General features: G+C 38.2%; 60 protein-coding genes and 2 pseudogenes (2 of these 62 cut by a window edge). 54 read left to right on the top strand and 8 right to left on the bottom strand.

What is annotated here, in order from left to right:
- The 12 genes and pseudogenes from ACXAHI_RS03860 to ACXAHI_RS03805 form a co-directional block, all read left to right on the top strand.
- Positions 1-214, top strand: partial view of a DinB family protein gene (locus ACXAHI_RS03860; RefSeq protein WP_474811515.1) — the final stretch only. It extends 254 nt beyond the left edge of the window; 214 of the gene's 468 nt are visible here — the last part of the coding sequence; the start codon falls outside the window, past its left edge; the stop codon is at positions 212-214.
- A gap of 80 nt (positions 215-294) precedes the next feature.
- Positions 295-662, top strand: a pseudogene (locus ACXAHI_RS03855) (HIT domain-containing protein).
- A gap of 66 nt (positions 663-728) precedes the next feature.
- Positions 729-1964 (top strand): aminopeptidase, encoded by a 1236-nt coding sequence (locus tag ACXAHI_RS03850; RefSeq protein ID WP_474811517.1) that lies wholly within the window; start codon positions 729-731, stop codon positions 1962-1964.
- Positions 1965-3042: 1078 nt separating this feature from the next.
- Positions 3043-4563: an AbgT family transporter gene (locus tag ACXAHI_RS03845; protein ID WP_474846072.1), complete on the top strand. Its 1521-nt coding sequence runs from the start codon at positions 3043-3045 to the stop codon at positions 4561-4563.
- A 782-nt stretch (positions 4564-5345) separates the two neighbouring features.
- Complete coding sequence (locus ACXAHI_RS03840; RefSeq protein WP_474846070.1) at positions 5346-5549, top strand: hypothetical protein; 204 nt, start codon at positions 5346-5348, stop codon at positions 5547-5549.
- 378 nt (positions 5550-5927) lie between these two features.
- Complete coding sequence (locus tag ACXAHI_RS03835) at positions 5928-6323, top strand: hypothetical protein (protein WP_474846068.1); 396 nt, start codon at positions 5928-5930, stop codon at positions 6321-6323.
- A 522-nt stretch (positions 6324-6845) separates the two neighbouring features.
- Positions 6846-7100 carry a hypothetical protein gene (locus tag ACXAHI_RS03830; RefSeq protein WP_474846066.1) on the top strand — a complete coding sequence of 85 codons (255 nt, stop codon included), beginning with the start codon at positions 6846-6848 and terminating at the stop codon, positions 7098-7100.
- Between the two features lie 386 nt (positions 7101-7486).
- Positions 7487-7915: a DUF4362 domain-containing protein gene (locus ACXAHI_RS03825; RefSeq protein WP_474811529.1), complete on the top strand. Its 429-nt coding sequence runs from the start codon at positions 7487-7489 to the stop codon at positions 7913-7915.
- 299 nt (positions 7916-8214) lie between these two features.
- Positions 8215-8634 (top strand): rhomboid family intramembrane serine protease, encoded by a 420-nt coding sequence (locus tag ACXAHI_RS03820; protein ID WP_474811531.1) that lies wholly within the window; start codon positions 8215-8217, stop codon positions 8632-8634.
- A 102-nt stretch (positions 8635-8736) separates the two neighbouring features.
- Positions 8737-9168 (top strand): NUDIX hydrolase, encoded by a 432-nt coding sequence (locus tag ACXAHI_RS03815; protein ID WP_474846064.1) that lies wholly within the window; start codon positions 8737-8739, stop codon positions 9166-9168.
- A gap of 79 nt (positions 9169-9247) precedes the next feature.
- Positions 9248-9649, top strand: coding sequence for a VOC family protein (locus ACXAHI_RS03810; protein ID WP_474846062.1), 402 nt, complete (start codon positions 9248-9250; stop codon positions 9647-9649).
- Positions 9650-9867: 218 nt separating this feature from the next.
- Positions 9868-11127, top strand: coding sequence for an L-lactate MFS transporter (locus tag ACXAHI_RS03805; RefSeq protein ID WP_474848060.1), 1260 nt, complete (start codon positions 9868-9870; stop codon positions 11125-11127).
- Between the two features lie 425 nt (positions 11128-11552).
- Here the strand turns inward: ACXAHI_RS03805 and ACXAHI_RS03800 are convergent, their stop codons facing one another.
- The gene (locus tag ACXAHI_RS03800; protein WP_474846060.1) at positions 11553-13508 is read right to left on the bottom strand and encodes an alkyl/aryl-sulfatase; all 1956 of its coding nucleotides are present in this window, start codon (positions 13506-13508) and stop codon (positions 11553-11555) included.
- Positions 13509-13743: 235 nt separating this feature from the next.
- Between ACXAHI_RS03800 and ACXAHI_RS03795 the strand changes: the two genes are divergently transcribed.
- The 6 genes and pseudogenes from ACXAHI_RS03795 to ACXAHI_RS03770 all read left to right on the top strand — a co-directional run bounded on the left by ACXAHI_RS03795 (position 13744) and on the right by ACXAHI_RS03770 (position 17523).
- Positions 13744-14199, top strand: a complete 456-nt coding sequence (locus ACXAHI_RS03795; RefSeq protein WP_474846058.1) for a GNAT family N-acetyltransferase — start codon at positions 13744-13746, stop codon at positions 14197-14199.
- Positions 14200-14346: 147 nt separating this feature from the next.
- Positions 14347-15051, top strand: a complete 705-nt coding sequence (locus ACXAHI_RS03790; protein WP_474846056.1) for a DUF5694 domain-containing protein — start codon at positions 14347-14349, stop codon at positions 15049-15051.
- 83 nt (positions 15052-15134) lie between these two features.
- A pseudogene (locus ACXAHI_RS03785) lies at positions 15135-15530 on the top strand (class I SAM-dependent methyltransferase); the annotation flags it as partial.
- A gap of 42 nt (positions 15531-15572) precedes the next feature.
- On the top strand, positions 15573-15896 hold the full coding sequence (locus tag ACXAHI_RS03780) for a hypothetical protein (RefSeq protein ID WP_474848162.1): 324 nt from the start codon (positions 15573-15575) through the stop codon (positions 15894-15896).
- 105 nt (positions 15897-16001) lie between these two features.
- Entirely contained in the window at positions 16002-16499 is a 498-nt protein-coding gene (locus ACXAHI_RS03775) for a kinase (protein ID WP_474846054.1), read from the top strand.
- Between the two features lie 568 nt (positions 16500-17067).
- Entirely contained in the window at positions 17068-17523 is a 456-nt protein-coding gene (locus ACXAHI_RS03770; RefSeq protein ID WP_474846052.1) for a hypothetical protein, read from the top strand.
- A 100-nt stretch (positions 17524-17623) separates the two neighbouring features.
- On the opposite strand, the gene ltaE is transcribed toward ACXAHI_RS03770, so the two are convergent.
- Positions 17624-18649: a low-specificity L-threonine aldolase gene (gene ltaE, locus ACXAHI_RS03765; protein WP_474846050.1), complete on the bottom strand. Its 1026-nt coding sequence runs from the start codon at positions 18647-18649 to the stop codon at positions 17624-17626.
- Positions 18650-18910: 261 nt separating this feature from the next.
- Here ltaE and ACXAHI_RS03760 point away from each other — a divergent pair, with 261 nt between their 5' ends.
- The 4 genes from ACXAHI_RS03760 (at position 18911) to ACXAHI_RS03745 (ending at position 20866) form a co-directional block, all read left to right on the top strand.
- Positions 18911-19195, top strand: a complete 285-nt coding sequence (locus tag ACXAHI_RS03760) for a hypothetical protein (protein ID WP_474846048.1) — start codon at positions 18911-18913, stop codon at positions 19193-19195.
- A gap of 72 nt (positions 19196-19267) precedes the next feature.
- Positions 19268-19654 (top strand): VOC family protein, encoded by a 387-nt coding sequence (locus ACXAHI_RS03755; protein WP_474846046.1) that lies wholly within the window; start codon positions 19268-19270, stop codon positions 19652-19654.
- A 119-nt stretch (positions 19655-19773) separates the two neighbouring features.
- Positions 19774-20184, top strand: coding sequence for a VOC family protein (locus tag ACXAHI_RS03750; RefSeq protein WP_474846044.1), 411 nt, complete (start codon positions 19774-19776; stop codon positions 20182-20184).
- Between the two features lie 28 nt (positions 20185-20212).
- Positions 20213-20866: a YdeI/OmpD-associated family protein gene (locus ACXAHI_RS03745; RefSeq protein ID WP_474846042.1), complete on the top strand. Its 654-nt coding sequence runs from the start codon at positions 20213-20215 to the stop codon at positions 20864-20866.
- 229 nt (positions 20867-21095) lie between these two features.
- Here ACXAHI_RS03745 and ACXAHI_RS03740 read toward each other — a convergent pair whose 3' ends face one another.
- Entirely contained in the window at positions 21096-21743 is a 648-nt protein-coding gene (locus tag ACXAHI_RS03740) for a DUF1349 domain-containing protein (RefSeq protein ID WP_474846040.1), read from the bottom strand.
- Positions 21744-22048: 305 nt separating this feature from the next.
- On the opposite strand from ACXAHI_RS03740, the gene ACXAHI_RS03735 reads away from it, so the two are divergent.
- The 3 genes from ACXAHI_RS03735 to ACXAHI_RS03725 all read left to right on the top strand — a co-directional run bounded on the left by ACXAHI_RS03735 (position 22049) and on the right by ACXAHI_RS03725 (position 25074).
- A complete protein-coding gene (locus ACXAHI_RS03735; RefSeq protein ID WP_474846038.1) occupies positions 22049-22705 on the top strand; it encodes a Type 1 glutamine amidotransferase-like domain-containing protein in 657 nt (218 codons plus the stop codon).
- A gap of 92 nt (positions 22706-22797) precedes the next feature.
- The gene (locus ACXAHI_RS03730) at positions 22798-23469 is read left to right on the top strand and encodes a 5'-methylthioadenosine/S-adenosylhomocysteine nucleosidase family protein (RefSeq protein ID WP_474846036.1); all 672 of its coding nucleotides are present in this window, start codon (positions 22798-22800) and stop codon (positions 23467-23469) included.
- Between the two features lie 582 nt (positions 23470-24051).
- Complete coding sequence (locus tag ACXAHI_RS03725) at positions 24052-25074, top strand: serine hydrolase domain-containing protein (protein WP_474846034.1); 1023 nt, start codon at positions 24052-24054, stop codon at positions 25072-25074.
- Positions 25075-25276: 202 nt separating this feature from the next.
- Here the strand turns inward: ACXAHI_RS03725 and ACXAHI_RS03720 are convergent, their stop codons facing one another.
- The gene (locus ACXAHI_RS03720) at positions 25277-26110 is read right to left on the bottom strand and encodes a DUF2935 domain-containing protein (RefSeq protein WP_474846032.1); all 834 of its coding nucleotides are present in this window, start codon (positions 26108-26110) and stop codon (positions 25277-25279) included.
- A gap of 85 nt (positions 26111-26195) precedes the next feature.
- Here ACXAHI_RS03720 and ACXAHI_RS03715 point away from each other — a divergent pair, with 85 nt between their 5' ends.
- From ACXAHI_RS03715 to ACXAHI_RS03685, 7 genes are all read left to right on the top strand, one after another.
- Positions 26196-26627 carry an NUDIX hydrolase gene (locus tag ACXAHI_RS03715; RefSeq protein WP_474846030.1) on the top strand — a complete coding sequence of 144 codons (432 nt, stop codon included), beginning with the start codon at positions 26196-26198 and terminating at the stop codon, positions 26625-26627.
- Positions 26628-26672: 45 nt separating this feature from the next.
- Entirely contained in the window at positions 26673-27164 is a 492-nt protein-coding gene (locus ACXAHI_RS03710) for a P-loop nucleotide/nucleoside kinase family protein (protein ID WP_474846028.1), read from the top strand.
- 156 nt (positions 27165-27320) lie between these two features.
- Positions 27321-28202: an aminoglycoside phosphotransferase family protein gene (locus ACXAHI_RS03705; protein ID WP_474846026.1), complete on the top strand. Its 882-nt coding sequence runs from the start codon at positions 27321-27323 to the stop codon at positions 28200-28202.
- A 112-nt stretch (positions 28203-28314) separates the two neighbouring features.
- Positions 28315-29151: a manganese catalase gene (locus tag ACXAHI_RS03700; RefSeq protein ID WP_474846024.1), complete on the top strand. Its 837-nt coding sequence runs from the start codon at positions 28315-28317 to the stop codon at positions 29149-29151.
- A 452-nt stretch (positions 29152-29603) separates the two neighbouring features.
- Complete coding sequence (locus ACXAHI_RS03695) at positions 29604-30473, top strand: SDR family oxidoreductase (RefSeq protein ID WP_474848058.1); 870 nt, start codon at positions 29604-29606, stop codon at positions 30471-30473.
- 122 nt (positions 30474-30595) lie between these two features.
- The gene (locus tag ACXAHI_RS03690; protein ID WP_474846022.1) at positions 30596-31012 is read left to right on the top strand and encodes an HIT family protein; all 417 of its coding nucleotides are present in this window, start codon (positions 30596-30598) and stop codon (positions 31010-31012) included.
- A gap of 59 nt (positions 31013-31071) precedes the next feature.
- Positions 31072-31536: a GNAT family N-acetyltransferase gene (locus ACXAHI_RS03685; RefSeq protein ID WP_474846020.1), complete on the top strand. Its 465-nt coding sequence runs from the start codon at positions 31072-31074 to the stop codon at positions 31534-31536.
- Between the two features lie 129 nt (positions 31537-31665).
- Here ACXAHI_RS03685 and ACXAHI_RS03680 read toward each other — a convergent pair whose 3' ends face one another.
- Positions 31666-32802, bottom strand: coding sequence for a S8 family peptidase (locus ACXAHI_RS03680; RefSeq protein WP_474846018.1), 1137 nt, complete (start codon positions 32800-32802; stop codon positions 31666-31668).
- Between the two features lie 410 nt (positions 32803-33212).
- Between ACXAHI_RS03680 and ACXAHI_RS03675 the strand changes: the two genes are divergently transcribed.
- The 5 genes from ACXAHI_RS03675 (at position 33213) to ACXAHI_RS03655 (ending at position 37073) form a co-directional block, all read left to right on the top strand.
- Positions 33213-33398 (top strand): DUF4177 domain-containing protein, encoded by a 186-nt coding sequence (locus ACXAHI_RS03675; protein ID WP_474846016.1) that lies wholly within the window; start codon positions 33213-33215, stop codon positions 33396-33398.
- Positions 33399-33493: 95 nt separating this feature from the next.
- Entirely contained in the window at positions 33494-34648 is a 1155-nt protein-coding gene (locus ACXAHI_RS03670; RefSeq protein ID WP_474846014.1) for a serine hydrolase domain-containing protein, read from the top strand.
- A 126-nt stretch (positions 34649-34774) separates the two neighbouring features.
- On the top strand, positions 34775-35824 hold the full coding sequence (locus ACXAHI_RS03665; protein WP_474846012.1) for an ArsR/SmtB family transcription factor: 1050 nt from the start codon (positions 34775-34777) through the stop codon (positions 35822-35824).
- Positions 35825-35836: 12 nt separating this feature from the next.
- Entirely contained in the window at positions 35837-36361 is a 525-nt protein-coding gene (locus tag ACXAHI_RS03660; protein WP_474846010.1) for an MFS transporter, read from the top strand.
- A complete protein-coding gene (locus tag ACXAHI_RS03655) occupies positions 36342-37073 on the top strand; it encodes an MFS transporter (RefSeq protein WP_474846008.1) in 732 nt (243 codons plus the stop codon). Before ACXAHI_RS03660 ends, ACXAHI_RS03655 begins: the two co-directional genes overlap by 20 nt.
- A gap of 476 nt (positions 37074-37549) precedes the next feature.
- Here ACXAHI_RS03655 and ACXAHI_RS03650 read toward each other — a convergent pair whose 3' ends face one another.
- Positions 37550-37705 (bottom strand): hypothetical protein, encoded by a 156-nt coding sequence (locus tag ACXAHI_RS03650; RefSeq protein WP_474846007.1) that lies wholly within the window; start codon positions 37703-37705, stop codon positions 37550-37552.
- Between the two features lie 467 nt (positions 37706-38172).
- On the opposite strand from ACXAHI_RS03650, the gene ACXAHI_RS03645 reads away from it, so the two are divergent.
- The 3 genes from ACXAHI_RS03645 to ACXAHI_RS03635 all read left to right on the top strand — a co-directional run bounded on the left by ACXAHI_RS03645 (position 38173) and on the right by ACXAHI_RS03635 (position 40939).
- Positions 38173-39090, top strand: a complete 918-nt coding sequence (locus ACXAHI_RS03645) for a DUF6843 domain-containing protein (RefSeq protein WP_474846005.1) — start codon at positions 38173-38175, stop codon at positions 39088-39090.
- Between the two features lie 150 nt (positions 39091-39240).
- The gene (locus ACXAHI_RS03640) at positions 39241-39681 is read left to right on the top strand and encodes a WapI family immunity protein (protein ID WP_474846003.1); all 441 of its coding nucleotides are present in this window, start codon (positions 39241-39243) and stop codon (positions 39679-39681) included.
- Between the two features lie 46 nt (positions 39682-39727).
- Positions 39728-40939 carry a M28 family peptidase gene (locus ACXAHI_RS03635; RefSeq protein WP_474846001.1) on the top strand — a complete coding sequence of 404 codons (1212 nt, stop codon included), beginning with the start codon at positions 39728-39730 and terminating at the stop codon, positions 40937-40939.
- A 144-nt stretch (positions 40940-41083) separates the two neighbouring features.
- Here ACXAHI_RS03635 and mce read toward each other — a convergent pair whose 3' ends face one another.
- Positions 41084-41503, bottom strand: coding sequence for a methylmalonyl-CoA epimerase (mce, locus tag ACXAHI_RS03630; RefSeq protein WP_474811614.1), 420 nt, complete (start codon positions 41501-41503; stop codon positions 41084-41086).
- A gap of 143 nt (positions 41504-41646) precedes the next feature.
- On the opposite strand from mce, the gene ACXAHI_RS03625 reads away from it, so the two are divergent.
- The 5 genes from ACXAHI_RS03625 to ACXAHI_RS03605 all read left to right on the top strand — a co-directional run bounded on the left by ACXAHI_RS03625 (position 41647) and on the right by ACXAHI_RS03605 (position 46140).
- A complete protein-coding gene (locus ACXAHI_RS03625; protein ID WP_474845999.1) occupies positions 41647-42768 on the top strand; it encodes an NAD(P)/FAD-dependent oxidoreductase in 1122 nt (373 codons plus the stop codon).
- A gap of 26 nt (positions 42769-42794) precedes the next feature.
- Positions 42795-43880, top strand: a complete 1086-nt coding sequence (locus ACXAHI_RS03620) for a PQQ-dependent sugar dehydrogenase (RefSeq protein WP_474845997.1) — start codon at positions 42795-42797, stop codon at positions 43878-43880.
- Between the two features lie 236 nt (positions 43881-44116).
- Complete coding sequence (locus ACXAHI_RS03615; protein WP_474845995.1) at positions 44117-44929, top strand: MerR family transcriptional regulator; 813 nt, start codon at positions 44117-44119, stop codon at positions 44927-44929.
- A 32-nt stretch (positions 44930-44961) separates the two neighbouring features.
- On the top strand, positions 44962-45453 hold the full coding sequence (locus ACXAHI_RS03610; RefSeq protein WP_474811622.1) for a hypothetical protein: 492 nt from the start codon (positions 44962-44964) through the stop codon (positions 45451-45453).
- Between the two features lie 135 nt (positions 45454-45588).
- Entirely contained in the window at positions 45589-46140 is a 552-nt protein-coding gene (locus tag ACXAHI_RS03605; RefSeq protein WP_474845993.1) for a hypothetical protein, read from the top strand.
- 31 nt (positions 46141-46171) lie between these two features.
- Here ACXAHI_RS03605 and ACXAHI_RS03600 read toward each other — a convergent pair whose 3' ends face one another.
- Positions 46172-46429 carry a hypothetical protein gene (locus ACXAHI_RS03600; RefSeq protein WP_270182266.1) on the bottom strand — a complete coding sequence of 86 codons (258 nt, stop codon included), beginning with the start codon at positions 46427-46429 and terminating at the stop codon, positions 46172-46174.
- Positions 46430-46570: 141 nt separating this feature from the next.
- Here ACXAHI_RS03600 and ACXAHI_RS03595 point away from each other — a divergent pair, with 141 nt between their 5' ends.
- From ACXAHI_RS03595 to gpsB, 9 genes are all read left to right on the top strand, one after another.
- Complete coding sequence (locus ACXAHI_RS03595) at positions 46571-48631, top strand: thioredoxin domain-containing protein (RefSeq protein ID WP_474845992.1); 2061 nt, start codon at positions 46571-46573, stop codon at positions 48629-48631.
- 51 nt (positions 48632-48682) lie between these two features.
- Positions 48683-49408: a nucleotidyltransferase domain-containing protein gene (locus ACXAHI_RS03590; protein WP_474845991.1), complete on the top strand. Its 726-nt coding sequence runs from the start codon at positions 48683-48685 to the stop codon at positions 49406-49408.
- Between the two features lie 132 nt (positions 49409-49540).
- On the top strand, positions 49541-51802 hold the full coding sequence (locus ACXAHI_RS03585; RefSeq protein WP_474845990.1) for a DEAD/DEAH box helicase: 2262 nt from the start codon (positions 49541-49543) through the stop codon (positions 51800-51802).
- Positions 51803-51872: 70 nt separating this feature from the next.
- Entirely contained in the window at positions 51873-53120 is a 1248-nt protein-coding gene (locus ACXAHI_RS03580; RefSeq protein WP_474811630.1) for a ribonuclease H-like domain-containing protein, read from the top strand.
- A 9-nt stretch (positions 53121-53129) separates the two neighbouring features.
- On the top strand, positions 53130-55034 hold the full coding sequence (locus ACXAHI_RS03575; protein WP_270182261.1) for a DUF294 nucleotidyltransferase-like domain-containing protein: 1905 nt from the start codon (positions 53130-53132) through the stop codon (positions 55032-55034).
- 2 nt (positions 55035-55036) lie between these two features.
- Positions 55037-55759, top strand: a complete 723-nt coding sequence (locus ACXAHI_RS03570; protein WP_474811633.1) for a 3'-5' exonuclease — start codon at positions 55037-55039, stop codon at positions 55757-55759.
- 395 nt (positions 55760-56154) lie between these two features.
- Positions 56155-56691: a CotD family spore coat protein gene (locus ACXAHI_RS03565; RefSeq protein WP_270182259.1), complete on the top strand. Its 537-nt coding sequence runs from the start codon at positions 56155-56157 to the stop codon at positions 56689-56691.
- 52 nt (positions 56692-56743) lie between these two features.
- Positions 56744-57319: an SLOG family protein gene (locus ACXAHI_RS03560; RefSeq protein ID WP_270182258.1), complete on the top strand. Its 576-nt coding sequence runs from the start codon at positions 56744-56746 to the stop codon at positions 57317-57319.
- A 76-nt stretch (positions 57320-57395) separates the two neighbouring features.
- Positions 57396-57671, top strand: the 5' portion of a protein-coding gene (gene gpsB / locus ACXAHI_RS03555; RefSeq protein ID WP_270182372.1) for a cell division regulator GpsB. Its footprint extends 48 nt past the window's final position; the window shows 276 of its 324 coding nt (coding positions 1-276); its start codon is at positions 57396-57398; the stop codon falls past the right edge of the window.

Genomic DNA, 57671 nt, shown 5'->3' with positions numbered 1-57671 from the left:
AGCACCTCTTTTGTCTGAACTAGTCTCATCACTTAAAAGCCAGTTAGAACGAGTTAATCAAATCTCTGAAGAAAAGCTATGTCATGTGTTAGAAAAACCTATACATGGATTTAAAACGGTTGCAGATAGTGCATCTTTTTCAGCCTTGCATGAATCTCTTCATTTGGGTCAACTATTATCAATGAAGCGTATAATTCATTATTCTTCAAAGTGATCAGGGTATTTATAGAATTAAGGATTAGTACTTTTTTTGTTCTAGAATTGGGAGTGTTGATCTAAAAGGAATATTACGAAATGGAAAATTTAAGGATTGAGATTAGGAGATTATTAATCATTAAGACTAAAGGTTTTTATTGTGATGAAGTATTAAGTAGTAAGACTCAATTGGAGAAAGTACTAGAGACAGAAAAAGGACTAGCCTATCATCACACAAAGGCGTTTTATAAAGTATATAATGTTGCTAACCCTAAGAAACTCATTTCATCTTTAATTACATTGGAGGAAAGTGATAATAGATTATTGCTTGAACTATTGAGTAATTAGAAAAGTAGCTGCTATGGTCACAGAAGAAAACGAAGCTTGTAGTGTTATTACAAATATAGGTAACTATCAATATAAAGCATCTACATTGGCATATTGTATCCGGTAACCCTTTAGGTTAGTTATAAATAAAAGCGAAACTCTCTAATTAGTTGTGTTTCTCTAATAACAGAAAAGAGGATGGTTGGATGAAAAATGATTTGAAACGGTTAGAAAAATACGCTGCTATTACGGTAGAAGTAGGGTTGAACCTTCAACAGGGTCAAACCCTCATTATTGATGCCCCCATCCATGCCTCAGAGTTTGTACAGCAGGTAGTCAAAGTGGCTTATGATAAGGGTGCAAAATACGTAATGGTCGAGTATACAGATGAACAAGTTTTGTTAACCAAATATGAAAAAGCTCCAGAAGAGGGATTAAAATACTACCCAGAATGGAAAGCAAAGGGGTACGAGGAGATGGCCAGAGAAGGTGCAGCTTTGTTAAACGTTTTTTCTCCGAACCCAAATTTGTTAAAAGACGTGGATCCTGAGCGTGTCTCTATCGCACAAAAAGCAATTGGAGAAGCACTCCGTCCGTTCACTTCTTATCAAATATCGGGGAAAATGAACTGGTGTATTGTAGCTGTCCCATCAAAAGAATGGGCTAAACAGGTGTTCCCTGATCGTTCAGATAGAGAAAGTATGCAACTGCTCTGGGATCAAATTTTTGAAGCGACACGCATCAATACAAATGATCCAGTTGAGGAATGGAAGAAACACGTTGAAATGATGAATAGCTCTGTACGCTTTCTAAATAATAACAACTTCAGAAAACTTCATTATAGAGCGAAGAATGGAACCAATTTTTCTGTTGAATTACCTGAATTACATAAGTGGATGTGTGCGAATTTCACAAGTGGAAGCGGGATCTCTTACGTTCCAAACATACCAACGGAAGAAGTGTTTACGGTTCCGAAGAGAGATGGTGTGAACGGTGTGATAAAAAGCTCTAAGACTTTAAACTACAATGGCTTTTTAATCTCTGATTTTTGTTTGACTTTTAAAGAGGGGAAAGTAGTAGATTATAGTGCTAAAAAAGGTTATGAGGTGCTTAAATCAATCTTAGAAACGGATGAGGGTGCAAGGTATTTAGGTGAAATAGCACTCGTTCCACATAACTCACCTATTTCTAATTCAGAGCTTGTCTTCTATAATACATTGTTTGACGAAAATGCCTCCTGTCATGTTGCCCTTGGCAATGGTTTGCCTATAGCGTTAGAGGGTGGCCCAGATATGAATAAAGAAGAACTAGCAAATCAGAACTTAAATGAGAGCCTAATTCACGTTGATTTTATGTTTGGTACCGCAGACCTTGAGATTGATGGCGAAACAGAATTAGGTGACATCGTTTCGATTTTCCGAAATGGAAACTGGGAATTTTAATTTGAGTCTTCTAAAGCCGGTCTATGATTTAATCTAGTCCTGCTTAGTATTCAACAGAAGGGAGCATTTCTTTAGAAAGTAGAAGAACACTTTTTTGTGAAATAAGTGTTCATAATAAAGATTACTGCTGTAAAATAAGGTATATTAATGAATAGATTCTCTTGTAATTGAAGAAAAGTGGTGAACAAAGTGGGAAGATACCAATTAGATAACAAAGGTAAGGTAGCTGTGACAAAATTTCATGAAAAGCAGACGACTACCAAATTTGATAGAAAGAATCATCTTGAAAAAATACGTGCAGAGTATTTAAAAAAGAAGCAACAACAGACAGATAAATAATATGATGGATAACATAGGAAGATTAAGTTCTTCCTATGTTTTTTTATGAAATGTTTTATATCGATATCTTTTGCAATCGGGAGCAAGTGATCAAGAACCCAATAAAATCTGCTTTGGTTAAGAGTGCCTGACCTCGCTGCTATATAACTGTGAAAGATTAGGGGTCGTGGATCGATATTGTGATTATTAAGTTAATAACCGAATTAATAGAAGAGTCCATCCTATGAAGGGTTAGGGCTCTTTTTTGGCAGGAATTAGGTGGAATGACCTTGCATTATGGTGTAAATACTTTGAAAGTGTAATTACTATTTTTGTAAGTAACGCAATGAACAGAGAGCTGACGAAAGGGAGCATTGATATCTTGTTGCTTTCAATCCCGGCGCAAGCGCATTTCGATTGTGATATACAATACACGAACTAAACGAAGAATCACTAAAATTTTCAGAAAGAAAATCGTTGAATGTGATTCATTTGAAAGACCTGTTTGAGGGGAAATTTTCTCCTATAATAGTGCCTGACATCCACGGCATAATCCCTTTAAAAGATCGTGGGTCATGCACCTTCCTCCGTTCCTCATACTTCTTTTGTGTTTTTTCGTAATAATAGGAATTTTATATATTTTTGTAAACGTCTTCATTTGTATCGAGTATGCTTTATACTAAAAACGACAGCAATAGACAAAAACGGCTGCGGTATGAATATTCATTGCTGTTTTACAACAAGAGAGGAGGAAATTGTATTGATTAAAAAACGTAAAGGAATGTTTCAAAAAGGATTGGATGCCATTGAATATGTAGGGAATAAGCTGCCCCATCCAATTACACTATTTGCTATCTTAGCACTACTGGTTGTCCTACTGTCTGCTATCGTTTCTAGTTTTGGGCTGAGTGTAGAGCACCCTGGGGAAGAAGGAAAAATTGTTGAAGTAAACAACCTCCTCAGTGCAGAAGGTATTGAGTATATTTTCTCCAGTATGACCGATAACTTTATTGGATTTGCACCTTTAGGGGTCGTTCTAGTGACAATGCTTGGGATTGGAGTAGCCGAAAGAACCGGACTGATTAGTGCATGCTTACGTGGTTTTGTGCTTTCTGTTCCAAAATCATTGATCACTTATGGACTTGTATTTGCAGGGGTCATGTCCAGTGTTGCTTCAGACGCTGGTTATGTAGTATTACCTCCACTCGGGGCTGTCATTTTTGCAGCACTTGGCCGTCACCCATTAGCGGGACTTGCTGGTGCATTTGCAGGTGTTTCTGCAGGCTTCAGCGCTAACTTGTTTTTATCAGCGACGGACCCCTTATTAGGAGAGTTAACGATTGATGCTGCTGCTATCATTGATCCTGCCTATGCGGCGAATATGAACATAGCGATGAACTATTATTTCATCGTTGTTTCTGTATTCTTGCTAACATTTGTAGGGGGATGGGTCACAGAAAAGATTGTCGAACCCCGTTTGGGACAATATAAAGGCGAATTCCGTGAAGATTTAAAGGGATTGGATGCTACAGAAAAGAAAGGTTTAAAATGGGCAGGTATTTCTGTCGCTGTAGCAACCGTGCTTGTTGCTCTTTTGATTCTGCCATCTGGTGCGCCTTTAAGAGGAGAAGATGGAGGGATCATACAATCTCCATTTATGAGTTCCCTTGTGCCAATTATCACCATTCTATTCTTTATTCCTGGGTTGTTTTATGGCATCGCCGTCAAAAGTATTAAAAATGATAAAGATGTGGCAAACCAGCTTTCTGAGACGATGGCTTCCATGGGGATGTTCATTGTACTTGCTTTTACTGCCGGACAATTTGTAGCTTACTTCTCAGAAACAAATATGGGACTGGTCATCGGTGTTTATGGCGCAGAATTATTAGAATCGGCCAACCTATCAGGGATCCCATTAATCTTAGGTTTTATATTAGTGGCCGCTACCATTAACTTGTTTATTGGCAGTGCTTCTGCAAAATGGGCAATGATGGCTCCGGTATTTGTACCGATCATGATGCAGCTAGGTTATTCACCTGAATTAACACAGATGGCCTACCGTGTGGCAGATTCTACAACAAATATCATTACGCCTCTAATGACTTACTTTGCTATCATTATTGCATTCGCTCAAAAATACGATAAAAACATGGGAATTGGGACTCTGATTTCTGTTATGTTCCCATATACGGTCTTTTTCCTTGTATCATGGACAATCATGTTAATTATCTGGATGCTGACGGGCATTAATTTGGGACCAGGCTCTCCTATCCACTATTAATTAGTCAACCGTATACTAATCGAAGATCATTCGGTGTATGCTAATTCATTTGTGAAGCCAGGCATCTTTATTAAGAGATTAGTGTCACGGTATACATTAAATAAGAGAAATTATGAAAGAGAGCTAAAATTTTTAGCTCTCTTTCTTATATGTTGAAAACAACGTGAACCTTTCCCTCGAGTAACAAATTTCCACTTCAGTTCTAGTAAAGGTTTTTAATAATGAGAAAGAAAAAGTTAATAACTAAATAACGTTTATACATTTATTGGAGGGGTAGTTACTGATTGTACTTACAGAAATTGGAGTAGGTGTTTTTTATTTAAATCAAAAAACGTATCTAAATTGGTTGTTCATGTAATGAGCTCATAGATTGGTCTTTGGAAGTGTTACTCCGATTTTAGGACACGAAACAGAAATTTGGATACTTTTCAAGATTACTGCGGCTCTGGTTCTCTCAGCGCTTAATTATTCCGCAAAAGATATTAAGATTGAGTATGTAATGGGAGCTGAGGAATCTGATTTCGAAATCATATCAAGTGAATAAGCTTTTGAGGAGGTTTAAAAATGTCTTTCGGGAAAAGATTTCTTGTTACATGTTTAATCTTAATGGTTGTAATGAGTATTGAATATATATTCTTGCCGGATAATTTAATAATTAAGGCAGTGGCATTAAGTTCGACTACTATGGTCGTTACCGCAGTAATCAATAAGAAATACCCTCTAAAAAAGAAGCAAATTCCTAAATAATGTTTGTGACGAATTATGATAATAGCATTGCTAAAATGCAGGTAAATATAAATGGGGAGACATTTGAACAAAATTTCACTCCTGGTGAAGACAAAGACAACATTAATGTTTCAGTGGATCAGCCGAAATTAAAAGAGTACATAGAAGAGGGTTACGGCACAATGCCTGATATCCAATTGAATGATGGCGATAGTCTCTCCGCAATGAAATGGACGACGAAGAGAGAAATGAAATTATAAAATACTCAAACAACATATTATCTAACTTAAAAGTAATAGAAGAAGTAAAGGAATATGAGAGACATTTAAAGGGTGAGAACATCAGTGTTAAATATAGGTCAGGGTTTGAATATTTTTTATTAACTGATGAAAAAAAGCCGCACAAAACAATTTATATTGGTACAAAGGACAATAAAGCATATAAATTAGAATCTGATGAAGCGGATGTTAATAATCTGATTAGTTGGCTGGAAAATTACTAATTACTTATTTGGTTATTTATTAAAAGGGAGCGTATCTTTAAATAGATATGTTCCTTTTTTTGTATAAGTAATGGATTTTCCAGAACTATTTTGAAATAATTGGTATTGGAAGAATAAATAAATGGAGGGATATATTTTGAAAGTTGAATTTACAGGTCATGAATTAAACCCAGGACACGATATGAAGAAATTATCGATCATGACGGCACAATGCCTAGTAGAGGAAATGCAAGATGGAGTCGAGGAGCAGAGGAAGATCCAAATCACTACATCAAATTCGTTGATCATCGCAGACAAACTCAATACTGCAGAGCCAAACGAGAGCAAGATGACGTTACTTGATAAGGCGCTATTGAAATCTGAGGATACTATGTTTCCTCTAATGAATGAAGGCAGCGTGACAAACTTTAACGGGATGCTTGTTTTGAGTAATGTAAAGATTGTCCCATTTGCTAATCCTGACAATGTCATTGAGTATGAAAGTTATGCTCTTTATACTGATCATATTATGGGGTTCGGTCTAACAGAGTAGTGGAAAAAGAAGTTTTGTTTTACTTCTTCCATAATAGGGAGCGAGTTTGTAAAAATGTACATTTGAAAATTACCTGTATATTTTCTAAGTATTTATTAAGTTTTTAGAGTTATTTTTTGGGAGATAACACTCTAACTAACCGGCCTCCTATAATAGGAGCCAGGATCATTAATATACTTACTAGATATAAGCGTATTTCAAATATAGACAAATATAAGAATGACAATATTGGGTAAGAAGTCCAAAAAAGAATATAGAATATGATAAACAAAAACTTAACTCTTTGAAGAAATTGCTGAAAACGTCTATTCTTTGCTTCAATATGGTATAAAGATTCTATTAATTCTCTAAGCGTTGATAGCTTCCTAAATTTATGTAGGAGTAAAGTTACCATTATGCTAATTGGGATAAGGGATATTATTAGTATTTTCATATTCAACTCCTAACTTTAGCAATTACATATTTACCTTATTATAACTCAATTGTTCTTGCCTGGTTAATCATGTAATGGCAGTTTGTAGGATGGATGAGTGGGTTGCTATCAAAATTAGCGAACCCGAAAGTTCGCCATATATGATGTGTGGAACATTGACTGAGCCTAGGTTTCAAAAAGTGATAGTTGGTAAGGGTGAAACTAATCTGGTTGAATTAGAAGATGGAGTTAGAAGAGTGTGGTACACCTTAAGTGATCACTTTAATGTAGAAATAAAAGTAAAGGTAACCGATGGGACAGAAGAATTGCTGAAAAAGGAAAATAAAAAAGTAGTTTTATACTAATAAAGAGAGCGCTTGCATAAAACGCTTATTCAGCAAGGAGGAGTATATTGAAAGTTTTGAAGATCATTCTTAATGTACTCATTCCCTTTATTATCATCTTTTTAGTGTTTTCAACTTTTATGGGATACATAGCTGAAAATATAAGGGATTATTACAACTTCAAGTGGTTGGCATTAACTTTTATTCTGGGAGGATATGTCCTTCAATTTTATAAGTGGATGTACGGATTGACAGTAGTGGTGTTGAGTATCTATATATGGTTTTTGTTTTGATTTATTGTAGAGATTAGAATTCAATATTAGGGAGCGAAGATCTAAGAAGTATTACCTTTCCTTTTGTTTGATTAACTTACTAGTCATTACATTTTATTAGTAAGGGTTGATTAGATGAAGAAAATCATATTAACTATATTATCTTCATTACTACTTGGGGGGTGCAATTACACACCTTCTGATAGTGATATAGTTGTTGGTTTGGGAAGTGAAATCACTAACCTCACTGCCTTTGAATTATTCCTAGACAATGTTAAAGAAGGTAAAGAAGATAATATAAGAATAGTAAGTTATACAGATGAAGGAGACCCAATAATTAAAGATGTTAATTATGACGGTAGCTCCATTTATGCTGAGACAGATACAACAAGAGATAAGTTCGGAAGAAGTAGAGTTGAGAGGATATCTTGTAACTCAATTGACTTGAAAGTAACTGTAACTCCTGAAAAGAGTGAGGAATATTTTTTAAGTGAGTGCGAACCATCTCAACCCGGTGGGAACTTATGGTCACATCTCTTAACAGTTTACGATGTATCTAATTAAGCAATAGGGAGCTTGAAATTTAGGAAGATTACGCTCCATAAGGTTTCATACGAAAGTAATCAGTAAAAATTATTAGCTAATTAAGAGCAACAGAATAATTTCGATGCAGTCTTAGTTTATTAGTATCGGTTTAAGTGAATTACATGTAGCACTTTAAAAAGGGAAGTTGATAACATCACCATATTAAATATCCCTCCTGTGACAATGACCTTATTTATTATTTACATAGTTGTTTTTCTCTCAGATAAATTATGGAGCAATAAATTATCGAAATGGGGTACAGGAAAGAGTTTAACTATATGAGTAAGGGAGAATGGTACCGTCTCATTACTGCTCCATTTTTTCATATGAATATCGTTCATCTTATGGGAAATGCTTTTGGAATTTTTTTCGTCGGATTAGTGCTTGAAAACAAAATTGGTAGCTTACTGTTTCTGCTCATTTATACATTTGGAAATGTAATTGCTTCCTTGTTATTTTCTATCTTTTCTTCATTTAATAAAGGAACAGGGGCTTCTCCCGGAATCTACGCATTGATAGGCTGTATCTTATATCTCTTTATACAAACTCCTGAACTATTCAATTTCCAATTAGGAACTTGGAGTACAAACTATATTATTTTCTATTTAATTCTTGGAAACTTTATAGGCTTAGGTGGAACTGTTTCCCATCTTGTTGGATTTTTGCTTGGAATCCTGATGAGTTTCTTTTTATTCTAGATATGTACCAACTGAGAAGGATTTCTGCTCAAATTTAGATTGAGTAGGATTGTGAGAGGTAAATATACGCGCTAACAAATATTCATATGAGGAGAAATTCTATTGAACAAAAGAAAATTAGATAACTATTCACCGCCAAAACATATAGTCTCGGCTGCAGCTATTGTCATTAATGAACAGAGACAGATTTTATTAATCAAGGGACCTAGGAGAGGTTGGGAAATGCCAGGCGGACAAGTTGAAGAGGGAGAATCTCTAATTGAGGCTGTGATAAGAGAAACGAAAGAGGAATCAGGTATCGACATTGAGGTTGATAAATTTTGTGGGGTATTTCAAAATGTCCACGAATCAATATGTAATACATTGTTCTTAGCAAAATCAATAGGAGGTAAAATAGCCACCTCACCAGAGAGTTTGGAAGTAGGTTTCTACCCTATTGAAAAAGCATTAAAAATGGTAACATATAAAAATTTCAGAGAGAGAATCGAATATTGTTTGAATGAAAGTTTACATCCATTCTATATAGATTTTTAAGGTGTGAGTAAAACATTACGTACTAACCATTATTCAATAATAAGGTTTTGAACTCTTAAATTAGAGAAGGAGGAATATTGTGACTGAAGGTCTTCTTCACCACCTCGAAATCTATGTTTCTAACTTGGAAAGATCGACTTCATTCTGGAACTGGTTTTTGAACGATTTAGGATATAGCCCTTATCAAAAATGGGTTATGGGACAAAGTTGGAAGTTGGGAGAAACTTACTTAGTATTTGTACAAACTGAGAAAAAGTTTTTAGATATTCCTTATCACAGGAGCAGGACAGGCTTGAACCATTTAGCTTTCCACGCTTCATCACGTGAAAGAGTAGACGAAATGACGGTGAAGCTCAAGGAGAGAGGTATAAACATTCTTTATGAAGATCAACACCCTTTTGCTGGCGGCAAAGATTATTATGCTGTTTTCTTTGAGGATCCAGATAGGATTAAAGTAGAGTTTGTAGCTCCATCTTCCTGACTAGACTCTAAGCAAACGGTTGTGGAATAGCTGAGGGAACCCCAATTTTGACGAGGGTTCTTTTTTTTAGCTTAACAAATTTAATTACTATTTTAAAATAAATCATTGTGATTGTTTCAAATAATTTTAAATAGTTTGATTTTTATAGATGCTCGTAGTATCCTTTCTTCATGAATCCGTTTACAAAGAAAGTGAAGGAGGTACAAAATTTGAAAGCAATGAAAAACAGATGGTTAATTGCATTATCAGCTATTTCCATCCACCTTTCCATCGGAGGTGCCTATGCATATAGCGTATATACCACCCCCGTAAGTGAACAAATGGGTTGGACTCCAACTCAAGTAACGATTGCATTTACCATTATGATGGCACTGGCTGGCTCATCCGCAGCATTGTTTGGAAAATTTGTTGAAAAAAATGGTCCAAGAAAATCAGCAGCTTTGGCTGGTGTTTTGTTTGGATTAGGACAAGCAGGTTCGGGGATTGCGATCGCGATTGAGTCACTTCCACTTTTCCTAATGGCCTATGGGGTAGCAAGTGGACTTGGACTTGGTATCGGCTATATTTCCCCCGTATCAACTCTTGTGAAATGGTTCCCTGACCGAAGAGGGTTAGCAACCGGATTAGCCGTACTTGGTTTCGGAACAGGAGCACTTATTACAGCACCGGTTGCAGCTAACTTAATAACTTCAATTGGAATATCAAATACTTTTTACATATTAGGGGCAGCTTACTTTGTTTTTATTCTATTAGGTGCTTCTTACATAGCCCCACCTCCTGAGGGCTGGATGCCAGCTTCTATGAAACAAAATATGGCCTCTGGGAAAAAAGTTTATAAAAAGGATTTACAACAATTGACTTCAAAAGAAGCGGTTAAAACAAAGCGTTTTTGGCTGCTTTGGACGATGATGCTTATTAATACTACCGCAGGAATTATGATGATTTCAGTTGCTTCACCAATGGCCCAAGAAGTTGTAGGGTTATCAGCCGCTGCAGCTGCCACAATGGTCGGAATTATGGGTGTATTTAATGGCGGAGGTCGTCTTGGCTGGGCAACGGCTTCAGACTATATTGGCCGCCCCAATGTTTTTCTGATCTTTTTCATAATACAGTCTGTTGCTTTCTTTATGCTTCCGATTACATCAAACATCATCATATTCCAACTGCTAATATTCCTCGTTGTTACTTGTTACGGCGGAGGATTTTCTAATCTCCCTGCGTTTATTGGTAATTTGTTTGGAACGAAACAACTCGGTGCCATTCATGGGTATTTGTTAACAACATGGTCCCTAGGTGGCGTATTTGGACCTATGATTGTCTCTCAAATTCGGGCTAGAACCGATAGTTACACTCCTGTATTTTACGTTTTTCTTGCCTTAATATTATTAGCGCTTGTCGTCTCCATTCTTATGAAATTAGACATTAAAAAGACTGAGAAGGATTTAAAACACCAACAAGAAGAAGCTGTTAATTATTAATTAGCAAACCAAAGCATATGCATTTTTTAAGTTGGATCGCGTCTTACCGACGAGGTTCAACTTTTTTCTTAGGAATGAGATTCTCGATTGAAGCGGAATCTAGTCACTTTCCTTAGGAGTCTTCCAGATTGCCATCCGATCAATGTAATAAGAGAAAGGTGAACATGGTGGAATGTAGAATTACTGCTGCTCAATCAGGAGTTTGATGTTAGGCAATAGGGAGTTTACCCACAATTTAGGTGAACTCCTTTAAAAAGTTGAGTTTGCTAATGGGATTGAACTTGTTTTGAAATTAGTATCTTTCTCAAATTAATAATTGATGAATTCTCTATTGGGTATGGTTAGCTTTATCGAGGAACATTGATCAATAATAGACTTTCTACTAAAAACAAGTCATATGGCGAACGATATGACTTGTTTATCGTCTAGTAATCATCAATTCTACTTTTACTTAAGGGCGTCATAATAGGGAAGTCTGTGTCTATTTGATCAAGGGACCATAAAAATTGATGCCATTTGTGGAGTTCTCCTATGACTTTGATCGAAGAAGGTGAAGGACGGTTGTTGGTAGTGGCTAACTCATATAAGGTTTCTTTCTTCATGATAACAGTAACGTAATCCTCTATTACTTCACCAGACAAGTAACGAAAGATGCCGCGTTTGATTTCCGTTAAGGCTTTTTCGTCCCGATCTGGAATAATAAAGTTCAATTTGAAGTCATAATCCCCAGCGATCAATCCGTTTATTCTGATACTCAGCATGTTCAATACTTGTTCGAGTGTCATAATATCCAGAACCTCTGTTGTAATGGTAGACCTCTGGATTGGAATTATTCCATAACGAAGCTCTTGAGCCCCCATCAAATATTCATTACGCCATGGTCCGGATTCTGCGATGTATCCGAGTTGCTCAAGAGCATCTGCACAAAGGTATTTCGCTTTCTTATTCGTAGGATTAGCGAAGATAACGTGTTTGGTGACTTCTGCTACCCATTGGTAATCACCTTCTCTAAAGCATTCCTTCGCTTTTTTGATGACTTCATCCTCTCCGCCCATATAATCCACATATTTTTTTGAGGACTCTTCAGGGAGGAGCTTGTTTAAATCGACAGGGTTTCCGTTATACCACCCCATATATTTTTGATACACCGCTTTAGAGTTATGGTTGACCGTTCCGTAAAACGAACTGTTGAACCACTCGCCTTTTAAACTTTCAGGAAAGGTTACCATTCTTCCTACTTGATCGATCGTGTAGCCTTGGTTGATCAATCTTAGTGTCTGATCATTAATATATTGGTACATGTCTCGCTGTTTTTCCATATAGTCGATGCAGTATTCTCTTCCGTGCCTTGGCCAATTATGCACTTCAAATACAGATGTCAATTGTTTCCCAAAAAGCTCAATGGCCTGTTGGATGTATTTTGCCCAGGCGACTGGGTCTCTCACTTCAGCTCCGCGTAATGTATAAACGTTATGAAGCGTAGCTGTACAGTTTTCTGCAATACAAAGACTTTTTTCCTCAGGGATAAACATATTCATCTCAGCCGGTGCTTCTGTATCCGGTGTAATTTGGAATTGCATTCTTACACCATCGATGATTTTCTCGACATAGGATTTACCCGTGCAAGGTGAAATTTCTTCAGCAGAATCGACTAACGTCACAACACCAGTGGATACATACTTTCCAATGCCGCTATCCACTTGACCTTTTTTTTCGCGAGGCAGAACCTCACCATACATGTAAAATCCTCGCCTCGACATGGCAATACCTGCGGTCACATTCTCTTCTAGGGCTGCACTTAAAAACCCGCTTGGTGCATAAATTTTTACATCATCCGTCGTTCTACTATTAATTACGCCTTCAACACCGCCATAATGATCGACGTGTGAATGAGAAAAGATGATGGCACTGATCGGGTACTTTCCAAAATAGCTGTCGATTAATTCAATAGCTGCTTCTGCTGTTTCTTTGCTTGTAAGACAGTCTATCACGATCCAGCCTGTCTTTCCGCGAATAATACTCATGTTTGCAAGATCAAACCCTCTGATCTGATAAATGTTTTCTGTCACTTGAAAAAGACCGGCATTTAAATTCAGTTTTCCCTGATACCATAGTCTCGGGTTAACGGATGACGGAAGTTTGTCTTCCAGAAGGAATTCATACCGTTTTAAATCCCAAACAGGAAGAAGCGAATCATCTGGTTTAATAACAGGGAGAGAGACGTTTTTTAGCACATTTCTCGTAGCCCACTCCTGTTCAATCTTCAGCTTTGCCCAGGGTAGGCTTTCTTTTATTAATTCATTACTTTTTTGCGTTTTCTTTGTGGCATCCTTAGGGAAAGGAGTCAATTCTGCTATTTTCTTATCATCGTTTTGTTCCATGAGATGTCACCTCCAAGAAACATAGTATTCAGGTGAAATTCCTTTCATACATAAGAGAACGTACAAAAACATGAGCTCAATGTAACATGTAAGATGAAATATGTATTATAGAATCATTACTAGATAAAAGGGAGCGTAGATCTAAAAAGGATTATGCTCCTTTTTGTTTAAATTAAGTAAGAGGGAAGTTATATTATAAAAATTTTTTTATTTTGAAAAAGTAAAGGGGAAAAGTATGATTAGATTAGAAAAAATGAAAGCTAGTGAGTTTCAAAGTTATCTTAAAAAAGCTATTAAAAACTATGCAGGTGAACACGTAAAGGCTGGAAATTGGAGTGAAGAAGAAGCAATAGGTAAGGCAACCAAGGAATATGAAAGGCTCTTACCAGAAGGTGAAGATACGGTAAATAATCACCTATTTACAATACGTGATGAAGAGAAAGAAGTAGGTATGATCTGGCTTGCTCAGCGCACATCAGAAAAAGGATTTATTTACGACATAAACATTTGGGAAGGGTATCAAGGACGTGGTTATGGGAAGAAAGCAATGAAAGAAATAGAAATTGAAGCAAAAAAGTTAGGATTGAAAATTGTAAAACTTCATGTTTTTGGTCACAACCAAGTAGCTCGAGGTTTGTACGAAAAATTAGGCTATGTAGAAACAGATATTGTTATGGAGAAAAAGATATAAAACTTATATTCTATTTTATTATCAGGAGCTTATCCATAAAACGAAAGGCTCCTGTTTTATGAAATATATAATGAGTTAAGATTGTATTTTGAAAAATTTGGTACATGCTGTTTCAGAAAATGTAATAACGATTCATAGGGGGATATGATGTCATTTGAGAAAGAAATTATTCTTGTTGGAACGTTTCACTTTGAACAACATGCAGAACAACTAAAGCATAAAGAAAGTGAAATTGAAGAATTGGTTAGTTATTTATCTGACTTTTCGCCAACGAAAATAGTATTAGAGTGGGACGGGTCACATGATGAAACTCTAAACGAAGCATACTATAACTCAGAAAGTAGTTACCAAATAGATGAAGTACAACAACTAGGATTTAGGTTAGCTAAAAAGATGCAACACAATAGAGTTTATGGAGTTAATTGGGATGGTCATCTTACAAAAGAGGATACGACGAACTTTAACCATGTAGTTCAGAGCTCTTATCCTGAAATTTTTAAAAATATAGCTTCACTAACTGAAAATACTCCAGTAATTACGTCTGAACTTAGTTTAATTAGCTCTTATGAAAAATTAAATGAAAGTGGATTTATTAGAATTCTAGAAAAAATGTATTTGTCATTTGTAGAAGTCGAAAGTGATGAAGGTGAAATGGTTGGCTTTAACTTCTTAAACAAATGGTTAGAACGAGAATTGATGATCTTTAAAAATATAATGAACATTACCTCAGAAGACACGCATGAACGGATTCTGCTAGTAATTGGGAATGATCATCTTTGGATGCTAAGGAAATTGTTCGAAGGGAAAGGATGGGAAGTAATAAATCCTTTTCATCAAGAATTTAAGCAATAGTTTCTGCTAATCAACAATAGTGATCATTCTTCTAAGAGAATATATTCATCGGCAAAACTAGAGTTTATGAAAGGGGACTTTTCATGAAAACAACAAACTACTCTACTATTGCTGCTAACTATGATAATAATCAATTTAGAATCGACGAATTAAAACTAGATTACGACTTAATGGACTATGTTGAACAGCATACTCAAAACAACATTGAAATGCTCGATCTTTCTTGTGGAACAGGCCTATATCTTGAGAAGCAAATTCAACTTTTCAAAGGGAAGAATATTAATTGGTATGGCCTTGATGCATCAAAAGAGATGTTAAATAAAGCCAAGGAAAAGGTTGAAGATGTTAATCTCGTACACGGTTATGTTGAATAGCTGCCTTATAATTCTGGTGTCTTTGATTTTATTTCTAATAACTATGCTTTTCATCATTATGAAGATAAGGAAAAGGCATTAGATGAAATAACTAGGGTACTTAAGGTAAACGGTATATATAAATTACATAATATTGCTATTCATGACATGCCGAAATGGTGGGTTTATTATTACTTCCCTTCTGCTTATGAAGAAGATATAAAGCGGTTTTGGAAAAAGGAATTGGTCTACCAAAAACTCATTGAAAGAGGGTTTAAAGTTAATCTAAAAATGGAGTATAGAATAGAAGAGATAGCAGTAAAGGATTATTTTCATCACGCTGAAAATAGAGATATTTCTGTTCTTACTTTAATTAGCGATAAAGATTATGAAGATGGATTTATGAGAATGAAACGTGACTTGCAATTAGACCCTTCAAAGAAAATTATAAATGATTTTGCCGAGGTATTTTTGGTTTCAAAGAAAGTATAGTGCTTAAGAGTCTTAAAATGCTCATTCAAGAAAAGGGAGTAAAAAAGATCTGGTTCCTAGAGTTAGTATTGCGTGTTAACACTAGCCGGTCTATTAGGGGGAAGTATGGCATCAAAATTAATTATCATTCGAGGAAACTCTGGAAGTGGAAAAACAACTCTTGCCAAAAACCTTCAAAATTATTTGGGAGACGGTACACTCTTAGTTTCTCAAGATAACGTTCGTCGTGATATGTTGAAGGTCCACGATAGAGAAGGGAATCTATCGATAGATTTGATTAGTCAAATTGCACAATATGGTAAAGGCAAATGTGAATTCGTAATTGTGGAAGGAATCTTGCAAAAACATTGTTATGGTGAGATGTTGAATAATTTAATAAACTTTTTTAATCACAGAACATATACTTATTATTTCGATTTACCCTTTCAAGAAACGATGAACCGTCATTACGCTAGTTCAAAACAAAATGACTTTGGTGAAGAATCCTTAAGGGCTTGGTGGAATCCAAAGGATTATCTTGGTGTAGATGGAGAAGAAATATTAACTAAAAATATGTCACAAACAGATCTTTTAAACAAAATTATAGATAACCTCCAACAATAAAAACCAAGATGGGGTTCCAAGGGTGTTTTCCACGAATTTCGCATTTAAACATAAGTGTTAGTTATAGTATTCACTAAGGTAGCATAAGGAGGATTATTACTTGAAGAGTATTTCAAAGAAATCATTCAACATTATTAATGTCTTATCAGATGTAATTTTCTTTTCGAGTGTATTAAGTCTAGTCTTTTACGCTATGATTATGGAAAATTCGATTAAATGGGAAATGACTTTACCAATAGGACTATTTATTTTTTGTTATTTGCTTGTACTAAAAGTGCCCAAAATAAATAACTCAAATTAGCTTGAAATCTCTAAAAGAATTTTAAATTTTTCTATTCTGTTAGTTATGAGGAGAATTATTTATCAGTCGAAGATCGCTCTCTTCTTCTATTAAAACTCTTCTCGTTTATATCCATGGGTCCATTCACCATTATTAAGTAAAGGCTTTGAAAGTGGATGAAACCAGATTCAAAAGCTCAACTGCAGGGAGTTAGCCAATTTCCACAATCATTCTTATAAAGGATTATTATCAAGGATATCGAAACTTTTAAATAAAGGAGGAGAGGAAATGCAGGTAGGATTAAATCAAGAGGAATGCCATAAACATATGGCCATCTCACTATTTAACTCAACATGGGATTTTTTAGATAAACAAGAAAGAACGGATCGTGAAAGCGAGACGATGATACATATGGCACATGCTTCTCGTTATCACTGGGAAATGATCGGTGAGCCAATTAATTTGGCTAGAGGAGATTGGCAAATATCTCGAGTTTATGCTGTATTAGGTCGGTTCGAACCAGCTCTTCATCATGCTCAACAAAGTTTGGATGTTTGCTTACAACAAGAAATAAAAGATTTTGATCTTGCATTCGCTTATGAAGCATTAGCACGGACATACAAGGTTGGGGACAAAGAGGAAGAGAGTAATAAATATAAAGAACTCGCTTATAAAGCTTGTGATGGAATAGCTAAAGAAGACGATCGAAGAGTTGTAATAAAGGATCTAGCATCTATTAAATGAAAGAAGACTTGGCTCAAAGTGCAAGTCTTCTTACGTTATACTGTTTTAGCTTTAAAAAAAGTGCTTACTGAACCAACAGTAAGCACTCTAGAACGAAGTATTAAGCCTTAACAATTTTCTTCACGTTTGCTACAACCGTACCAATATCTTCTTCACGGATCCCATTGTTCGTGACGAAACGTATCGTGTTAGGACCAAATGCACCTGTTAAAATATCGTGACTCTTTAATTGATGAACGAACGCATCTGTGCTTAATCCACAATCAGAGATGTCTACTAAAATAATGTTTGTATCCACACTATTTTTAATAGTTAAACCTTCAATAGCTTGAAGTCCTTCGGCAAGATGTTTTGCGTTCGCGTGATCATTCTGAAGACGTACTATATTTTCTTCGAGTGCGATGATACCGGGTGCTGCGAGTACGCCAACTTGCCTTAGTCCGCCGCCTAAGCGTTTACGCCATTTACGAGCTTGAGAAATGAATTTAGAGGAGCCTGCAATAATAGAGCCAACAGGTGCACCTAACCCTTTCGACAAGCAAAACTGCACAGAATCAGTATACTTTGCGAACTCTTTTATCGGCGTCTTAGTAGCTACTGAAGCGTTGAATAACCGTGCACCGTCTAAGTGAACAGGAATATCATTTTGTTTCGCTACTTGATAAATTGCCTTCATGTTCTCTACAGGCACAACAGCACCACCTGCTTTATTGTGCGTATTTTCAATGCAGATCAGCCCCGTTTCAGGCTGGTGGATATCTTCTCCACGAACAGCAGCTTCGACCTGTGCTGGATACATTGCCCCATTTTCACCATCGATCGTCTTAATTTGAACTCCCGAAAACGCTGATAGAGCAGCAGCTTCATAAAGAAAGATGTGCGCCTGAGATTCCATGATAACTTCCTGTCCAGGAAGGCAGTGCACCAATCCGGCAATCTGATTTCCTTGCGTTCCACTCGTTACGAATAGGGCATCTTCTTTTCCAAGTATAGCCGCTGCCATTTCTTCAAGTTTATTTACTGTTGGATCTTCTCCGTACACATCATCGCCAACTTCAGCTTCGTACATTGCTTTTCGCATTCTCTCATCTGGTTTCGTGACCGTGTCACTGCGCAAATCTATCACAATTCGTCCTCCTAAGCTACAATTAGTATAAGTGTATAATGGATTGCACGAAAAGTATAAGGATAATTTTCAAGGTGATCAAGTTGAAAAAGGGGGAGTGAGATCGTGACCTATTAGTACGATGTTCATTTCCTATTTACATAATGCTTGCTTAAACGAGTTAATCTACCATGCCTGTTTACCTAATTAAGTAAACTACACGAGCATGGTAGAATTAGAAAAAGAAACAAGTGAAATTTTAATGAAGTAAGGATGTTTGAGATGGAGAACGGAAAACAAGGATATTCAAAGAATAAGAAGGGGCTACTAATTACGCTCTATATTATTGTTAGTATCTTCGCAATAGGCGCAATCCAATTTACTTTTGATGCCGACCACACAAATGACATGATCGGAAGTTATTTTACGTTAGGAATTGTGGCCGTTGGAATAGTTATTCAAATGCTTAAAGAACTTTGGGCTGGTAGGAAGAAAAGTGCAATGATGGAATTGCTGTTCGCGTTTGTTGTTGGAGCGGTTGTAGTATGGACACTCTTTGAAAGATAAGGAAATAATAGATGTGTTTGAGAAGATGATTTTGAATTATAAAATACCTTACCTATTGGAGGCGAAACCACTATGAGAATTGTTGTTACCAGTATATTTGTGGAGGATCAAAAAAAAGCATTACAGTTTTATACTGATACACTCGGATTTGTGAAAAAGGAAGATAAGCCGGTTGGTGAATACAGATGGATTACTCTTGTTTCTGACGAAGATCAAGTAGGTACTGAACTAGTACTGGAACCTAATATTCACTCCGCTGCCAAAGAGTATCAAGAGAAGATATACGCTGATGGTATTCCGGCAACAATGTTTGGTGTGGAAGATATTCAAAAAGAGTATGAGGAATTAAAGAAACGCGGTGTTCAATTTACAATGGAACCAACAAATATAGGAGAAGTTACAATTGCTGTTTTCGACGATACGTGTGGAAACCTTATTCAGATTGCTCAAATGCATTAAATCCTAATATGAAAGGTTCATTAACTTTAGGGAGCACATGCTCATACTAATAAGCCATTAGAGTTCCTGTAGCTCAGTTCAATATAAGAAGATCTGATTATGGATAAAGAGGTCATGATATGAAAAAGAGAGATCGAAATGAAAGGAGAATGTATTTGAGTAATGATAAGAGTGATATTGGACAAATTCTTTGGCGAGACTTAACGGTCGGGAATGCTGAGGAAATTAAAGATTTTTATACTAAAGTTGTTGGGTGGAAAGCTAGTGAACATGATATGGGAACGTATCATGATTTCGATATTAAAACGCCAGCGGGTGAGACAGTTACAGGAATTTGCCATGCGAAAGGAACCAATGCCTCGCTCCCTCCTCAATGGCTTATGTATGTAAAGGTTGAAAGTGTCAAAGAAAGTGCCGATAATTGTATCGAACATGGTGGGCAGATACTTGATGGTCCTAGGTACATGGGTGAGATGTTCTTCTGTGTTATGAAAGATCCCGCTGGTGCAGTGCTGGCAATTTTTGAGTAATACGACTTTTTAGGGGGCGTTACATAAGATGTCAATCGTAAATAAACTAAAGTTAACAAAATACAAAAATATGGCTGTACTTCATAACCCAGGAGGATATGAGTTCTTTGAGGAATACGCGAAGTCTTTGTCTGGGAAGCACGACGCTATATTTATATTTGTCAAAACAATAGAAGAGATGTCTCAGAACCTCAAGGATATTATCGCTAATGACGAAGTGCTTTTGCCAAAGGGATATGTGTTTTTTGCATATCCGAAGAAAGGTAACAAAATGTACGATTCATACATTCATAGGGATGACATGTTTCCAGCGTTGACCGTAGGAGAAGATGGCTATGTCGATAATAGAGACATAAAGTTCTCACGTATGGTCAGCATGGATGATGTATTTACTGTGGTAGGAATGAAGAAAGAAAAGAGAAAAGTTCAGAAAACCGCTCCCGCGAGTCAATGTGTTGCGGATTATGAAGATAAAATCAGTGATGTAGAAACCCTTTTGGCAGAACATCCTTCAGAGCTAGCATTCTTCCGTGATCTAACTCCCGGGTACCAAAGGGACTGGGCGAGGCAAATTTTCTCGGCCAAGCAGCAAGCCACACGAGATAAGCGAACAAAGCAAATGGTTGAGGTTTTATCAGAGGGCTATAAAACGCTTGATTTGTATAGGAGAAAGAAGAAGTAAGGAAGTCAAATCTTTATAGAGAATTTTGATTAGGTGAAGGCCCCGTTATTGGCGTGAAGTACAAATTACAACTATCAGGTTAACACGCATTATATTGAGTCAACTAACTTACAACTAACAAACTGGTACTAAAAACGCTCAGAATTATTGAACTCTGAGCGTTTCTTTTTATTGTCAAATGAAGCGAAAGCACCTTTTATTACAATTACCTGAAGTACCATTTGAATGTTTACAAATACGCTTCTTGAGGGTCACTAGAAAGTTCTTCAACTCTTATATAATCAAATTTTACTTCTTGAAGCTTTCCTTGTGGGCTACATGCATAGACTCCCATTTTAACTAAAGAATGTTCTGGGATATCTAAATGAGTAATACGAATTTGGTTCCAATTTATTCCGTCGAATGAGAAATCCACATAACCGTTTTGGCCGATTCTAGATATTCTAAAATACAAATATTCTTGGTTATAGTTAACACCTTGTGTTGACCAATCAGAATAGCCATATTTTGTGACAACTGCTCCCAATTTACTTAGTCCGTCGGGCATATATTCCAAGGATGTCTTTATCCATGTATCTTCAGAAAACCTCAACATCAATCCTGCTTGGTCATACTTCGATTTAGGCAGCATCTTAACTTTTGTAGTTACCCTAAAGTTTTCACTCGTTTCTGTATAAAGAAAATGTCCATTATCATTTTCAAACCCATAATGTGTTTTCTTCCAAAAATCTGTATTTTCATCTGTTTTTATCACAAGTTGAGATGAATTTTTGTCTACATACCATTCTTTAGGTTCGCAAAACCATACTAAATCGTCACTTAGTCTGTCATTTTCAAAATGCTCACTAAACAGTTCCTTATTAACCAAGAAAATCACCCCTATCAAAAATCTAACAAAACAACTCCCTTGAGAGTAACATAAAGAACTATGAATATATTTGTATTATGGAACGTTAGCCATGTTTTTAACACGTACATCAATAAATGGAAAGTACCCTTTTATACGAAATAGAGATTGAGTTAGGTGCTAAGTTTTGAAATAATTGGTAAGGTGATGTGGAATTAATTTGGGTGATTTTTATTAATTTTGAACTTGAATGCAATCAAGAAGAGGTGTCATTATTATTTTTAGAGAAGATAAGCTTATGAATAAATGAATCAAGTCCAGAATCGGGGGTATTTATGAGAACTCACTATTATTTAGGGTGGTTTAACAATTCCTTTCCAGAGACTCTTGGTAGGGTGTTACAAAAAGATATAACGGATAGAAAATCGATTGCCATGATTAGCGCGAATCCATCTAAATCTGAAGATGATGGTGCTACTGAACGCTCTTGGCTTGATCAAGCTGGTATTATGTTTGATGACTATCATTTGATTAACTTTCGAGTACATAAGGAAGACGCACAAACGATAATTAAGAATGCTTCAGTTATATTCTTGTTGGGTGGAGATCCTCTAAAACAAAATAATTTTTTAAGAGAATATGAGTTAATGGATACCATTCAAAAAAGCAGCGCCGTTGTGTTGGGAGCAAGTGCTGGTGCATTCAACATGTCCGCTAAATGGTTATGCTCGAAGAACCTTGGATTTGACGTTGAAAAGAACTCTGTTTACGAAGGAATCGGTCTTGATAATTTCTCCGTTTTGTCTCATTTTGATCTTGAAAATAATATTGAAATCGTTAAGAGCGAACTCTCTCCCTTATCGGAAGAAATAACTATTTACGCATCGAACAAAGATTGCGCTGTACGCGTTAAGGGAGACAGGATCGACGTATTTGGAACTGTTTTCTCAATTTCCAATTCGAAGATTCGGAAATTGATTGAGACGTTCTAATTGGAGTGACTTACGATTGCTCAATGTGTAAAAGAGCAGGTACTATCAAAATGTTTATAAATCATTAGAAATGGTTGGTAAGGTGATACGTGATGATTGGAATAAGTATAGCAACTAAATGGGAATATGAGGCGACATTAGAATACTTTGGTGTAAGTGATAACGAACGTTTTGGGTATCCTTATGGGGAATATTTTATAAGAACGATTAATGATGTTGAACTTGTTTTTTATAGCACTGGTGTAAGAAAAGTGAATGGTGTTGGTGGTAATCAGTATATGATATCTCGTTTTAATTTAACTAAAGTAATCGTTGCCGGTACATGTGCAGGGATAGATGATACGTTCAATAATTTAGATGTTTTTGTACCTAATAAAGCAGTTCAATATGATTGTACAGTAAAAGAAATTGAGCCGCTTATTAAGCAATCTTTCGTAGTTGAACTAGATCTAGCGAAGTATGGTAGCGATTTTCATACTGGAACAATCGGCACTGCCGATAAAGCTGTAGTGATGTGGAAGGACTATTTAGCTTTGAAAGAAAACGAAATAACAATAGCCGATACAGAAGCGGGGGCAATTGCTTATATCTGTAAGAAGAATAATGTTGAGTGCATTATAATAAAAGGAATTTCTGATTTTCCAACAGATGAAAGAAACTCAGATAAATACAAATCAAACGATGATCAAATCTCTGTTTATTTGGAGAACACACCCAAAGTGATGAATAAAATATTTGGTGAGTATTTAGGAAGGTTTATTTAAAATAAACGCGTTGATTTATTGCACATTGTTTAATAGTTATTATAGAAGATTGTTCATATAAACTTGCTCAAAAATAAAATAAAAAGGGTAGATTCGTAATATTTATGAACCTATCCTAAAAAGATTAAGCGCAAAGGCTTTCGAGATTCCTATTTATTTAGGTGTTTTTTTATTATCTAGATGATAAGGAGAAGTACGAATTTCCATCACAACACTTAATGTAAGTATAGGAGATAGTAGAATGAATAAAAAAACTTTGAAACAAAAGCAGAAATATGATTATACAATGCTCGTTCTCTGTCTTTTCATTCCATTCTTCTTTCAGTCATTCTTCCATATTGCATGGGGATTTTTCGCTTATTCGGTTTATCTTACTGCAAGTTATTTGTACTTTTTTAGAAAAACTGAACGGCAGTGGTACTATATTCTTTTATACTTTGCGACTAATATAGTTTTTTTCTTTGTCATACTTATAAAGACATAAAGAAGTGAGTCTCTGCCTATTATGGATATAAATAACCAACCATCTTGAAAGGTGACGGAAAAGGGAAACATGCGTGAACTGGAAGGGGGAACTTATTGTTGATTCAAACAAATGAGTTATCATTTGTTTCTGAATTAGTGTCATCTGCGGTCTCAAAAAAGCACATATATGGAGCTTTATTGTGTGTCGAAAACGGGGATAATTCTTTGTCGCTCTTAAACGGTGCTGGAAATTTAACGATCGATAGGCCATATTTTATTGCAAGCGTAACGAAATTATATGTCACTGCGGTTTTATTAAACTTAAGATCAAAAAATAGTCTAAAACTCCATGATAAAATCTCATACTACTTGAAAGATGAAACGCTACATAAACTCCACTTTTTTCAAGGGAAAGACTACTCTAGAGAAATAACGATCAAACAGTTAATGTCAAACACCTCAGGAATTCCTGATTATTTCTCAACAGGTGCGGTTAGGGAATTAACAGCGGGAAAAGACCAGAAATGGGGCTTTGAGAGAACAATAGCGAGTGCAAAACAAAAGGAGCCGAAATTCACTCCCGGTAAAAAGGCTCAATACTCGGATACAAATTATCAGCTTTTAGGAAAGATTATTGAAACGATCACCAAGAAAGATATCAATACGGTCTTTAAGGAAGTTATTTTTGATGAACTGAAGTTAAAAGAAACGTATTTATTTGAAGATGTGAACGATCATCGGCCTGCACCTTTTTATTTTAAAGATAAGGAACTTCATCTACCCAATTATATGTCATCGATAGGACCAGAAGGAGGTATTGTTTCAACCGCTAAGGAATCTATGATCTTCTTAAAGGCCTTTTTCAATGGGCAGTTCTTTCCAAAAGAAGATTTGAACGAGCTTAAATACTGGAAACTCCTTTTCAGTCCAGGCGTGTTTTTTTATGGAGTTGGAATTGCAAGTCAGCCACTATTCCTAAAAGAGATTAAAGATGGAATGCTCGGACACTGGGGACAGACAGGAGCTTTTTCGTTTTACCATCCAAGAAGTGACCTGTACTTTACAGGAACAACCAATCAGTTTTACGGCCAAAGTGTCGCCGCAAGGATGATGATGAAAATAATTAAACATTTAAAATAGCGCTGTACTGTTAAATTGGTTAATCAGAGATTTTAGGATAAGTAGTGAAAGATTTCATTTTAAGAAAAGGAGCGATCATCCATAGAGGATAACGCTCCTTTTTGTGTAAATTAATTACAGGAGGCGTTTTATTTAAAGCTAAATAAAAAAACTTAAATAACAAGTCTAAGTATTGCACCCGGTAAGAGCACTTAAACGGAATTTAGTTTTTTGAAGATAAATAAGAAGGCTTCGTTAGGGAACATGAAGGCGATGGAATGGATGGAGCATATTGGCTAAGGTGGACTAGAAAATAACAGCTTTCGGGAAAATGATGTTCAAGAAATCGCAAAGTTGTATTGTTTAGAACTTCATCAACTTGGTAAAGAGACATTACTTCTTCAACAAGAGCATTTAAAGCTTGTATCGAATGAGCGACCTCATCTGCAAATCGTTGCTGTGCTCGAAAGCCGGAGGGTGTGAATCTGAGAAAACCTCGCATGGCTCTGTTTTTTGAAATATACACTTGAAATTGATTTTGAATGTCTTGGGCATTCCTTATGAATTCAACTTCAATTGGGTCAAGAATATCGATTAAGAGGGCGGCATGACCCACTTGATCCGTTAACCATAGGTCCATTAAGTCGAGAAGTGAAAGAGGTGGAGGAACTTTCCCTTCAATATAGAAAGTAAGCTGACGCAAATATTCCTGATTCTCATCTAACGTTCCATTAAAATAAGAGGGACTTAGGTTAATGTTAATTTCATTTCTAATTCTACGTCTTTGCATCTTCCCTTCAAAATTAAAGTAAGCTCTTGCTAATTTATATGCTTTATGAGAAAAGGCTATCATAGCATCTGAGCTTGCGGAATCATCTGGTTTAATAGAAGTAAGCTGGGTCTGAAGCTCTTCGAATGCTGCTGCAAACTGGTTTGCTTCATTCACATAGGTGTGTTCAGTAGGAGATAAGTAATCACGTACAAAAACTGCGTGATCAGAAAGAATTTCAATCCAGAAATGATGTTCCTGCCAGGGGGTAAGGAGTGTCTGATTCATGTGATGTTCCTCCTTTAGCCATAGTCTTTTAATTAAAACTATGAAGCCTAGCTCAGGTTATACCAATTAACAAGGAAGTGAAGAAATGCAAGGCTATAATGTTCTAATGATTTATAACAAAGAGATGGACAAATTATTGATGTGTGAAAGGTTGAAAGATCCCTATAAAGGATTACGTAATTTAGTAGGTGGGAAAATTGAAAGTGGTGAAAGTGGGATAGAAGCTGCATATAGAGAGCTTCACGAAGAAACAAGTATTTCCAATGAAGATATAACGCTTCATCATCTAATGGATTTTACCTACTATCATCAAGATTGTTACGTTGAAGTGTACGTTGGCAAATTAGAAAGGGATGTAGCGGTCTCAGGAGATGAAAATGTTCTTTATTGGTCTGGTTTAGATCAAAACTTTTTTGATATGTCCTTATACGCAGGAGAAGGCAATATAGGTCATATGATACAGCAAGTGAAGGGTGTAAAAGAAAAGCTGTTTTCTGCAGAGGATTCACTCATATAGATTTTAATAGATGCACCACTTAAACATGTTTGGAGGATTAAACACATGGAACAATTGGGAACGCTATACTTTTTCTGTGGAAAAATGGGCGCAGGAAAATCAACAAAATCCAAACAACTAGCAAGAGAGAAACGAGCGGTTTTGATATCTGAAGATGAATGGCTGTCTTCACTTTATCCTAAACAGATCACATCGTTTGAGGATTATCTGAAATTCTCAGCGCAGATGAAGCCATTGTTGAAAAAGCACGTCAAAAACTTGTTACATGTCGGTACAGATGTAGTAATGGATTTCGCAGCAAACACCCGAAAACAAAGGAAGTGGTTTTTGGATATTGCGTCAGAGGTCGATACAAGCCATCAACTGATCTTCCTTAACGTAAACAACGATCAATGTTTACGTCAAATCGCACAAAGGCGTAACGAACAGCCCGAACGAGCAGCTTTTGATAAGGCAGAGGTGTTTCATCATGTTACGTCATTTTTTGAAGCGCCAGAAGCATCAGAAGGGTTAACGATTGTAGAAGTGAGTAGCTAGTAAGCAGTCCATGAAGTGCAAATAGGAGCGTTAATCAAACGAGGAAGGATTACGCTCCTATATTGTGTAATGTAATAGAGAATATAAGCAGAGATAATGAGTTGAAAAAGCACGGCAGAGTTCAACGAAGGCAATATAGAGATGGCGGAGGATCCAATGGACATTAATACTGATTTAGTTAGAGGATTAATAAACGAACAATTTCCTGAATGGTCAGGTTTAGATATCAGGCCAGTAAAGAACGGAGGAAATGATAATAGAACGTTCCACTTAGGAGATAGCATGAGTGTAAGATTACCTAGCTCTAAACATTATGTTGCTCAAGTTGAGAAGGAACAAAAATGGCTGCCAACATTAGCGAAAGAACTATCGTTACCTATTACGACCCCGATAGCAAAAGGGAATCCTAATCATGAGTACCCGTTTCCGTGGTCAATCAATAAGTGGTTAAAAGGGGACACGTTAACGTCTAAAAAAATCTTGGATAAAAACCAGCTTGCAAAGGATTTGGGAGAATTCTTAATCGAGTTGCAGTCTTTAGACGCTAGCGGAGGCCCATTAGCAGGAAAACACAATTTTTATAGAGGAGGAGATCTAGAGATATACGATAAGGAGAGCCGGGATGCTATTGAGGAAAATCAAGACACGCTACAAACACCGATATTAAAAGAAATGTGGGATCTTGCTTTAAGCTCGAAATTCTCTGGAAATGCTGTTTGGGTTCATGGCGACATAGCTCCAGGAAATATTCTTATTCAAAATGGAAGACTATCTGCCGTAATAGATTTTGGAATTCTAGGAGTAGGAGATCCTTCTTGTGATTATGCCATGGCCTGGACCTTTTTTGATGATGAAAGTAGAAGGGTTTTTAAGGACTCTCTAAATGCTGACGAGAAAACATGGCAAAGAGCACGAGGATGGGCATTATGGAAAGCTTTAATTACATACAGCTGGAGCAGAAGCTCTCACAAAGCAACCGCTGAAGAGGCATATCATATTATTCGCATAATCCAGCGAGATTTCGAACAAAGTGGATAACGTTTAGAACTGTTTCCCAAAAATTCCTGATAAAAGATTGGGAAGGAATGAGTCAGGACGGCTTCATCCTGCATAAGGTACTCAGGTATTCTATAAATTGAGGTGAACGCCTATGTTTTACCATATTAAGGAATTGCAGTACGAAGCGAAACCTACTCGGCCTGACCCAGTGTACGCAAAGCAGTTACAGGAAATTCTCGGCGGTCAGTACGGTGAAATATCCGTTATGATGCAATACCTTTTTCAAGGTTTTAACGGTCGGGCTGATAAAAAGTACCGTGACCTTTGCCTAGACGTGGGAACAGAAGAAATGGCTCATGTTGAGATGTTAGCCACGCTCATTGCGCGGCTCCTAGATGGTGCGCCGGTTGCCGATCAGGAAGCTGCATACAAGAGCAACCCAGTTTTAGCTGCGGCAATGGGTGGTATGAACCCACAGCACCTCATCGCAAGTGGATTAGGAGCGATGCCAGTTGATAGTGTGGGAAACAGATGGACGGCTTCATACATCGGTGCGAGTGGGAACTTAATCGCTGACTTCAGAGCTAATTTGATGGCAGAATCGATGGGACGTCTTCAAGCCGTTCGCCTATTTGAAATGAGCGATGATCCAGGTGTGAGAGATACACTTTCATTCATGATTGCGCGTGATACCGCTCACCAGAACCAGTGGGCTGCAGCAGTAGCGGAACTTGAAGAAAGAGAAGGGGATATTGTTGTTCCGACCAATTTCCCTAGAGAGCTTGAGAAGCAAGCTGTTTCCTATGATTTATACAACTTGTCGCGAGGTGAAGCAAGTAAAAAAGGACGATGGGCGAGCGGTCCTAGCATGGACGGAAAATCTGAATTCAAGTATGTTGAGAACCCTGTCCCATTCGGTCCGAAACCGAAGCTTTCCGTAGCGCCTTATTATGTTCACGACACGATGCCACAGCCATCTATGAAATGAAGAAGAAACACGTCCACTATATAGGGACGTGTTTTTTAGGTAGTATTTCGGAACTCAAGTGTCACTTTAAAGAAAGTATCAATTTAACAGGATAATTCTCCTTTTTGTATAAGTACTTAAATGGCTTATTTATGTTAAGTATTCTGAAAGGATGAATTTGTGAAAAAAGAGAATAGCAGCAAACGAGATATCATTCAGTGGATCGCATTTGTAGTTGTTATGGTAACTATAATGATAAGAATAGCCTTATATCTATCAGGGGTTGCAAGAAATCTAGAATATTATACAATCAATGCGATTACATGGACAGGGATTACCATAGGGATTGCATTACTATGTATTTCTTACTTAATTCAACACGAGACAATGAAAAAATAGACTACTTCGTAATTGATCAAATGTAAAATTATATATTGAGTATTAATTTTGACAGGTAGAGGGAGGTAAATATTATCAAATACTTAGAAGGAAAAGTTGCAATCGTCGCAGGTGGAACGAGAGGAGCTGGAAGGGGGATTTCAGTTAAGTTAGGTGAAGCGGGAGCTACAGTTTATGTAACAGGAAGAACAACTTCAAAGAGTCAATCCCCTATGAAGCGTAAGGAGACAATTGAAGAAACAGCTGAAATGGTTACAAAATCTGGTGGATTAGGGATACCTGTCAGAGTCGATCATACCGTTGAATCTGAAGTCGTTGAATTGATGAATCTAGTAAAAAGAGAAAGTGGACGACTTGATATTTTAGTCAACGATGTATGGGGTGGGGATCCGTTAACAGAGTGGGGGAAGCCGATAGGCGAACATAGCTTATCAAAAGGACTCCAAATGCAAAAGCAGGCTGTAGAATCTCATATTATTACAGCTCATCATAGTATTCCGTTGTTTAAAGAAAATAATGGAGGATTAATAATAGAGATTACCGATGGGGTTGATTATAAGCCACGGGGAAATTTTTATTACAGTTTAGCAAAAGTATCAACTATACATATCGCTCAAGCAATGGCAGATGACTTAATAGATGATAAAATCACCTCCATCGCTGTAACCCCAGGATTTCTAAGGTCTGAAGCAATGCTTGAATTGATGGGAGTTACGGAAGGAAATTGGAAAGAAGGAGTGAAAGTAGATCAACATTTTATTGCATCTGAGTCGCCTTATTACATTGGTGAAGCAATTAAATGTTTATCTTCTGATCCTGAAATAGCTAAGAAAACTGGAGGAGTATATAGTACATGGGAGCTTTCAGAGCAATATGGCTTTAAAGACATTGATGGAACACAACCCCATTGGGGGAATTATTTCAGAGATCATGTAAAAGATTAATATTTTCTCAGAAGGCGTGAGCGTTGTCCGAAGGGGGCACGCTCTTTTTTTATCTCATCCTACTGTAGGGTGATTTATGATAAAATCAGAATAGTTTTGAAATAGGAATGGGGGAAGTACTATTGTCTTATGAAGAAAATTGTCCTTTTTGTAATCCTCATGAGGACGAGGGGCAAAATATTTTGTTCGAAAATGAATCTTGTTATTTTTTGCAACATGATGATCAACAAAGTGTTCTAGAAGGTTGTGGAGTTATTGTTCCTAAGAACCATCATGCGAATGCGTTTGAATTGACTAGAGAAGAGTGGAACGATACATATGAACTTTTACATGATGCAAAAGAGTACATAGATAAAGCATTCTCACCAGATGGTTATACGCTCGGTTGGAATGTCGGAGAGGTCTCAAATCAATTTATTTTCCATAGTCATCTTCATGTCATACCAAGATATAAGGATGAACCATTGTCTGGAAGAGGGTTGCGTTATTGGCTAAAGCAACCTGAAAACAAAAGAGAAAAGCTTATGAAACTTAAATAGAAAACTTCACTATTGTCGGCTGTACAGAGTATGAATTGATTATAGAATGGAGAGAACCCATGATTAAATTCAGTAAACTTGATGAAGTAGAATTTAAAAGGTATATAGATTTCATGATCCCTGATCATGCGAATGAAATCACAAGAAACTTCAACTTAACAACGGAACAAGCTTTAGAGGAATCAGAGATGATGATCACTGACATGTTTAAGGATGGAGTAGCCACTGAGGGACAATATGTGTACAATGTTGTGGAAGCGTGTTCAAATGAAAAAGTGGGAGTTCTTTGGTATAGCATTATACAAGAGATTAATTCAGCATACTTATACCATATTTTAATAGACGAACAACATAGAGGAAAAGGGTTCGGAACTAAGACTATTGAAAAGCTTCAAAGTCAGCTAAGAGAATGTGGTGTGAAGTCAATCGGATTAAGTGTGTTTGGGAAAAATGATGGAGCTTATCGCTTATATAAGAAACTAGGGTACTCGAATACAAGGATATCAATGGAGAAAGTGCTGTAAGAAATCGATGTTAGGTGTATATTACCTAATGAGATGAATGCTTTTATCCTAATGAAAAAAAGTTTGTAGAGTCTTTTTGAAGATGAAAAAGCATGGATCATAATCGATCCATGCTTTTCTACTACTCTATTATTTTGTCGCTTCTAGAACGTCGATCACACCGTTGCCATAATAGAAAGAGCTACCAAGCGGTTTCGCTGTGTCGTTAAGCTTTTGACGAACCTCAGCATTTGTTAAGCTAGGGTTGCCTGCAAGGATAAGTGCAGCTGCACCAGCTACGTGAGGAGAAGCCATGGACGTTCCGTTAAAGCTGTCGTAGCCATTATCAGGTACAGAGCTTAAAATGTTAACGCCTGGTGCCATTACCTCAAGCTCTGAGCCTACACTTGAGAATGATGCGCGTTTATTGTTAGAATCTACTGCGCCGACTGCCATTGCAGAAGAATATTTCGCTGGATATCCAATCGTGTTAAAGCCGAAGAACGTTCCACTGTTACCAGCTGCCGCAACTACTAACACACCTGAGTTGTAGGCGTTGTCAGTCGCATTCTTAAGTGCAGTTGAACCAGAGCTGCCACCCAAACTCATGTTGATGACATCCATATTATTGTCCACTGCCCACTCAATTCCTTGAATGATGCCGCTGTAAGTACCGCTACCAGAGCTATCTAGTACTTTTACAGCATAGAGACTAGCAGAGGGTGCTACACCAAGTACGCCAACACTATTATTTAGTCCAGCAACTGTACCTGCCACATGAGTACCATGTCCATTGCCGTCTGTAGTTGCGTCTGGTTCCTCAGCAACGAAACTTGCACCGCCGCTCACGTTCAGATCTTCGTGGCTAGCGTCAATTCCTGTATCTAGTATAGCAACTTTAACTCCAGAGCCAGTGTTTCCAGTCGCTTGAACTTGATCTGCTTTGATATGAGGGATGCCCCAAGGTGTTGTTTGACCAATTGCATGTGCTACTTGATCTTCTTCTACAAATGAAACTAGAGGGTTCTTCTCAAGTATTTTAGCCGCTGGTTCAGGCAAGGAAACAAGCATCGTATCCATATGTTTAAACTGATGCTTTACCTTTCCTCCTAAAGTTAAAACGTTATTGATCTGAGCAGTTTTGATATTAGATTTAAAACCAATTAGGTAGTCTTTCTTTCCTTTGTCCAATGAATCAGAAGCAGACGGTGAAGAAAAACCAACCAATAGGGATAGAACGAGAACGACGCTGAGAATAATACTGAGTCTTCTAAATGTTGCTTTCATTTCTTTTCCTCCGATCATGGTTTTAATATCAATAACAATCAAACTAAGTGCTCGTGATGGACAGATCCCGGGCCCGGATATGTATGTCAGAAAAGTTCGACTATTACAAAATTAATGGTATCATGCTATGAGCTATAATCATATTGGGAAATGTCGTATTATTAATGGGGGTTTACAAGGTTGTTAAACGTTTGATTTCCCAATCTACAAACTATGAAAATAACGTTATACTAAAAGTTTTATATAAATTTAAAATTAAGATATAAGATTGGATTTATTTCACTGTAGAAAGCACATTAAGCACATGATTCGAGCAAATCTTCTCAATAATTGAATTAATAACGAAATTTTGAAACTTTTAAATCTCCTTATCGTAAATGAAAAAACGAGAAAAAAAGGAGGTCATGAAGATGTATGAGCATAAGTTTGTAAAAATCGACTTGTCTTCTTTTAACAAACCAAGGGATGACTATCATGAAGTCATTTTTGAGCATGAAAAGGAAGGTTGGGAGTTAGTACAAATTTTCGCCCCAGGTACTAGGAGTTATGGAATGTCTGCTTTTTTTGAAATCATATTCAAACGAAAAAAAGACTAAGGTGGATGGACTTGCCTTAGTTAATTTCGCTTTAAGGTATTTATTGTTAGAAATATCTATTTCACTCGTTTTGAACCGATAGGAGGTCATTTAATTTGGATGGTCAAGACTTGAGACATAAAGAATTTGATAAAGTATTAGATTTCCTTGAACAAAATAGGCTATTTAGTGGCGTAGTACTTTTATCAGAAGAAGGTATTCCACTTTACAACAGAGCGATAGGCAGGAGAACTTCAACAGAATTACATACTCAAGGTTCAGTCTTTGAAATCGCCTCCATTTCAAAGAGTTTTACCGCAATGGCAATAATGATACTGATGGAAGAAGGAAAATTGAATTTAGAAGATAGCCTAATTTCGTATTTTCCTGATTTACCATACAAAAACATAACGATAAAAAATATGCTAACCCATACCTCCGGACTTCCTGATTATATGGAATGGTTTGAAACAGAAGGAAACTGGGATATTGAAAGAATTGCAACAAATAAAGATGTCGTTGCATTCTTAAAAGAAGAAGAGCCAGACATTTTGTTTCCGGCAGATGAAAAGTGGGAGTATTGTAATACAGGGTATGTATTGCTTGCAGAAATAATAGAAAAGGTTTCAAGAATGGAGTATGGAACGTTCTTGAAAACAAAGTTATTCAAACCTCTAAATATGGAGAACACAACAACACATTCACACTATCTAGAAGGTAATCTTACAACACTTTCACAAGGTTACATATATGACTGGAAGCAAGATTTGTACAAGCTTCCAGAAGAAATGGAAGAACACAAATATGTATATTTTCTCGATGGTGTAAAAGGTGATGGAGGAATTAAATCGACCGTACTAGATTTATTGAAATGGGAGCGTTCTCTTTATCGTAATGTATTGGTATCCAAACAGACTATGGAAAGTGTGATTAATCCAGTTTCAATAAACAGCCAAAAATCCATGGAATATTGTCAAGGCTTGCATGAACAATTAGGCGGCTATGGCTTTGGTTGGAAGATTGAAGACCATCCTCACTATAAAAAGCTGATCCTTCACGATGGATATTGGGCAGGGTATTGTTCTGGATTAATTAGTTATAAAGATTACGATAAATCGATTATCATGTTAACTAATTTGGATTTTACGGATGATAAATTAAACAAGGTACCACATTTGTTGACTCTTCTATTAGAGAAGATTTTATTTGGAGGAAAAGCAGATCTAAAAGAGTTTGAGGATTTGATACTGTCAACTCATGTAGGTAAGTGAGAGTAGTAATATGTCATAGCTAAATGTTTTTAAACAGCCACTCTAAAACTAGAGTGGCTGTTTTATAATTAAAATAAATTTGAATATTTCGTTCTATAAATATAGAATGGTAGTGGGAGGGATAATATGGAATTGTTTTCTGCAAGCACGAAATTATCAAATGGAAAGTATAGTATCAAACTGGAAAGCTCTCTATTATGGGAATCTGCTTTAGGTATCGCTGCGATAACAAACGACTCTTTGGTAGATACCTTGGATATTTCGAAACAAAAACGAAAAGCAATCGAAAAATCTCTATCCACAAGAATGCTTGAACAGCTTCGATTTGTAAAAAAACATAATACGTGGAAAACGCTTCTCCAGATTCTTCATCAGAAAGAGTTTGATCATCTTGACTCTTTTACAGATTATGTGGAGAGGTTATCAGCGCATCAGCTGAAGACCATTTCAATTCCGTATTTAGGTCAAGAGTATTACGATTTGATCAATGAACTTTTGAATGGATCGGAAGATGCACTTCGTGAATTGCGGATGATCACGAACCATCACCCTTTTCTTCCAAGCTATTTAGAATTTATAAATCAAGTTTCTGCTGAAAAGCTGAAAAAACATCTAATTGAAGTTATGACCGGGTGGTATGAAACGGTTATTGAACCTGATAAAAACAAGTTGAATGAGATTCTTCTAAAGGACAAGGTTTCAAAAGAAAACATGCTAAATCGTCTAGATCCTGAGGAGTTTATTACGTGGGCTACTGACGGTGTTACTTACTCGAAGGAACCAGGTGTACAAAAGGTTCTTCTTATTCCACACTATTTTTACCGACCTTGGAACGTTGAAGCAGAGCTTGAAGGAGTCAAAGTATTTTATTATGCGGTAGCCAATGAAAGTATCTCAGATGAGAAATATATACCTAATAAACAATTGGTACAACGCTATAAAGCGTTAGGAGATGAAACACGTTTACGAATACTGAAAATGATAAAAGAAGACCACTTATCTTTACAAGAGTTAACGCACGAACTGAAGCTAGGTAAGACAACTGTTCATCACCATTTGAAGATCTTGAAATCAGCAAAGCTAGTATCTCAGGTTTCAAACCATAAATACGACATTAATCAAAGTGCCATTGATTTCTTACCTGCCGAATTAAGTCTGTATTTGGATAGTAAATAAGAAGGGGCGCCTATGAATAATTCGATTGTACGCATGGAATCAGAGGATAGTATTCCTGAGTTCAAAAAGAATTTCCAAGTATTTCGGTTTATTGGTGGTAACTTAGTATCCTTCTTCGGCGATCAAATCTATTTGATAGCGCTGCCGTTGATTGTACTAGCGATTACCGGCTCACCGCTTAGCATGGGAATCGTAGCTGCTCTCGAAAGGCTGCCAATTCTTATCCAGCCCTTTACTGGCGTATTGGCTGATAATTTTAATCGCAGAAGGATACTCTTGTTTTGTGATTTAGGACGGTTTTTAACTGTGGGCCTCTTAGGTTTTTTATACATACTAAACTCCTTAACGATTTGGGAGATATACGGCGGGGCGTTGATTGTTGGTTTGTTGACCCAGGTGTATAATACGTGTCAATTTGCTTCTGTTCCAAAGCTCGTCAAAAAGAAAGACCTTCAACTAGTCAACTCAATAAATACAGGTGTTTTCCAAGCAGCCGTGTTTGTTGCTCCTGGCTTAGGTGGAATCATCATTAATTAGTATTTTTAATCCTGGTGTAGGGTTAATCATTAACAGCTTATCTTTTTTAGTGGGTTTTATCGTGACGTTAAGTCTAAGTATTGATAGTAATATACAGAAAGAGAAAGTGACGACAACAACAATCATTTCAGAAATTAAGGAAGGGTTTCGATTTGTTATTGATGTAAAACCAATTTTATACTCAAACGTAGCGATGCTCTTTTCAATCTTTGGAACCACTCTTTTCTTAACGATGCTTGTGATCCATCTAAAATCAACAGCACGGTTTGATGCAATTGAAATTGGTTTTCTTTTATCGATTGGTGGTGTTGCGGCTATTGGTGGTGCAATAACGACGAATTGGCTAAAGAAACATTTCAGTTACAGATCGATCCTTTTCACAGCAGGAGCTTTAGGTGGATTATCAATTATCGGTTTTGTAATGTATGATTCTTTCCTTTGGTTAGCAATCATGAATGCAGTTGGCACAGTATCTGCGGCAATTATGACACCTTGTATCGTCACGATACGTCAACATCTAAGCCCAGACAATCTCTTAGGACGAGTTCAAGCTTCTAGTCGTTTTATGACTTGGTTACTAATGCCGGTAGCGGCTTTAGTTGCAGGGCTAATAGCTGAGCAATACAGTACTACCCTAACGATATTAATTGGTGGAGTCGTTGCTACTGCTTCTTCCTTTCTTTATTTACATCCATCTTTAAAAAAAGCATAGGTTAGTCGTGTCTACTTTCTATAAGTAAAAGGAGCGTTATTCTAACAAGGATGACGCTATTTTTATATCTTGTTTGAAACTTTTTCCAATTGAAATCGTAATGATTAACAAGGTGTAGGGGATTTCTAGACTATTATTAAACTAAATAGTATCCATCAAAGTCATTCATCAATAAATCTGTCCAAACAACTATAATAGAAAGGAGTCATCGCTTTGATTTATAAATTTGCTGTCGGTTTAGTGTTTCTACTTAGTACACTTGCAATTGCATTTTTACTAAGTAAAATTTCTTCCACATTCAGCAAGGTTTTAGAAAATACGCTGAGTAGTAAGGTTAAGTATATCTTTCTTGTATTCGTAACAATTTCGTTCGACATTGCTTTAGTTTTTCTTTTTTCTTGGAAAACTCAATGGAATTTCTTAGATTCCTGGTTCACATGTAGCGTACTATTAATAGCGATCGTTTGGCTTCCGGGCTACTTTAGACCATTCCATGAGAACGCTAGTAGAACTGTTGGTAATTTTAGTTCAAGATACCAATCAAATAATATCTTAATCTTTAAATTATCACAGCACCCATTTGTGATAGGAACCTTAATCGTTGGAATAACCGGGATCCTCTCATCCGTCATTTTATATCTTCCATACTTCCTTTGAGAGGGAAAAAAGTATAGGTTAACAGCTTTCTCTTGTTTCTAACTTTCGTGATTGGACGGTGAATATACAATGTTTAAGTCATCGCAAATGAATAGTTTAATCCGAATAGTAGGTTTATGGCTTATTTATCTTTACATAATTTACAACAACCAACACATTTCTGAAGGTGTTGGGACTACAATTTTGTTCTCTTTGATTTCGGTATTTGTCATGCTCATAACTGTACTGGACATCAAACGAATTTTGAAAAAAGGGTGAATACCCCTTTAAGTGCGGGAGCTTTCTGACCGCTTTTATATATACCTTCATTTTAAAATAGAGATCGTATCTTCAAATAGTTTGAGTAATAACTTTGTTTAACTGCTGGCAGGTAGTTATGTTACACTATATGTGAAATATTTCACAAATACATAATAAGTAAGGTTTAAAAGGGGGGGGGAATATGAGGATAAAATCAAAATTAATTTCAGCTCTATTTTCCACATCGTTGACATGTGTTTACTGGTTGATAGAGGGTTTTCTAAATACTAATGCCCTGTTTGTAATCACTGGGTCTCTTTTCATTATGTTTGTGATCTTGTTTGCAGGAATTGGTAATGTAATCTACGGAATTCCAGTGTCGTATTTATCTGATTGGCTATCATCTAAAGTGCCATCATTTCGGTTCATTACAGCAGCGTCCATTCACGTTTCGCTAGCTTTTGCGACAATTATTGTCATTGATGAGGAGTATGTTCACTTCGCTATTGTAGCATCCATCTTTTTCTTTATAGTAGAGGAATTACAGCACATGAAGCAGAGAACGATTCAATTAAAATCGATGATCATGAATACGATGATTATCCTAACTGTAGTCATTGGGGTGCTTGTTTATGATTCTTACGTATCAATAGAGAAGAAGGCGAATGGAGATGAAGCAAAAACAAACATAACTCATCTTATCCCAGAGGGTTATGAAGGCCCTATATTACTTTTATACAACCTCGATGGAAGTTCAATAATTAAAGAGGAAAGTAACCAAAGGGTTATCACAGTTTATATAGAAGAGGTGGTTTATACATATGTTGGTGACAAGTTACAATACGGCGAAGCAAAGACTTCGTTTGCAATGCCAAATGGTTTGAGCGAAGATACGTATTTTTATCAACATGATGATGGTGAGCGTACAGCTATTGATGAAGACTGTATCTATAGAGGGAATTCTGGAAGTATTCATTTGTATGGAGAAGGTGAAGTAAACTATGAAACCATCCAAGTCACAAATAGCGGTTGTGGACTTGATTTTAAGAGAAACGGAAGTTATCACTACCATGAGCGGATTGATCAAGTTTTAAACGAGTTAGTCAACCGAAACAAATAGTGTAAGAAAATCTTTATCATTGATAGCGGAAACGTATAAAAAGCATACTGCTATAAATTTCCTTTTTGGTATAATGATAGTTGCTGCTATTCCGATACGTGCTGGTACATTTTATTAGTCCTCTGACGAGGTCAATAATAAGGTGAGGGGGTGGCCGTCATTCAATTCCAACTATTAGGAGACAAATCAAAGATTGCAATTGAAGTATTGGGAAGAAAATATCCTGACTCTACCGATTATTGGGACGGTAATTGGATTGACTCTTACGTTTTACTAGAAATCCCTGGATACTCAGCTAAATTCCGTGCGAATGTAAGAACGAATGAATTATTGACTTTTTTGGAAGAACTGAAAACGATGAATGAAACGTTAAAAGGAAAGGCAGTGCTCGAGAATATGGAAGACTTCATTCTACTCGAGGGGAGAATGGATGCATTAGGTAACGTGATGTGGTATGGAGAAACCTGTTATCCAATGGGGACTGGGGCTATATTGAACTTTACATTTGAATCGGATCAATCATATTTAACGAAGTTGATAGAAGAATTGATTGTTGTAGTAGATAAGTTTCCAGTTATCGGGAAGCCGTGAAACCCATGGGTGAAGAGATTTTAAATTGATTTCAGGGGGAGAAGTAATGCAAATGTTGCAGGGAACTTATATGGATCATCTCCATACACTATCGACAGAGATAGGATGCCGTCCAGTCGGATCAGAGGCAAATCACGAGGCGTCCCATTATATTGAAGAAGTTTTAAAAAATGCTGAAATCAACGTAGACATTCAAGAATTTGAAGTACCAAACTGGCGGCTTAATGAAGCTTTTATTGAGGTTGATGGGTATCGTTTAGAGGCTATAGCTAATGGTTTTTCTGAGTCAGTCGAGGTTTCGGGATCAACCGTTTCTTTTTGCACAATTGAAGAACTCTCTGCATCACAAAACCTTCAAGGGAAGATCGCGTTATTATACGGTGAATTATCAAAAGAAAACTATGTTCCTAAAGGGTTTACAATTTATAATCCTGAACATCATCAAAGAGTGATTCAACTACTTGAAGAGAAAAATCCTTCAGCCATCTTATTTGTAAGAATGGAAAAAGAAATAAATCAACCGTTAATCAACGATTGGGACTTTTTCATTCCTTCTTTAACGGTTTCTCCAGAAGTAGGTTTAACCATAAAAAATAGCCCTTCAACCTCCTCAGTAAAATGCATGATAAAGAGTAGAAGAAAAGAAGGTAAAACGAAGAATATCATTGGGAAAATAAATGGGTATGGGACTGAAAAAATCATTCTTACTGCTCACTATGATACGGTGTTTAATACTGACGGAGCTTTCGACAATGCTTCAGGAGTGGCAGTTGTCCTCTCGTTAGCTGAAGAGCTTTCTAAGAGAAGTAATTGGCACACTAGTTTCGAGTTCATCTTTTTTAGTTCAGAAGAATTTCTCGGTCTAGGAGACGAGGTTTATTTGAAGGCATATCGAAACGACCTTCCTCAAGCACTAGTCGCCATGAACTTTGATGGTATCGGTCAATCGCTTGGCACGAATAATGTTACACTCATGTCTGGATCAAATGAATTTGCAAGTTATGTAAAAGCGATCAAGGGAAAGTTTCCAGCTGTCCAATGGACAGCACCATGGTATGAGAGTAACCATTACACCTTTTTCTCAAATGGTGTGCCTAGTATACCGTTCAGTAACTGTGGCGTTTCAAATCTATTACATACAGTAGACGATACGATTAAGTGGATGAGTAAAGATAAATTGACAGAAGTATTCTCACTTGCAAATGAGATTATAAAAAGTTTGCAAGGAAAAACGAGGGATTGGACATCAAAACCCTAATAAAAGGAATGCTTGGCAGACATACGGAGAACGGTCAGAGGGTATCAACCACTGACCGTTTTTATATGCCGAAACGTTTAAAGATTACAGGATTAAAGCTGTTTTCTCTTTCCATGATGCTGATTAGAATCCAATAAAATCAGGTTATGATTGTTCTGGATAATCACAGTACTCAATAATCGTCCCTTCTGTATCGGCAGGGTTTAAATAGATCAACCTTCTTCCATGCTTGTTGATTCGTAGCGTATCTTCTAAGGTTCGTATGTTTTGTTTCTTTAGTTCTTCTAACGCCTCATCTAGGTTATCAACGCGATATGCGATATGGTGGACGCCTTTTCCTTTTTGCTTCATAAATCTTGCGATAGGAGAAGTCGTGTTATTCGTAGGCATCAAGAGTTCAACTCGGCTATCGTTAATATCGATTACGGCGATTTCACTCTCCACCCCTTGTGCCTCACTACGGTAGTGATCGACAAGCGTACCGCCTAAAACGTTTGTGTAAAACGTGATGCTTTCATCGATGCGCCGAACGGCTATTCCTATATGATCAAGCTGTTTGTTCATTGTGAATGACTCCTTTATAGGTAATGGCACAATTTTAACATAAGGTTGTTAAAGGAGTGCATTGCCAGCGTTTGATTGTGAGCGGCGTCTTCATTATGTACAATAGCTAATGAAACTAAATTTATTCGAAAAGGTGTTCATAAATGAAATCATATGTTGTTATTGGTGCTGGAATTCTAGGAGCATCTACTGCCTATCATCTAGCGAAAGAGGGTGCCGACGTTACGATTGTCGATCGAGCCGATTCGGGTCAGGCAACAGATGCTGCAGCCGGCATCGTGTGTCCTTGGCTTTCGCAACGACGCAATAAAATATGGTACAGGCTAGCGAAGGGCGGGGCGAAATATTACTCAGATTTAATCGAACAATTAACAGCGGAAGGGGAAACAGAAACAGGCTACAAAAAAGTTGGAGCGATCAGCCTACACACTGATGAGAAAAAGCTTGATAAGATGATCGAGCGCGCTCTGAAGAGACGTGAAGATGCGCCAGAAATTGGGGAGATAAGAAAGCTGACGACAGAAGAAACGAAAGCAATGTTTCCGCCGGTTTCAGAGGATTACCAGTCTGTGTATGTGAGCGGTGCAGCAAGAATTAATGGTGCAGCGCTTAGGAAGGCTCTTTTACGTGTTGCTAAAAAGTTCGGCGCAACTATGGTAGAAGGAAACGCACAACTACTGCATACAGCGGGTAATGTGACTGGTGTTAAGGTTTCGGATCGTGAGATAAAAGCAGATAACGTGATCGTTACTGCTGGAGCATGGGCGAACGAGCTGTTCGAACCACTCGGTTTATCATTCCAGGTAACATCGCAAAAAGCTCAGATCGTGCATCTTGATGTGCAGGAAGACACTGGTGAGTGGCCGGTCGTAATGCCTCCGAACGATCAATACTTGCTGAGCTTTGACGATGGTCGAGTGGTTGTCGGTGCAACGCACGAAAACGATGTAGGATTTGATAAACGAGTGACAGCAGGTGGGTTACATGAAATCTTTAGTAAAGCACTACAAGTAGCTCCAGGTCTTAGCGATAGTACGATGGTCGAGGCGAAAGTAGGGTTTCGTCCATTTACACCAGGTTTTCTCCCTGTGTTTGGTCATGTTCCAGAAACAAGTGGTCTACTAGCGGCTAACGGACTAGGAGCATCAGGATTGACGGTTGGACCATACTTAGGTCTAGAGCTTGCCAGAATGGCGATGGGAAAAGAAACGGAATTATCTCCACATGATTATGATCTTTCTGAAGCCATAACACGGTTGGATTAGTGTAGCACAGGAAGGTTTCTCAACTCGTGTATAGAAGAGATAAAGAATCAGCCCTTGTCAGTAAAGGAGTGGTCAAGATTAGATGGTTTGCGTTACTAACGTTGCTTATGGTAACCGCATGCGCTTCATCAGATGAGCAGACAACTGCGCCAAATGAAGGATCTGCCGACGTTATCGTTGAAAACCTGCAGATTCCATGGGAAATCGTGAAGTCAGGTGAAACATTCTATATGACTGAAAGAGAAGGAACGATCGCGAAGTATGAAGACGGCAAGCTAGAACGTGAGGAGATCATGCTCGATAAGCCTTTACTAACGAAAGGAGAAGGTGGCTTACTTGGTATAGAGCTCTACCCGGATTTTTCTGAATCAGGGAAAGCGTTCGTCTACCATACGTATGAAGAGGATGGGGAAACGGTAAACAGAGTAATAGAGGCGACCAAAAGTGATAGCGGATGGAAAGAAACAAAGGAATTGATAAGGGGGATACCTGGGTCTCTTTATCATAACGGAGGAAGAATCAAGATTGGTCCAGATGAGAAGGTATATATCACGACTGGCGATGCTACGAATCCCGATCTAGCTCAGGATAAAACGAGCCTTGCCGGAAAGATCCTTAGAATGAATCAAGATGGTTCGATACCAGATGATAATCCCTTTGAAAATTCCTACGTCTATTCTTATGGTCATCGTAACCCACAAGGTTTAGCGTGGGATGATGGTGGCCAGCTGTATTCTTCAGAACACGGAGATTCAGCTCATGATGAAATCAACAAGATCGCACTAGGAGAGAATTACGGGTGGCCGGTTATTGAAGGAGACGAAGAACAAGAGGGGATGACCTCTCCAGTGTATCACTCTGGTAAGGATACTTGGGCTCCTTCAGGAATCGTAATAAAAGATCAAACGCTCTATGCTGCAACGTTAAGGGGGAATGAAGTCCGCTCCTTTGCTCTTGATGAAAACAACAGTGAAACGGTCCTTTCTGGTTATGGAAGACTTCGGTCATTGTATTATGATGATTCCCTCTATGCAGTCACGAACAATACAGACGGCAGAGGGAATGCGTCTGAGAAAGATGATCGGTTCATTCAAATCCAACTAAATAAGTAGTGCCATATATCGTCATCTCAATTCGTTTGAGATGACGATTTTTTATGTAGTTTGTTGAAAAGAGAAAATAAGGCTTCATGCTGGATCTAAAAAGTTACATAATCCGTGTTGATATGGAGCATCGTTGGCAGATTTGATAAACCCTGACTGTTTTTAAGAACCTTTGTCATCATGCAGGAAATTCCATATGAAGGCATTGAATAGAACTGTAATACATTTGGGGAGGACTGGCAGTAATGAATAATCATCTGATGATTTCTGGTGTTGCTGACCTGTTTAAAGTGACCAAACATACATTGAAGCAGTGGGAGAATCAATTCTCTGCATTCCTTGAAATTCCACGTGATGAAAACAATTCTCGTACTTATACGGATAGAGATCTAGAAATCCTTTACTTGATCACCAACATGAAAGCGAGTAACACGGATGATGATGCGATTTCGTTAGCACTCGAACAGCACATTATCGAACTCCAAGAACAAAAAGCAATCGATGAATTTAATCAAGCTGCAGAGCTCAAGCGACAGGAGATCGAAAGGGAAAAAGAGCTGCAAGCACAGGTTGATGATGTAGAGAAAGTTGAAGAATCGGTAGTTTACTCAACGTATGAAGACCAAGAAGAAATTAAAGAATCATTATCAAAAATCGTTTCGTTTGTTGAATCGGAAGAAGTCAAGCAATTGCTGAAGATGGATAAGACGGTTAAGAAGATGGAAAAAGATATCGTTCATCAGATTCATGAAATCGTCCATGAAGAAATTGCGACTGCATCAGATGCTCATGCGTCTATGAATCAACTAGAACTTAACGCGATTGGCAAAAAGATCGATGATTTAACGGATGTTTCTGCGGAGGAAAGAGCGTTCTACCAGGAAGAAGTTGAAAAGGAACGGAAAGTAGCTGCTGCACACATGTCCGAGCGAGAAGAGCGTTTGATGGCTATCGTTCAAAATCGTTTTCGAAATGAAGAAACGCAGGTAAAAAGGAATGAAGCTGATTCGAAATGGGGTGTAGGTAAGATTAAGCACATCTTGGGCTTTGTGAGGTAGAGAGAAGTAGAAACTTGATAGGGGGAAAATCGATGGAACATGCTAAAGTCATGTTTTCCATTCTTAGTCTTCTCATCGCTGCCACGTTCGCTGCCCTATATATTTATATTTTTTCACTTCATACAGAAATGGAAGGGTCGAAGGCAAGTGCAACAGAGGTGTCTGCCGCATCATTTCCTACTGAATATCAGTTTGTAGAAGATTTTGTTTCAGATTTTCATGCTTTTTATAATAGAACGACCGGGTATGGGATGATCGAGAGAGTCGAAATGGAAGACCAAGAGAAACATGCTGAGGCAGTTACTGCCTACATCAATATCTTCCTCGAAAATGGTGTGGAGCATCATGATCTAAAAGTAGATTTACAAGCGATTAAAATGATCGCGAGCAGTGACCTCGATGAAGCCGACGTGAGGCTCCTTCACCGTTATTTTCACGATCTTGATAAAGCAATGAACGGATACGATCATCCAGATACGTTCGGTGTGACCGAAACGTTCGGTGGAGAATACAATCATGAATGAAGTCATAGGTATGGCGACGTAGAAGCGATGTTTTATGAAGTGATAAAACATCGCTTTTCGAATTGTCTGTCAACACCTTGTGCGATTTCCTTTTGTTGGATAAACTAGTTAAAAAGGCACATGAGAGGGGAATCTATGAAAACAAAAACGGTGGTTGTCTGGCTTGGCGTAGCATCGATTCTGACGCTTGCGTTAACAGCATATTATATTTTTTCCTTGGATAAGGAAGTGAAGTCAACGCAAGGTAGTTTTGTAGCCACCCCGAATGAAGCGGTGGCGCAAGATGAGAGGTTATCGACTGAAGAGCTAAGAGAATTAGAAGCAAAAGTGATTTCTGAACCACAGTTTGATAACATCAAAGAGTTTATTTCTCTTACGCACGGATTTTATAACGAAACAGCTGGATACGGTGGTATAAAAGAGTTAGATGATAACGTACAAAGTGAACAAGCAATCAACATCATCCTCCATGCAAACCATTACATAGAGACAGAATCAGAAAACAAAGATCTCGTAAAAGATTTAAAAGAGATTAAAACGTACGCACTTCGTTATCTTGAAAAACCTGGTGCAAACCACATTAAGAAACTCCATCGTTATTTTCATGATTTAGATATCGCCCTAAATCAGTACAATGGTCATGACAAGGTGTGGGGCGTGACAGAGCTTTACGGGAAAGGAAGATAAAAAAAGTCACCATCATGGTGACTTTTTTCTATTAATCTTCGTCTTTCATATCTTCATCGTCTTCACCTAGGTACTCTTCGTCAGTTTCAAAGAGCAACCCGGTTTGACATGATTGACAATCTCTAACACATTGATTAAAGCTGAATGGAAATAACCTACGACAGACAGATGAACAGAATCTTGAACAGTCCCCTCTCGATTCTCCACCTGTATTCGAGCTATAAGAACGGTCGCTCGCAAGGCGAGGACGCTGAGGCAGTCTCTTAAAATAAGGTTTGCTATGCTTCACAAAATCCACCTCCTTACGTTACTAGAGTATGCAAGAGGAAGAGGACATGCTAATACTCTTAATGAAAAAGTTGACAAGTCAGGCTTTATCATCCATTCGTTTTATTGATACACTTAATACAAAAATGTGAGAGGTGAAGGTATGAGTGAAGGTGGAAAGAATCAATTCGTAAATAAGCTGATCGATGAAAAGTCGCCGTATTTACTTCAGCACGCACACAATCCCGTCGATTGGTATCCATGGGGAGAGGAAGCGTTCGAAAAAGCGAAGCGTGAAAATAAGCCGGTGCTGGTATCGATTGGTTATTCGACGTGTCATTGGTGTCACGTGATGGAGCGGGAAAGTTTTGAAGATGTTGAAACAGCCCAACTCTTAAACGAGCGGTTCGTAGCGATCAAAGTTGATCGGGAAGAACGCCCAGATATCGATTCGATCTATATGAAAGTTTGTCAGGGATTAACCGGTCAGGGAGGCTGGCCGCTCAATGTCTTCGTAACTCCAGATCAAAAGCCATTTTACGCAGGAACTTATTTTCCTAAAGAAAGCCGCTATAACATCCCTGGTTTTAAGGATGCGATCATGCAGCTCTCTGAACAGTACAAGTCGAATCCAGAGAAGATTACGAGAATCGGTGATCAAATCACCCAGTCTCTTCAAGAACGAATGAAGTCAGAAGGATCTTCTCTTTCTGAAGAACCGCTTCATAAAGCCTTTGACCAGATGCAAAATATGTTTGATACAATTTTTGGTGGATTTGGGACGACGCCTAAATTCCCTTCTCCACACATGCTGATGTACTTGTTGCGCTATGCGCGTACATTTGATAATGAATTGGCTACTACGATGGTAACGAGGACGCTCGATGGGATGGCGAATGGCGGCATTTATGACCACATTGGGTTTGGTTTTGCACGCTATGCCGTCGATCAAGAATGGCTCGTGCCACACTTTGAGAAAATGCTCTATGACAATGCGATGCTCGCGATGACCTATACAGAAGGGTATCAAGCGACAGGGAACGAGCGTTATAAGGAAATTGCGCAACAGGTCCTCGAGTATGTTAAAAGGGATATGACGTCAAACGAAGGAGCGTTCTACTCTGCAGAAGATGCCGATTCCGAAGGTGAAGAGGGGAAATTTTACGTTTGGTCAAAAGAGGAAGTCATTGAAGTTCTTGGAGAGGAAGTAGGAGAACTCGTTGCTTTGACTTACGATGTGACTGAAAAAGGGAATTTTGAAGGTAAAAACATACCGAATTTGATAAAAACGACGATAACAAAGCAGGCTGAGACACACGGCTATTCAGAAGAGGAGTTTCGCTCGATTCTAAGTGAAGCTAGGAAAAAGCTGTATACTGAAAGAGAGAAGCGTGTTCATCCCTATAAGGATGATAAGATCTTAACAAGTTGGAACATGCTGATGATCGGTGCATTCGCAAAAGCTTGCAAAGTTTTTGATAACGATGAATATAAAGAATGTGCCGAACGTGCTTATGCATTCATCGAGAATAACCTTGTTGTTGATGGCCGCCTTATGGCTAGATATCGAGATGGGGAAGTAAAAAATAAGGCCTTTCATGATGATTATGCGTATGGACTTTGGGCTCTTAATGAACTTTATGAAGCAACCTACGAATCGACGTATCTAGTAAAGGCGAAGCACATGGCAGATGAGATGAACCGTTTATTCTGGGATGAAGAAGTAGGCGGCTTCTATCTATACAGCCATGACGCAGATGAATTGATTGCAAGACCAAAAGACGTCCATGATGGAGCGTTACCGTCTGGAAACAGCGTTGCGGCTCTTCAACTCCTACGACTCTCAAAGCTAACAGGTGAAACAAAGTATGAAGAATGGGGAAATAAAATGTTCACAGCATTCGCAGGAGATGTATCCTCGTATCCAAGTGGACATGCCTATTTCTTAATGAGTAAGCTGCTTACAGTTTCTTCTCCGAAGGAAGCAGTTGTGATCGGTGAACAAGAGGATGAGAAGACAAGGAAAGTACAGACATTTTTACAACGTGAATTTTTACCTGAACTTACGGTTCTTGTAACGGATGATCCTAGTAAATTACGAGAAGCGGCAACATTCGCATCTGAGTTTGAAAAGCAGAGAGAAACAGTGGTTTATCTCTGTGAGAACTTCACGTGTAGTATGCCGACATCTGAAATTGATCACATTATAAATAAGCTAAAATAGAGTAAAGCTATCGGGTTATCGCTCGGTAGCTTTTCTTAAGGTGGGCTATGGATGGATTGTATTAGAGAAGCGCTCGCTTTAATTGAAAAAGAGAACAACGTGCACATCTTGTTTGCATGTGAAGCGGGAAGTCGCGCGTGGGGATATGATAGGGCAGAGAGCGACTATGATGTAAGGTTCATATATGTACATGAAAAAGAGTGGTATCTCACCCTTTTTCAAAAAAGTGATGTGATTGAAAAGGGTGCTGATGAAGTAGAGTTGCACGGTTGGGATATAAAGAAAGCGCTAGGTCTTTTAACGAAATCGAATCCAACTCTATTGGAGTGGCTTCAATCGCCGATCATCTATCGAGAAAGTGATTCGTTTCACCGTGTGCGCGAGCTTGCGGGTGAAATGATTCAGCTAAAGCCGGTCATGTTTCATTACACCAAAATGGGGAAGAAAAACCTTGCAAATTACCGTGAGTTAGGAAAACAAAAACACCTGCTTTATGCGCTTAAGTCCGTGCTGTTTACCGAGTGGATCTATGACCGTAAACGTATACCGGATAAAAAAGTTCAAGAGCTCCTACAATGGTCGACGTTACTTGATCAAATAAAGGTTACTTGTAAGGATCTACTCAATCGAAAAGAAATTCAACATGAAAATCTGGTTTCAGACTTTCTAGAACAACAGCTGAATGTTTATGAAGAGAAAGCAAAAGAACTACCGATTCTAGATATCGATAGAGAAAAGGTGGATCATCTTTATCGAGAGCTAATCGAAGACCATTAAAGAGGTTTTACCTCTGTTCAAAGCGAATAGGAAGTGAACAGAAGAGGCGATCTGCCTCTTTTTCTAGTGTTTATAGGTAGAATTGCAAACAGACATTCGCTACAATAGGCATAGAACATTGAGGTGAAAGCGATGAATAGAAAACAAACGTTAGAAACATTAATACATGATTTAAAGCAAGATGAAAACATCGCTCATTGGCATGAGATCGAACCGGAACCTGCCAAGATGAGAGAGATGCCTGAGTCACTTGATCATCGTATACAAAATGCCCTTCGTGAGAGGGGAATCGAACAGCTCTATACTCATCAGTATGATGCTTACAATGAAGTTCAAAACGGAAATAGTATTGTAGCTGTTACGCCAACTGCATCTGGTAAGACGCTTTGTTATAACCTTCCTGTGCTCCAATCGATCGCTGAAGATGAAAATAGCCGTGCGCTTTATTTGTTTCCAACGAAAGCTCTTGCGCAAGATCAGCGCAGTGAACTTACGGAGATAATCGATGATATGGGAATCGATATTAAGAGCTATACGTACGATGGTGACACGTCACCAAATATAAGGCAGGTTGTGAGAAAAGCGGGGCATATCGTGATCACGAACCCAGATATGCTGCATTCTGCAATTCTTCCTCACCACACGAAGTGGGTGTCTCTATTTGAGAACCTAAAGTACATTGTGATCGATGAGCTTCATACGTATAAGGGCGTCTTCGGAAGTCATGTCGCAAACGTGATCAGGCGCTTAAAACGTATTTGCAACTTCTATGGCAGTGACCCAATTTTCGTTTGCACGTCCGCAACGATTGCTAATCCAAAAGAGCTTGCAGAACAATTGACAGAGAAACCGATGTCTCTTATAGAAAACAACGGTGCACCTCGCGGCAGAAAACACTTTGTTTTTTATAATCCGCCGATTGTAAACCAGCCACTCAATATTAGAAAGAGCGCTACCGTCGAAGTAAATCGTATCGCAAAAGATTTCTTGAAAAATAAGATTCAAACGATCGTCTTCGCAAAAAGTCGTGTCAGAGTTGAAATCATTTTAAGTCATCTACAAGAGTTAGTTAAAAAAGACATCGGACCTAAATCGATAAGAGGTTATCGAGGCGGGTATCTTCCTAAACAAAGGAGAGAGATCGAGCGTGGTCTTCGTAGCGGCGACATCATGGGAGTTGTAAGTACGAATGCACTAGAATTAGGTGTTGATATCGGGCAGCTGCAAGTCTGCGTGATGACAGGGTATCCAGGAAGTGTTGCGAGCACATGGCAGCAAGCGGGTAGAGCCGGAAGAAGACAAGAAGAGTCGTTGATCATCATGGTCGCTGGGTCAACGCCAATCGATCAGTACATCGTTCAGCACCCAGAGTACTTTTTTGAACGCCCGCCAGAATCTGCAAGGATCAATCCTGACAACTTAGTCATTCTTGTCGACCATGTGAAATGTGCAGCTTACGAACTTCCCTTTAAACAAGATGACCGTTTTGGGTCGATGGAAATAGAAGATATACTCGAATACCTCGCTGAAGAAAACTTGTTGCATCACAAGGGAGATAAGTATTATTGGATGAATGACTCGTTCCCAGCTCACAACATCAGCCTCAGGTCTGCTTCACAAGAAAACGTCGTGATCATCGATCAGTCGAATGTAGCCGATCATATCGTCATCGGTGAAATGGATCGGTTCAGCGCCATGACCCTTCTTCATGATGAAGCCATCTACTTGCACCAGGGTATACAGTATCAAGTGGAAGAGTTGGACTGGGATGAGAAGAAAGCTTATGTGCGCCAAGTAGATGTGGAATATTTTACAGATGCGAACCTTGCAGTTAGCTTAAAAGTATTAGAAGAAGACAAACTTTCTGAGCACGATTCCACTACTGTTGGGTTCGGGGATGTTACAGTGAATGCGATGCCTACCATATTTAAGAAAATCAAGTTAAGTACGTTTGAGAATATCGGTTCAGGGCCAATACATTTGCCAGAGGAAGAGCTGCACACGACATCGACATGGGTTAGCTTAAAAGAAGATAAAGATCAGCTCGGTACAAAAACGATGGAACAGATCCTCTCAGGCATTTCGAACGTGATTAAACACGTTGTTCCAGTACTCGTGATGTGTGATCAAAACGATGTCCACGTTGTTCCTCAGATCAAGGCAACACACAACAATTTGCCAACAATCTTCCTGTACGATCGTTATCCTGGTGGAATCGGCCTCTCGGATGAACTATATAAGCGATTTGAGGAACTCGTCACTTCAGCTGAGAACCTTATTCGAAACTGTCCATGCGAGGACGGTTGTCCTGCATGTATCGGAACAGAACATGAGGCGAGCAATGCGAAAGAATTGAGTATGAGACTACTTAGAAGACTGATGGAGGAGCGATGATCCTCCATCACAAGAGGGGCGCGAGTAGGTTAGCGCCTCTTGCTTCTAAATTTGTAAGAGGTGAACGTTTATGTCACTTAAAGCAAAATTAAATAGAATGAAAAAGCATATCAATACCGATGAAAAGAAAGAAGAAGTGAAAGCGGTCGAACCTACACTCACTGTGCCTCACCTTGAGAAATGGACGAGCCTTGATTCTGAGCCGTTCTTTTTTGACGATGAGTATGCGATCGTGAGAAAGAAGACTTATCCGAAGGACCATCAGCATGGTCGTTATGTATTCAATGAGCTTGAACGTGTGATCGAGAGGTGGAACAATTTTCACAGAGCTCATCCACTTTCATCAAAAAACCTTAATCCAAGTGATCTTTTATTTTTCGATACTGAAACGACAGGCCTTGGTGGCGGAGTTGGAAATACGATTTTTCTTCTAGGGTACTGTCAGTATACGAATGAAGGAATTTCAATGAATCAATACTTTCTACCAGGTCCAGGTAGAGAAGTGCCGATGTATAAGGCCTTTCTCGATGATGTTCAACATTTGAAAAACCTTGTCACGTATAACGGGAAAGCATTCGATTGGCCGCAGGTGAAAACAAGGCATACACTTATCCGTGAACAAGTTCCGAAGCTTCCACAGTTCGGACACTTTGATCTTCTTCACGGAGCACGAAGATTTTGGAAGAACGAAATGGAATCCGTGAGGCTATCGAACGTGGAGCAGCAGAAGCTCGACTTCATTCGTAAGGAAGATACACCTGGATATTTAGCTCCTATGCTTTACTTTGAGTTCGTAAAGGATCCTGATCCAGACTTAATTTCGAGCGTGATGAAACACAATGAGGAAGACATTCTCTCATTGATTACACTCTATATTCATATGTCCAACTTATTATTGGACAATAGAGGACATCATTTATCTGCAATGGAGCAGTTTCAATCTGCAAGATGGTGGGAAGCTGTAGGTGAAGACGATCATGCAGCATCACTTTATCAGCTTTCGATCGACGGGAAATATGATCGAGATGCTAAGAAAGCTCTTGCAAAAATTCATAAAAAGCAAGGCGATCTCGCAAAGTCACTTCCAATTTGGATCGAGTTATCGGAAGACACGAACGATGAAGAAAGTGACATCGAGCTTGCCAAATATTATGAGCATAAAGAGAAAGACTATGAACAGGCGCTTCATCATGCTTTATTAGGCTACCAAAAGTGGAAGAGTAAGAAACGAATACTAAAAGATAAAGCTGAGGCTGAACGAATACAGTACATGAAACGAATCGAACGATTAGAGCAGAAAGAAGCACGTAGACGGTAGGAGGTTATTATGCAGGACTTTTATGACGTATTAAAGAAAAAGGAACCATTTCACTCACTTAGCGACGCAGAAGTTGAGGAATTGATCGCATCAGCTCGCTTCTCCACCTACCATAAAGGGCAATTTCTGTACCATGAAGATGAGGATGCAGATGCGCTTTATTTATTAGTATCAGGTATTGCAAAGAACATCGTTCATAAGTCGAACGGCCAACAAGCCACGATGCGCTTCTATTATCCAGGAGACTTAATCGGGCTCATGATTATGCTGACAGATGAAACGATGACGTTCTCTGTACAAGCCAATGATGATTGTGAAGTCATCCGCATTAAGAAGGAAGTTATGCTGAAGATCATGACGGAGAATCCTACTTTCTCACACAATGTTCTCGACACGATCGGTGAGCGGATGAGAAGCCTGTATGATGAGATCAAGCAGGAGCGGGACCGTGAGACAGAAGGGGAAAACATTGCTCTCTACCGTACAAGAGTGAGCTCGATCATGGATTCGAAAGTGACGATCCCACCTACCTACAGCGTTCTAGAAACCGCTGAATTATTTAGAACGAAGAATTATGATGGCGTGATCGTGAGCGAAGATGGAGAAAGTGTAATGGGGACGGTTACGCCTCTCGAGTTATTTAACGCGTTCACACGTGGGGATTTTCAAGATCCCATTCATAAGTGGATGTATCAAAACCCCAACCTTGTTGAGGAAGATGCATTTAGTTATGAGGCTCTCGCATATTTAAAATTTCACAAAGTATCTCTTCTACCTGTTGTAAAGCGAGATAAGCTCGTTGGGATGGTATCTGCAAAATCGTTCCTAGGCATTCAAGAATCGGCGTATCTTGACCTATCCTATCGATTATCACGTGCGAAAGAACTCCAGGAAATCGTGGATCTTTCTCCGCCAAATCACAAGGAATTTCATTCATTCATCGAAGAGCTTCTCGAAGCAAACACACTGGGGTACGAAATCTGCGAGATGATGTCCAATTACAATGATGAGATCCATAGAAGAGTGATTCTTCTCGCTGAAAAAGAAATGATCAAGGAAGGGTATGGACGACCTCCCGTCAATTACTGCTTTATCGTCATGGGAAGCGAAGGGAGAAAAGAACAGGCGTTCAGCACCGATCAAGATAATGGCATGATCATTGACGATTATGAGCACCTTGCTCATAGAAAAGAAATTGACTCTTACTTTAGCAAGTTATCTGCAAAGATCAATAGAAAATTAACAGAATGTGGATTACCAGAGTGTTCTGGCGGGATAATGGCACAAAATGAGAAATGGAGAAGATCGCTGACGAATTGGAAAAAAGAGGTAAATAGATGGATCACGGAAACTGATGCAGAAGAAATTCGTAACTTTACAATCTTTATGGACTTCAGACCGGTATATGGTGATTTTGATTTATCAAGAAGTTTACGGCATGCGATAACGAGCAAGATCAAACGTGCCCAAACTCTTCAAATGCTTCTGATGAAAGATACGATTCGGTTCCGTGTACCGTTGAATCCGATTGGGAAGCTTCAGCTTCGTGGAAAGGAAAAGACGCTCGATCTGAAAAAATCAGCGATTATGCAGATCGTAAACGGAATTCGAATCTTTGCAATGAAGTATGGTGTTGAAGAAGTGAATACCATCAAACGATTACACGCATTGAAGAAAAAGGAAATCTTTCACCATCGGGATGTAATCAACATCGAAACAGCACTTCATTATCTCTATAGTTTCAGGATCAGGCAAAACCTCCACCAGTTAAGTAGAGGCATCGAGATCACAAACAGCGTCAAGCCCATGGAATGGGATAAGGAAGAAAGAAGGAAAATGAGGGAAGCGCTCCTAGTTGCAAAGCGTATGCAGCAAGTAAGTGAACTGAGCTTCCGTAGGAATCGGAGTATTTAGTTATGCCTTCAATAGGATACAAGTTAATAAAATATTTAGTGTTCAACCGACGAAAATGGAAAAAGAAGATGCGAAAGGAAATCGACTCGCCCGTCTATAAACGGCTTGAAGAAAAGCTGCCTGAATATCAGCAGGAGAGCGTGAGGTATTTTACAGTATTCGACTTAGAGACAACGGGGTTCTATCCTGCGATCGGTGATGAAGTTATTTCCATTGGAGCTGTAAAAATTGATCTTGTAGAAGGTCGGATATTAGAGGAATCGTTTTATCGAATCGTCCGACCGTTTAATAAAGTGCCGAGGTTCGTTAGACAACTAACAGGGTTATCCATCGGAGAGATAAGAGCTGGTTGGTCATTTTTAGAAGCTCTTGAAGAATTCATTTCCTTTAGTGAAGGCACAACGCTCATCGCGCACCCCGTAAAGTTCGATGTGTATGTTCTGCAAGCGCTCGTTCAAAAGTGGAATTTACCAGATTATTTACCACCTTATTTAGACTCTGAAGCACTAGCGAAGGAAGTATTTCCATCAGGAAATCCTCAGCTTGATTCGTTGATCCGCAAGTTAAATATCGAACGACATGAACGACATCATGCGTTGAACGATGCAAAGATGACTGCGGAGTTGTGTTTGAAGCTATTCTCAAAGCTTCATGTCGAGAAAACACTAGATGAGGAAATAAAGGCTCGAATACAGCGAGAAAATCTGGTATTTGGCAGGAAATAACCATTCTTACTAATCATTTCCCGGGTAAGCGCATAATATTGTGCAATTCGACGAAATCTAAGTAAAAACTTGTCATTTCTGCGTTTACATTTGTCGTAACTTGTTGTAACTTTGAATAGGAAAAAACATTTTGTTTAGCATTAACGTAATGGAGAGATGGAAAGTGAAACAGGTCATAATGGTTTTGTTTTTTGTAGTGATTGCATTAACGGTAGTAGTTATGAGTGAAATCAGCGAGTCTGCTCAATTATACGATGATTCTGAAATCGTCCAACAAAAATAGGCGGTTTCCGAGCGTTTCAAACGGCAAATAAGGACAAACACACAGTACATGTACGCATGTGGTTACATAAATTAGTAGGGAAATCTATATTCTAGAAGGGGGAACCTACTAAATGTTTAGACGTAATGATCACATGGGTCCAAACGGTAACATGCCTAATCAGGTAAGTCCTAGTATGCATGGTCCGAACGCAAACATGCCAAACCAGGTCATGCCTGCTATGCAAGGTCCGAATGCAAATATGCCGAATCAAGTGAGCCCGGCGATGCAGGGGCCAAATGCAAATATGCCACATCAAGTTAGTCCTGCTATGAAAGGTGGAAATGGGCAAGTAAGTCCAGCCAATCAAGGTCCTTGTCCAACAGGTCCATTTGTCTATCCGACAAAGCAATGTGTAAAGAACTACTGCTACAAGCATCAAGTAGAACACATTCATCCTACACACATTAAGAACGTTCATCATCATATGTATGAGCACAACCATGTGTACCCACTAACTCAGTCTGACGAAGTATTGGCTTCGCATACGAACAATTATCCACCACCAAGACCTACAGGTGCTATGCCAGCTGGAATGGGGCAAGACCCATCACAAGTGGCTGGAGCAATGCAAGGTCCAGGCGGCCCGGCTCAAAAGAGAAGAAGATAATTACAACAAAACGAACTGGATCCCAGTTCGTTTTTTAATAGGAGTGGAAACGATGGCTAACGTATTGCTCGTTACAGGGTATAAAGCTCACGAGATAGGCATTTTTAATGACGATCATCCCGGATTACATATCATCAAGGAAGCTTTACGGATCAGGATCTCTCAGCTGATCGAAGACATGGAGTTTGAATGGATACTCATCAGTGGCCAGACTGGCGTCGAGCTATGGGCGGGGGAAGTAGCGCTCGATTTACGAGAAGAATATCCAGACCTTAAATTAGCTGTGTTAACTCCGTTTCTTGATCAGGAAACGAAATGGAAAGAATCAACTCAGGAGTATTATCAAATGATAATGTCAGAGGCTGATTTCGTTGAGTCCATCACGAATCGACCTTATGAAAATCCTGGCCAACTGAAGGCAAAGAACGAATTTTTGGTTAAAAAAAGCGATGCTATGCTCATTCTTTATGATGAAGATACGCCAGGATCACCGGATTTTTATTTAAAAGAAGCGGACAACAGAAAGAAACAGCAAAGTGAATACGAAGTTTATACGATAACCCCTATCGATCTTGATTTGCTGCAGCAGGACTTGCAGGAGAGCGACCCAGATTTTTACAGTCAGTAAACATTCCAATTGACAAGTTGAAAGACTTTTGGAAGAATAAAATAAAGACAAAAAACAGTGTACATACTGAGGTGATATTATGGCAGAACAGCAATCGTTACAATTAACAGCTAAAGATATTCTTGAAAAAGACTTTAAGAGTGGTTTTCGTGGGTATGACCAAGATGATGTAGACAAGTTTTTAGATGTTGTGATCAAAGACTACGAGAATTTCGAGAATGAAATCGATCATCTTCGCCAAGAAAACACGCGTTTAAGAAGAGAAATGGACCGCATGTCTGAGCAACAAAAACGCCAACAAACGCGTTCTCAAACTCAACCAGGCAATACTAACTATGATATTTTGAAACGT

It is taken from the genome of Anaerobacillus sp. ABD4_527 (assembly GCF_056160805.1).
Note: the sequence above shows the minus strand (reverse complement) of the source record. Positions and strands in the feature narration are given on the sequence as shown.

Coding starts and splice junctions, on each gene's coding strand:
- ACXAHI_RS03750 (WP_474846044.1), top strand. CDS start 19,774: ATGAAAAAGAGAGATCGAAATGAAAGGAGAATGTATTTGAGTAATGAT.
- ACXAHI_RS03840 (WP_474846070.1), top strand. CDS start 5,346: ATGCAGGTAAATATAAATGGGGAGACATTTGAACAAAATTTCACTCCT.
- ACXAHI_RS03610 (WP_474811622.1), top strand. CDS start 44,962: ATGGAACATGCTAAAGTCATGTTTTCCATTCTTAGTCTTCTCATCGCT.
- ACXAHI_RS03720 (WP_474846032.1), bottom strand. CDS start 26,110: ATGAATCAGACACTCCTTACCCCCTGGCAGGAACATCATTTCTGGATT.
- ACXAHI_RS03700 (WP_474846024.1), top strand. CDS start 28,315: ATGTTTTACCATATTAAGGAATTGCAGTACGAAGCGAAACCTACTCGG.
- ACXAHI_RS03660 (WP_474846010.1), top strand. CDS start 35,837: ATGAATAATTCGATTGTACGCATGGAATCAGAGGATAGTATTCCTGAG.
- ACXAHI_RS03665 (WP_474846012.1), top strand. CDS start 34,775: ATGGAATTGTTTTCTGCAAGCACGAAATTATCAAATGGAAAGTATAGT.
- ACXAHI_RS03780 (WP_474848162.1), top strand. CDS start 15,573: ATGCCGAAATGGTGGGTTTATTATTACTTCCCTTCTGCTTATGAAGAA.
- ACXAHI_RS03570 (WP_474811633.1), top strand. CDS start 55,037: ATGCCTTCAATAGGATACAAGTTAATAAAATATTTAGTGTTCAACCGA.
- ACXAHI_RS03575 (WP_270182261.1), top strand. CDS start 53,130: ATGCAGGACTTTTATGACGTATTAAAGAAAAAGGAACCATTTCACTCA.
- ACXAHI_RS03585 (WP_474845990.1), top strand. CDS start 49,541: ATGAATAGAAAACAAACGTTAGAAACATTAATACATGATTTAAAGCAA.
- ACXAHI_RS03625 (WP_474845999.1), top strand. CDS start 41,647: ATGAAATCATATGTTGTTATTGGTGCTGGAATTCTAGGAGCATCTACT.
- ACXAHI_RS03760 (WP_474846048.1), top strand. CDS start 18,911: ATGGAGAACGGAAAACAAGGATATTCAAAGAATAAGAAGGGGCTACTA.
- ACXAHI_RS03825 (WP_474811529.1), top strand. CDS start 7,487: ATGAAGAAAATCATATTAACTATATTATCTTCATTACTACTTGGGGGG.
- ACXAHI_RS03710 (WP_474846028.1), top strand. CDS start 26,673: ATGGAACAATTGGGAACGCTATACTTTTTCTGTGGAAAAATGGGCGCA.
- ACXAHI_RS03615 (WP_474845995.1), top strand. CDS start 44,117: ATGAATAATCATCTGATGATTTCTGGTGTTGCTGACCTGTTTAAAGTG.
- ACXAHI_RS03745 (WP_474846042.1), top strand. CDS start 20,213: ATGTCAATCGTAAATAAACTAAAGTTAACAAAATACAAAAATATGGCT.
- ACXAHI_RS03770 (WP_474846052.1), top strand. CDS start 17,068: ATGCAGGTAGGATTAAATCAAGAGGAATGCCATAAACATATGGCCATC.
- ACXAHI_RS03730 (WP_474846036.1), top strand. CDS start 22,798: ATGATTGGAATAAGTATAGCAACTAAATGGGAATATGAGGCGACATTA.
- ACXAHI_RS03705 (WP_474846026.1), top strand. CDS start 27,321: ATGGACATTAATACTGATTTAGTTAGAGGATTAATAAACGAACAATTT.
- ACXAHI_RS03650 (WP_474846007.1), bottom strand. CDS start 37,705: ATGACGGATGAGAGGATCCCGGTTATTCCAACGATTAAGGTTCCTATC.
- ACXAHI_RS03580 (WP_474811630.1), top strand. CDS start 51,873: ATGTCACTTAAAGCAAAATTAAATAGAATGAAAAAGCATATCAATACC.
- ACXAHI_RS03850 (WP_474811517.1), top strand. CDS start 729: ATGAAAAATGATTTGAAACGGTTAGAAAAATACGCTGCTATTACGGTA.
- ACXAHI_RS03675 (WP_474846016.1), top strand. CDS start 33,213: ATGTATGAGCATAAGTTTGTAAAAATCGACTTGTCTTCTTTTAACAAA.
- ACXAHI_RS03805 (WP_474848060.1), top strand. CDS start 9,868: ATGAAAAACAGATGGTTAATTGCATTATCAGCTATTTCCATCCACCTT.
- ACXAHI_RS03590 (WP_474845991.1), top strand. CDS start 48,683: ATGGATTGTATTAGAGAAGCGCTCGCTTTAATTGAAAAAGAGAACAAC.
- ACXAHI_RS03790 (WP_474846056.1), top strand. CDS start 14,347: ATGTCATTTGAGAAAGAAATTATTCTTGTTGGAACGTTTCACTTTGAA.
- ACXAHI_RS03680 (WP_474846018.1), bottom strand. CDS start 32,802: ATGAAAGCAACATTTAGAAGACTCAGTATTATTCTCAGCGTCGTTCTC.
- ACXAHI_RS03565 (WP_270182259.1), top strand. CDS start 56,155: ATGTTTAGACGTAATGATCACATGGGTCCAAACGGTAACATGCCTAAT.
- mce (WP_474811614.1), bottom strand. CDS start 41,503: ATGAACAAACAGCTTGATCATATAGGAATAGCCGTTCGGCGCATCGAT.
- ACXAHI_RS03795 (WP_474846058.1), top strand. CDS start 13,744: ATGATTAGATTAGAAAAAATGAAAGCTAGTGAGTTTCAAAGTTATCTT.
- ACXAHI_RS03755 (WP_474846046.1), top strand. CDS start 19,268: ATGAGAATTGTTGTTACCAGTATATTTGTGGAGGATCAAAAAAAAGCA.
- ACXAHI_RS03560 (WP_270182258.1), top strand. CDS start 56,744: ATGGCTAACGTATTGCTCGTTACAGGGTATAAAGCTCACGAGATAGGC.
- ACXAHI_RS03800 (WP_474846060.1), bottom strand. CDS start 13,508: ATGGAACAAAACGATGATAAGAAAATAGCAGAATTGACTCCTTTCCCT.
- ACXAHI_RS03820 (WP_474811531.1), top strand. CDS start 8,215: ATGAGTAAGGGAGAATGGTACCGTCTCATTACTGCTCCATTTTTTCAT.
- ACXAHI_RS03830 (WP_474846066.1), top strand. CDS start 6,846: ATGGATGAGTGGGTTGCTATCAAAATTAGCGAACCCGAAAGTTCGCCA.
- ACXAHI_RS03595 (WP_474845992.1), top strand. CDS start 46,571: ATGAGTGAAGGTGGAAAGAATCAATTCGTAAATAAGCTGATCGATGAA.
- ACXAHI_RS03715 (WP_474846030.1), top strand. CDS start 26,196: ATGCAAGGCTATAATGTTCTAATGATTTATAACAAAGAGATGGACAAA.
- ACXAHI_RS03735 (WP_474846038.1), top strand. CDS start 22,049: ATGAGAACTCACTATTATTTAGGGTGGTTTAACAATTCCTTTCCAGAG.
- ACXAHI_RS03685 (WP_474846020.1), top strand. CDS start 31,072: ATGATTAAATTCAGTAAACTTGATGAAGTAGAATTTAAAAGGTATATA.
- ACXAHI_RS03635 (WP_474846001.1), top strand. CDS start 39,728: ATGCAAATGTTGCAGGGAACTTATATGGATCATCTCCATACACTATCG.
- ACXAHI_RS03645 (WP_474846005.1), top strand. CDS start 38,173: ATGAGGATAAAATCAAAATTAATTTCAGCTCTATTTTCCACATCGTTG.
- ACXAHI_RS03605 (WP_474845993.1), top strand. CDS start 45,589: ATGAAAACAAAAACGGTGGTTGTCTGGCTTGGCGTAGCATCGATTCTG.
- ACXAHI_RS03775 (WP_474846054.1), top strand. CDS start 16,002: ATGGCATCAAAATTAATTATCATTCGAGGAAACTCTGGAAGTGGAAAA.